Annotated in this window: 56 protein-coding genes and 4 tRNA genes; 35 read left to right on the top strand and 25 right to left on the bottom strand. The window is 62.5% G+C overall.

The window, feature by feature from the left end; translation table 11 throughout:
* Positions 1 to 76 precede the first annotated feature (76 nt).
* The 15 genes from ACGYLO_RS04045 (at position 77) to ACGYLO_RS03975 (ending at position 14,847) form a co-directional block, all read left to right on the top strand.
* Positions 77 to 403 carry a hypothetical protein gene (locus ACGYLO_RS04045; RefSeq protein WP_394376356.1) on the top strand — a complete coding sequence of 109 codons (327 nt, stop codon included), beginning with the start codon at positions 77 to 79 and terminating at the stop codon, positions 401 to 403.
* Between the two features lie 120 nt (positions 404 to 523).
* Complete coding sequence (locus tag ACGYLO_RS04040; RefSeq protein ID WP_067263433.1) at positions 524 to 934, top strand: DUF5333 domain-containing protein; 411 nt, start codon at positions 524 to 526, stop codon at positions 932 to 934.
* 4 nt (positions 935 to 938) lie between these two features.
* The gene (nuoG, locus tag ACGYLO_RS04035; RefSeq protein ID WP_394376355.1) at positions 939 to 2,954 is read left to right on the top strand and encodes an NADH-quinone oxidoreductase subunit NuoG; all 2,016 of its coding nucleotides are present in this window, start codon (positions 939 to 941) and stop codon (positions 2,952 to 2,954) included.
* A 5-nt stretch (positions 2,955 to 2,959) separates the two neighbouring features.
* The gene (locus tag ACGYLO_RS04030) at positions 2,960 to 3,334 is read left to right on the top strand and encodes a hypothetical protein (RefSeq protein ID WP_067263450.1); all 375 of its coding nucleotides are present in this window, start codon (positions 2,960 to 2,962) and stop codon (positions 3,332 to 3,334) included.
* A gap of 6 nt (positions 3,335 to 3,340) precedes the next feature.
* Positions 3,341 to 4,381, top strand: a complete 1,041-nt coding sequence (gene nuoH / locus ACGYLO_RS04025; RefSeq protein WP_067263452.1) for an NADH-quinone oxidoreductase subunit NuoH — start codon at positions 3,341 to 3,343, stop codon at positions 4,379 to 4,381.
* Between the two features lies 1 nt (position 4,382).
* Positions 4,383 to 4,877, top strand: a complete 495-nt coding sequence (gene nuoI / locus ACGYLO_RS04020; protein WP_067263454.1) for an NADH-quinone oxidoreductase subunit NuoI — start codon at positions 4,383 to 4,385, stop codon at positions 4,875 to 4,877.
* Positions 4,874 to 5,290, top strand: coding sequence for a carboxymuconolactone decarboxylase family protein (locus tag ACGYLO_RS04015; RefSeq protein ID WP_093926559.1), 417 nt, complete (start codon positions 4,874 to 4,876; stop codon positions 5,288 to 5,290). Before nuoI ends, ACGYLO_RS04015 begins: the two co-directional genes overlap by 4 nt.
* On the top strand, positions 5,287 to 5,889 hold the full coding sequence (locus ACGYLO_RS04010; RefSeq protein ID WP_067268146.1) for an NADH-quinone oxidoreductase subunit J: 603 nt from the start codon (positions 5,287 to 5,289) through the stop codon (positions 5,887 to 5,889). Before ACGYLO_RS04015 ends, ACGYLO_RS04010 begins: the two co-directional genes overlap by 4 nt.
* Before the next feature lie 261 nt (positions 5,890 to 6,150).
* Complete coding sequence (gene nuoK, locus ACGYLO_RS04005) at positions 6,151 to 6,456, top strand: NADH-quinone oxidoreductase subunit NuoK (RefSeq protein ID WP_007119508.1); 306 nt, start codon at positions 6,151 to 6,153, stop codon at positions 6,454 to 6,456.
* 4 nt (positions 6,457 to 6,460) lie between these two features.
* Positions 6,461 to 8,593, top strand: a complete 2,133-nt coding sequence (gene nuoL / locus ACGYLO_RS04000; RefSeq protein ID WP_271687635.1) for an NADH-quinone oxidoreductase subunit L — start codon at positions 6,461 to 6,463, stop codon at positions 8,591 to 8,593.
* A complete protein-coding gene (locus ACGYLO_RS03995; RefSeq protein WP_271687634.1) occupies positions 8,593 to 10,155 on the top strand; it encodes an NADH-quinone oxidoreductase subunit M in 1,563 nt (520 codons plus the stop codon). The genes nuoL and ACGYLO_RS03995 overlap by 1 nt, the downstream gene beginning before the upstream one ends.
* A gap of 14 nt (positions 10,156 to 10,169) precedes the next feature.
* Positions 10,170 to 11,615, top strand: coding sequence for an NADH-quinone oxidoreductase subunit NuoN (gene nuoN / locus ACGYLO_RS03990; RefSeq protein ID WP_067268151.1), 1,446 nt, complete (start codon positions 10,170 to 10,172; stop codon positions 11,613 to 11,615).
* Between the two features lie 32 nt (positions 11,616 to 11,647).
* Positions 11,648 to 12,379, top strand: a complete 732-nt coding sequence (locus tag ACGYLO_RS03985; protein WP_271687633.1) for a biotin--[acetyl-CoA-carboxylase] ligase — start codon at positions 11,648 to 11,650, stop codon at positions 12,377 to 12,379.
* Positions 12,380 to 12,401: 22 nt separating this feature from the next.
* Positions 12,402 to 13,178 (top strand): type III pantothenate kinase, encoded by a 777-nt coding sequence (locus ACGYLO_RS03980; RefSeq protein ID WP_209218020.1) that lies wholly within the window; start codon positions 12,402 to 12,404, stop codon positions 13,176 to 13,178.
* A 1-nt stretch (position 13,179) separates the two neighbouring features.
* Positions 13,180 to 14,847: a ribonuclease J gene (locus tag ACGYLO_RS03975; RefSeq protein WP_067268157.1), complete on the top strand. Its 1,668-nt coding sequence runs from the start codon at positions 13,180 to 13,182 to the stop codon at positions 14,845 to 14,847.
* Here ACGYLO_RS03975 and ACGYLO_RS03970 read toward each other — a convergent pair.
* The 4 genes from ACGYLO_RS03970 to ACGYLO_RS03955 all read right to left on the bottom strand — a co-directional run bounded on the left by ACGYLO_RS03970 (position 14,831) and on the right by ACGYLO_RS03955 (position 19,884).
* A complete protein-coding gene (locus ACGYLO_RS03970) occupies positions 14,831 to 15,493 on the bottom strand; it encodes a hypothetical protein (protein WP_271687631.1) in 663 nt (220 codons plus the stop codon). The genes ACGYLO_RS03975 and ACGYLO_RS03970 overlap by 17 nt on opposite strands.
* 100 nt (positions 15,494 to 15,593) lie before the next feature.
* On the bottom strand, positions 15,594 to 17,102 hold the full coding sequence (locus ACGYLO_RS03965; protein ID WP_271687630.1) for a DEAD/DEAH box helicase: 1,509 nt from the start codon (positions 17,100 to 17,102) through the stop codon (positions 15,594 to 15,596).
* A gap of 148 nt (positions 17,103 to 17,250) precedes the next feature.
* Positions 17,251 to 18,186 carry a glycosyltransferase family 2 protein gene (locus tag ACGYLO_RS03960; RefSeq protein WP_271687629.1) on the bottom strand — a complete coding sequence of 312 codons (936 nt, stop codon included), beginning with the start codon at positions 18,184 to 18,186 and terminating at the stop codon, positions 17,251 to 17,253.
* A 78-nt stretch (positions 18,187 to 18,264) separates the two neighbouring features.
* Complete coding sequence (locus tag ACGYLO_RS03955) at positions 18,265 to 19,884, bottom strand: peptide chain release factor 3 (protein ID WP_271689980.1); 1,620 nt, start codon at positions 19,882 to 19,884, stop codon at positions 18,265 to 18,267.
* A gap of 103 nt (positions 19,885 to 19,987) precedes the next feature.
* Between ACGYLO_RS03955 and ACGYLO_RS03950 the strand changes: the two genes are divergently transcribed.
* Positions 19,988 to 20,371 carry a nuclear transport factor 2 family protein gene (locus ACGYLO_RS03950; RefSeq protein WP_271687628.1) on the top strand — a complete coding sequence of 128 codons (384 nt, stop codon included), beginning with the start codon at positions 19,988 to 19,990 and terminating at the stop codon, positions 20,369 to 20,371.
* Here ACGYLO_RS03950 and ACGYLO_RS03945 read toward each other — a convergent pair.
* Positions 20,368 to 21,381: a Hint domain-containing protein gene (locus ACGYLO_RS03945; protein ID WP_271687627.1), complete on the bottom strand. Its 1,014-nt coding sequence runs from the start codon at positions 21,379 to 21,381 to the stop codon at positions 20,368 to 20,370. The two genes, ACGYLO_RS03950 and ACGYLO_RS03945, sit on opposite strands and share 4 nt — an antisense overlap.
* Positions 21,382 to 21,517: 136 nt before the next feature.
* Here ACGYLO_RS03945 and ACGYLO_RS03940 point away from each other — a divergent pair, with 136 nt between their 5' ends.
* From ACGYLO_RS03940 to ACGYLO_RS03920, 5 genes are all read left to right on the top strand, one after another.
* On the top strand, positions 21,518 to 22,297 hold the full coding sequence (locus ACGYLO_RS03940) for an SDR family oxidoreductase (RefSeq protein WP_271687625.1): 780 nt from the start codon (positions 21,518 to 21,520) through the stop codon (positions 22,295 to 22,297).
* A gap of 143 nt (positions 22,298 to 22,440) precedes the next feature.
* Positions 22,441 to 23,799 carry a sodium:proline symporter gene (locus ACGYLO_RS03935; protein ID WP_271687624.1) on the top strand — a complete coding sequence of 453 codons (1,359 nt, stop codon included), beginning with the start codon at positions 22,441 to 22,443 and terminating at the stop codon, positions 23,797 to 23,799.
* Between the two features lie 42 nt (positions 23,800 to 23,841).
* Complete coding sequence (locus tag ACGYLO_RS03930) at positions 23,842 to 24,930, top strand: ABC transporter ATP-binding protein (RefSeq protein WP_067268171.1); 1,089 nt, start codon at positions 23,842 to 23,844, stop codon at positions 24,928 to 24,930.
* The gene (locus tag ACGYLO_RS03925) at positions 24,927 to 25,277 is read left to right on the top strand and encodes a Lin0512 family protein (RefSeq protein ID WP_271687623.1); all 351 of its coding nucleotides are present in this window, start codon (positions 24,927 to 24,929) and stop codon (positions 25,275 to 25,277) included. Before ACGYLO_RS03930 ends, ACGYLO_RS03925 begins: the two co-directional genes overlap by 4 nt.
* Complete coding sequence (locus ACGYLO_RS03920; RefSeq protein WP_271687621.1) at positions 25,270 to 25,626, top strand: Lin0512 family protein; 357 nt, start codon at positions 25,270 to 25,272, stop codon at positions 25,624 to 25,626. Before ACGYLO_RS03925 ends, ACGYLO_RS03920 begins: the two co-directional genes overlap by 8 nt.
* An 18-nt stretch (positions 25,627 to 25,644) precedes the next feature.
* On the opposite strand, the gene ACGYLO_RS03915 is transcribed toward ACGYLO_RS03920, so the two are convergent.
* Complete coding sequence (locus ACGYLO_RS03915) at positions 25,645 to 26,307, bottom strand: YafY family protein (protein ID WP_271687618.1); 663 nt, start codon at positions 26,305 to 26,307, stop codon at positions 25,645 to 25,647.
* Between the two features lie 183 nt (positions 26,308 to 26,490).
* Between ACGYLO_RS03915 and ACGYLO_RS03910 the strand changes: the two genes are divergently transcribed.
* Genes ACGYLO_RS03910 through ACGYLO_RS03895 form a run of 4 tightly spaced genes read left to right on the top strand, consistent with a single transcriptional unit; the run spans position 26,491 to position 29,036 of the window.
* On the top strand, positions 26,491 to 26,757 hold the full coding sequence (locus ACGYLO_RS03910; protein ID WP_067268177.1) for a twin-arginine translocase TatA/TatE family subunit: 267 nt from the start codon (positions 26,491 to 26,493) through the stop codon (positions 26,755 to 26,757).
* A 4-nt stretch (positions 26,758 to 26,761) separates the two neighbouring features.
* Complete coding sequence (gene tatB / locus ACGYLO_RS03905) at positions 26,762 to 27,328, top strand: Sec-independent protein translocase protein TatB (protein WP_271687617.1); 567 nt, start codon at positions 26,762 to 26,764, stop codon at positions 27,326 to 27,328.
* A gap of 5 nt (positions 27,329 to 27,333) precedes the next feature.
* Positions 27,334 to 28,191 (top strand): twin-arginine translocase subunit TatC, encoded by an 858-nt coding sequence (gene tatC, locus ACGYLO_RS03900; RefSeq protein WP_067267932.1) that lies wholly within the window; start codon positions 27,334 to 27,336, stop codon positions 28,189 to 28,191.
* Positions 28,188 to 29,036: an ATP-binding protein gene (locus ACGYLO_RS03895; RefSeq protein ID WP_394376354.1), complete on the top strand. Its 849-nt coding sequence runs from the start codon at positions 28,188 to 28,190 to the stop codon at positions 29,034 to 29,036. Before tatC ends, ACGYLO_RS03895 begins: the two co-directional genes overlap by 4 nt.
* Before the next feature lie 57 nt (positions 29,037 to 29,093).
* Here the strand turns inward: ACGYLO_RS03895 and ACGYLO_RS03890 are convergent, their stop codons facing one another.
* The 11 genes from ACGYLO_RS03890 to cysG all read right to left on the bottom strand — a co-directional run bounded on the left by ACGYLO_RS03890 (position 29,094) and on the right by cysG (position 38,571).
* Positions 29,094 to 30,335 (bottom strand): M23 family metallopeptidase, encoded by a 1,242-nt coding sequence (locus tag ACGYLO_RS03890; RefSeq protein ID WP_271687613.1) that lies wholly within the window; start codon positions 30,333 to 30,335, stop codon positions 29,094 to 29,096.
* 61 nt (positions 30,336 to 30,396) lie between these two features.
* Positions 30,397 to 31,053, bottom strand: a complete 657-nt coding sequence (locus tag ACGYLO_RS03885; RefSeq protein WP_067267929.1) for a protein-L-isoaspartate(D-aspartate) O-methyltransferase — start codon at positions 31,051 to 31,053, stop codon at positions 30,397 to 30,399.
* Positions 31,050 to 31,835 (bottom strand): 5'/3'-nucleotidase SurE, encoded by a 786-nt coding sequence (surE, locus tag ACGYLO_RS03880; protein ID WP_271687609.1) that lies wholly within the window; start codon positions 31,833 to 31,835, stop codon positions 31,050 to 31,052. The genes ACGYLO_RS03885 and surE overlap by 4 nt, the downstream gene beginning before the upstream one ends.
* A gap of 72 nt (positions 31,836 to 31,907) precedes the next feature.
* Positions 31,908 to 32,561, bottom strand: coding sequence for an SDR family oxidoreductase (locus ACGYLO_RS03875; protein ID WP_271687608.1), 654 nt, complete (start codon positions 32,559 to 32,561; stop codon positions 31,908 to 31,910).
* 64 nt (positions 32,562 to 32,625) lie between these two features.
* Entirely contained in the window at positions 32,626 to 32,886 is a 261-nt protein-coding gene (locus ACGYLO_RS03870; protein WP_067267925.1) for a pilus assembly protein PilZ, read from the bottom strand.
* A 190-nt stretch (positions 32,887 to 33,076) separates the two neighbouring features.
* The gene (locus tag ACGYLO_RS03865) at positions 33,077 to 33,925 is read right to left on the bottom strand and encodes a ferredoxin--NADP reductase (protein WP_067267937.1); all 849 of its coding nucleotides are present in this window, start codon (positions 33,923 to 33,925) and stop codon (positions 33,077 to 33,079) included.
* A 68-nt stretch (positions 33,926 to 33,993) separates the two neighbouring features.
* Positions 33,994 to 34,425 (bottom strand): DUF934 domain-containing protein, encoded by a 432-nt coding sequence (locus tag ACGYLO_RS03860; protein WP_271687605.1) that lies wholly within the window; start codon positions 34,423 to 34,425, stop codon positions 33,994 to 33,996.
* Positions 34,422 to 35,213 (bottom strand): phosphoadenylyl-sulfate reductase, encoded by a 792-nt coding sequence (locus tag ACGYLO_RS03855; RefSeq protein ID WP_271687603.1) that lies wholly within the window; start codon positions 35,211 to 35,213, stop codon positions 34,422 to 34,424. Before ACGYLO_RS03855 ends, ACGYLO_RS03860 begins: the two co-directional genes overlap by 4 nt.
* Positions 35,203 to 36,879, bottom strand: a complete 1,677-nt coding sequence (locus tag ACGYLO_RS03850) for a nitrite/sulfite reductase (RefSeq protein ID WP_271687602.1) — start codon at positions 36,877 to 36,879, stop codon at positions 35,203 to 35,205. Before ACGYLO_RS03850 ends, ACGYLO_RS03855 begins: the two co-directional genes overlap by 11 nt.
* The gene (locus ACGYLO_RS03845) at positions 36,879 to 37,175 is read right to left on the bottom strand and encodes a DUF2849 domain-containing protein (protein WP_271687601.1); all 297 of its coding nucleotides are present in this window, start codon (positions 37,173 to 37,175) and stop codon (positions 36,879 to 36,881) included. Before ACGYLO_RS03845 ends, ACGYLO_RS03850 begins: the two co-directional genes overlap by 1 nt.
* A 1-nt stretch (position 37,176) precedes the next feature.
* Positions 37,177 to 38,571, bottom strand: a complete 1,395-nt coding sequence (cysG, locus tag ACGYLO_RS03840; protein WP_271687600.1) for a siroheme synthase CysG — start codon at positions 38,569 to 38,571, stop codon at positions 37,177 to 37,179.
* A 144-nt stretch (positions 38,572 to 38,715) separates the two neighbouring features.
* Here cysG and ACGYLO_RS03835 point away from each other — a divergent pair, with 144 nt between their 5' ends.
* Positions 38,716 to 39,177, top strand: a complete 462-nt coding sequence (locus ACGYLO_RS03835) for an Lrp/AsnC family transcriptional regulator (protein WP_067265010.1) — start codon at positions 38,716 to 38,718, stop codon at positions 39,175 to 39,177.
* A 32-nt stretch (positions 39,178 to 39,209) separates the two neighbouring features.
* On the opposite strand, the gene tpiA is transcribed toward ACGYLO_RS03835, so the two are convergent.
* The 8 genes from tpiA to ACGYLO_RS03795 form a co-directional block, all read right to left on the bottom strand.
* Positions 39,210 to 39,959, bottom strand: coding sequence for a triose-phosphate isomerase (gene tpiA, locus ACGYLO_RS03830; RefSeq protein WP_271687598.1), 750 nt, complete (start codon positions 39,957 to 39,959; stop codon positions 39,210 to 39,212).
* A gap of 83 nt (positions 39,960 to 40,042) precedes the next feature.
* Positions 40,043 to 40,405 carry an iron-sulfur cluster assembly accessory protein gene (locus ACGYLO_RS03825; protein WP_067265014.1) on the bottom strand — a complete coding sequence of 121 codons (363 nt, stop codon included), beginning with the start codon at positions 40,403 to 40,405 and terminating at the stop codon, positions 40,043 to 40,045.
* 53 nt (positions 40,406 to 40,458) lie between these two features.
* A complete protein-coding gene (locus tag ACGYLO_RS03820) occupies positions 40,459 to 41,172 on the bottom strand; it encodes a DUF3307 domain-containing protein (protein WP_271687597.1) in 714 nt (237 codons plus the stop codon).
* Between the two features lie 113 nt (positions 41,173 to 41,285).
* Positions 41,286 to 41,903, bottom strand: coding sequence for a hypothetical protein (locus ACGYLO_RS03815; protein ID WP_271687596.1), 618 nt, complete (start codon positions 41,901 to 41,903; stop codon positions 41,286 to 41,288).
* Positions 41,904 to 42,020: 117 nt separating this feature from the next.
* Positions 42,021 to 43,232, bottom strand: a complete 1,212-nt coding sequence (locus ACGYLO_RS03810) for a glycerophosphodiester phosphodiesterase family protein (protein ID WP_271687595.1) — start codon at positions 43,230 to 43,232, stop codon at positions 42,021 to 42,023.
* Positions 43,233 to 43,419: 187 nt separating this feature from the next.
* The gene (locus ACGYLO_RS03805) at positions 43,420 to 43,782 is read right to left on the bottom strand and encodes an SUF system Fe-S cluster assembly protein (RefSeq protein ID WP_209218051.1); all 363 of its coding nucleotides are present in this window, start codon (positions 43,780 to 43,782) and stop codon (positions 43,420 to 43,422) included.
* 93 nt (positions 43,783 to 43,875) lie between these two features.
* A complete protein-coding gene (gene rimK, locus ACGYLO_RS03800; RefSeq protein ID WP_067265023.1) occupies positions 43,876 to 45,258 on the bottom strand; it encodes a 30S ribosomal protein S6--L-glutamate ligase in 1,383 nt (460 codons plus the stop codon).
* 68 nt (positions 45,259 to 45,326) lie between these two features.
* Entirely contained in the window at positions 45,327 to 46,952 is a 1,626-nt protein-coding gene (locus ACGYLO_RS03795) for a mechanosensitive ion channel family protein (RefSeq protein ID WP_276155984.1), read from the bottom strand.
* Positions 46,953 to 47,322: 370 nt separating this feature from the next.
* Here ACGYLO_RS03795 and tgt point away from each other — a divergent pair, with 370 nt between their 5' ends.
* The 9 genes from tgt (at position 47,323) to ACGYLO_RS03750 (ending at position 54,626) form a co-directional block, all read left to right on the top strand.
* Positions 47,323 to 48,450, top strand: a complete 1,128-nt coding sequence (gene tgt, locus ACGYLO_RS03790; protein ID WP_271687592.1) for a tRNA guanosine(34) transglycosylase Tgt — start codon at positions 47,323 to 47,325, stop codon at positions 48,448 to 48,450.
* A gap of 105 nt (positions 48,451 to 48,555) precedes the next feature.
* On the top strand, positions 48,556 to 49,650 hold the full coding sequence (locus ACGYLO_RS03785) for an alkene reductase (RefSeq protein ID WP_271687591.1): 1,095 nt from the start codon (positions 48,556 to 48,558) through the stop codon (positions 49,648 to 49,650).
* A 232-nt stretch (positions 49,651 to 49,882) separates the two neighbouring features.
* On the top strand, positions 49,883 to 52,294 hold the full coding sequence (gene lon, locus ACGYLO_RS03780; protein ID WP_271687590.1) for an endopeptidase La: 2,412 nt from the start codon (positions 49,883 to 49,885) through the stop codon (positions 52,292 to 52,294).
* A gap of 153 nt (positions 52,295 to 52,447) precedes the next feature.
* Positions 52,448 to 52,522 (top strand) — tRNA-Val (locus tag ACGYLO_RS03775).
* 133 nt (positions 52,523 to 52,655) lie between these two features.
* On the top strand, positions 52,656 to 53,237 hold the full coding sequence (locus ACGYLO_RS03770; protein WP_271687589.1) for a histidine phosphatase family protein: 582 nt from the start codon (positions 52,656 to 52,658) through the stop codon (positions 53,235 to 53,237).
* The gene (locus ACGYLO_RS03765; protein WP_271687588.1) at positions 53,234 to 53,803 is read left to right on the top strand and encodes a histidine phosphatase family protein; all 570 of its coding nucleotides are present in this window, start codon (positions 53,234 to 53,236) and stop codon (positions 53,801 to 53,803) included. Before ACGYLO_RS03770 ends, ACGYLO_RS03765 begins: the two co-directional genes overlap by 4 nt.
* A 41-nt stretch (positions 53,804 to 53,844) precedes the next feature.
* Positions 53,845 to 53,920: transfer RNA gene (locus ACGYLO_RS03760), tRNA-Val, on the top strand.
* A gap of 401 nt (positions 53,921 to 54,321) precedes the next feature.
* Positions 54,322 to 54,398, top strand: a tRNA-Asp gene (locus tag ACGYLO_RS03755).
* Positions 54,399 to 54,549: 151 nt separating this feature from the next.
* Positions 54,550 to 54,626, top strand: a tRNA-Asp gene (locus ACGYLO_RS03750).

The following is a 54,626-nucleotide window of genomic DNA, read 5'->3' as shown; positions in this document are numbered from 1 at the left end:
GCGCGTCAGGCGCGTCCGTCCACAACAGGCGCGGGGCGATCGGCAAGGCCGGGCCATGGCGCAGCGGAGTAGGTCTATGAAATATGCTTTGACGGTTCTGACGCTCAGCGCCCTGCTGGCGGGCTGCGCCAATGATGGCGAGCGGATTGCCTTTGACGGGCAGTATTTCAACACCAAACTGCGCAAGGTTGACGACCAGCGGGATGTCTTTCAGGTGACGGTCAAGGACGCCGGCAAATCCATCGACGGCGCCCGTGCGGCGGCGCGCTATGAGGCGGTGAAATACTGTGTCGGCAACTACGGCAACTCGAAAATCGACTGGACCTTTGGCCCCGATGCCCCGGCAAGCGCGCTGCGGTTCGATGGCGGGGCGCTGACCTTTCGGGGGCGCTGCCCCCAGTGATCGCATCGGCGACATATCGCAGGCCTGCGGGTCTCGGGGGCGGTGATATTGAATATCACGGCCTGCGATCTCCATCTGTCAGACGGGCCGTTCCGGCCCGCTGCATGAAGGAGAATTGATATGCGCACCCTGATGATCGCCGTGATGGGCCTAAGCCTGACCGCCGCCACCGTGACACCGGTCGCCGCCAAACCGCCATTGCGCGAGGTGGCCGCCATCGACGATGCGCTCTTGGACATGGGCGTCGCCGACATCATCCGCAAAAACTGCCCCGACATCAGCGCGCGGATGCTGCGCGCGGTCAAGATGGCTTGGGACTTGAAAGGCAAGGCAACCGATCTGGGCTACTCCGACGCCGAGATCGACGCCTATATTGATAGTGACGCTGAAAAAGCGCGCATGAGAGCGCGGGGCGCCGCGTTTTTCAAGGCGAAGGGGGTCGATACTTCGGACCCGCAAAGCTATTGTGCGCTCGGACGCGAAGAGATTCAAAAATCGAGCCGGATCGGTTCGTTACTGAAGGCAAAGTGAGCTTATGAGCGATATCCGCAAGATCATCATCGACGGTAAGGAAGTCGAAGTCGAAGGGGCGATGACGCTCATTCAGGCCTGTGAGCAAGTGGGCATCGAAGTGCCGCGCTTCTGTTACCACGAGCGTCTGTCGATCGCGGGCAACTGCCGCATGTGTCTTGTGGAAGTCGTCGGCGGGCCGCCCAAGCCCGCCGCCTCCTGCGCCATGCAGGTGCGCGACCTGCGCCCCGGTCCCGAGGGCCAGCCGCCGGTCGTGAAAACCAATTCTCCCATGGTCAAGAAGGCCCGCGAAGGCGTGATGGAATTCCTGCTCATCAACCACCCGCTCGATTGCCCGATCTGCGACCAAGGCGGTGAGTGCGACCTGCAGGACCAGGCGATGGCCTACGGCGTCGACTTCTCGCGCTACCGCGAGCCCAAGCGCGCGACCGAAGATCTCGATCTTGGCCCGCTGGTCGAAACTCACATGACCCGCTGCATCTCCTGCACCCGCTGCGTGCGCTTCACCACCGAAGTCGCGGGCCAACACGTCATGGGCCAGACCGGCCGCGGCGAGGATGCGGAGATCACCACCTATCTCGGCGCGCTGATCGACAGCAACCTGTCGGGCAATATCATCGACCTTTGCCCGGTGGGCGCGCTGGTGTCCAAACCCTATGCTTTCACCGCGCGTCCGTGGGAACTGAGCAAGACCGAGAGCATCGACGTGATGGATGCGCTCGGCTCCAACATCCGCGTCGACACCAAGGGCCGCGAAGTCATGCGCTTCCTGCCGCGCAACCATGACGGCGTGAACGAGGAGTGGATTTCCGACAAGACCCGTTTTGTCTGGGACGGCTTGCGCCGCCAGCGTCTCGACACGCCGTATATCCGCGAAAACGGCAAGCTGCGCAAAGCCAGCTGGCCCGAGGTACTCAATGCCGCCGCCGCCGCGATGAACGGCAAGAAGCTTGCCGGTCTCATTGGCGATCTGGCCCCGGTGGAAGCGGCCTTTGCCCTGAAACAGCTGATCGAAGGGCAGGGCGGTGTTGTCGAATGCCGCACCGATGGCGCGAAACTGCCCGCGGGCAACCGTTTCGGCTATGTTGGCAACGCGCGGATCGAGGATCTGGACAACGCCAAGATGATCCAGCTCATTGGCACGAACCCCGCCGTCGAGGCGCCGGTGCTGAACGCGCGTATCCGCAAGGCATGGAGCAATGGCGCCGAGATCGGCCTGATCGGCGAAGCGGCTGACCTGACCTATCCGCATCACCATCTTGGCAACGACCGCGCCACGCTCGACAAGCTGATGGGCAGCGACTTCGACGAAGTGCTGGAGCAGCCTTCGGTGATCGTCGTCGGCCAAGGCGCGCTGCGCGAAGCCGATGGTTCGGCGGTTCTGGCGAAAGCGATGGAGCTGGCCGAGAAGACCAAGAGCAAGCTGATGGTTCTGCACACCGCCGCATCGCGCGTCGGCGCGATGGACATCGGTGCCGTGGCCGAGAACGGCATGGACGACGTGAACGCGGCTGAGGTGATCTACAACCTCGGCGCCGATGAGATCGAGATCGGCGAAGGCCCCTTCGTGATCTACCAAGGCAGCCACGGCGACCGCGGCGCGCACCGTGCCGACATCATTCTGCCGGGTGCTGCCTATACCGAAGAGCCGGGGCTTTTCGTCAACACCGAGGGCCGTCCGCAACTGGCGCTGCGCGCAGGCTTTGCACCGGGGCAGGCGAAAGAGAACTGGGCGATTCTCCGGGCGCTTTCGGCTGAGATGGGCGCGCAACTGGGCTATGATTCCATCGCTGAGCTGCGCCGCAAACTGACCGAGGCCGTGCCGCATCTGGCGAATGTCGATGAGGTGCCGGAAAACGAATGGAATGCGCTGCCTGCGGGCAAGCTGGGCGATGCGTCTTTCGCGCCTGCGGTGCGTGACTTCTATCTCTCCAACCCGATCGCGCGGGCCAGCCAGTTGATGGCGGAACTGTCGGCGCTGGCCGCCGCGCGCCGGGCCGAGCCGATGGCGGCGGAGTGAGAACAATGGCGCTGGCCCCCTTGATGCTACTGGCCGCCTGCGAACCGCAGGTGCCGGTGGCCGAGGATTTTATCCCCGATTACAAGGGGGTCGAAACCCAGCTTTTGGACGGTGATTTGGTGCAATTCAACGTGGCGATGACCAAGGCGCTTTCGGCGCAGGACGTGTCGGACTACGCCGAATGCGCCGCCGCGCAATACACGCTGATCCGGGGCTACGGTTTTGCGCGTCATGTGCGGACAAATGTGAGCGAAGAGGGTGGCATATGGCGGGCAGATGCTGTTTACACAATCTCGCCGAGCCTGCCCAAAGGCTTGAAGACAATTGATGCCGAAGTGACCGCGTTTCAATGCGCGGAACGCGGCATTCCGACGGTGTGAGGACTTATGGCTGATTTCTTTTACACGACCGGGCTTGGCATTGCCCTGCTGACGGTTGGGCAGGTGTTGCTGCTGGTGGTGCCGTTGCTGCTGGCGCTGGCCTTCCTCATGTATGCCGACCGCAAGATCTGGGCCGCCGTGATGATGCGCCGCGGCCCCAACGTTGTGGGCGTCTTCGGCCTGCTACAGAGTTTTGCCGACTTCCTCAAATATATCGTTAAGGAAGTGGTGGTTCCGGCGGGCGCAGACAAGGGGGTCTTCTTCCTTGCGCCGATGATTTCCTTTGTCATGGCGATGATCGCCTGGGCGGTGATCCCGTTTAACGACGGTTGGATCCTGTCGGACATCAACGTGGCGATCCTCTATGTCTTTGCCGTCTCCTCGCTCGAGGTTTACGGCGTGATCATGGGCGGTTGGGCGTCGAACTCGAAATATCCCTTCTTGGGCTCTCTGCGCTCCGCCGCGCAGATGATCTCTTATGAAGTGTCGATTGGTCTGATCATCATCGGCGTGATCCTCTCGACCGGGTCGATGAACTTCTCGTCCATCGTGGCGGCGCAGGATGGCGACTGGGGTCTGCTGAACTGGTACTTCCTGCCGCATTTCCCGATGCTGATCCTGTTCTTCATCTCGGCGCTGGCGGAAACCAACCGCCCGCCCTTCGACCTGCCGGAAGCGGAATCGGAACTCGTCGCGGGCTATCAGGTGGAATATTCCTCGACGCCCTTCCTGCTCTTCATGATTGGCGAGCTGGTGGCGGTGGTGCTGATGTGCGCGCTGGTGTCGCTGATGTTCTTCGGTGGCTGGCTGTCGCCGGTGCCGTTCCTGCCCGATGGCTTCTTCTGGATGTTCATCAAGATGCTGATGGTCTTCTTCATGTTCGCCATGGTGAAGGCAATCACGCCGCGCTACCGCTATGACCAGCTGATGCGGCTGGGGTGGAAAGTATTCCTTCCCTTCTCGCTCTTCTGGGTGGTCTTCGTGGCATTCGCTGCAAAATTCGATTGGTTCTGGGGCATCTACGCCCGCTGGACCGTAGGGGGCTGATATGGCTGCGACTGACTACACCCGCGCCGCGAAATATTTCCTGCTGGCAGATTACGCCAAGGCGTTCATGCTGGGGATGCGCTATTTCTTTGCGCCAAAAACCACGCTGAACTACCCGCATGAGAAGGGGCCGCTGTCGCCCCGCTTCCGCGGGGAGCATGCCCTGCGCCGTTATCCCAATGGGGAGGAACGCTGCATTGCCTGTAAGCTTTGCGAAGCGATCTGCCCCGCGCAGGCGATCACCATCGACGCCGAAGCGCGCGAAGACGGCAGCCGCCGCACCACGCGCTATGACATCGACATGACCAAATGCATCTACTGCGGTTTCTGCCAAGAGGCTTGCCCGGTGGATGCCATTGTCGAAGGCCCGAACTTCGAGTTCTCGACTGAGACCCGCGAAGAACTTTACTACGACAAGGCCAAGCTTTTGGACAACGGCGAACGCTGGGAAGCCGAAATTGCCCGCAACCTCGAAATGGACGCGCCCTACAGATGAGCGACCCCAAGAACCCTTTTGATGCGATGATGAAGCAAGCGCAGGAAATGGCGAAAGCCTTTCCAGCGATGGATGCTTTTTCGCCAAAAGGGTTCGAGGCGATGATGGGCACCATGCCGAAGGAAATGATGGATTTCTGGTTCGGCGACACGGTCAACAAAGGCGGGCTGGACGCGCGGACACGGCTGCTTCTGACCCTTGCCGGGCTGACCATGCAGGGCGCGCAGAATGACATGGCCCTTCGCCAAACCGTGCGCCACGCGCGCGAGGCGGGGGCCACGAAACAACATATCGTCGAGACGATCAGCCAGATGTCGGTCTTTGCCGGGCTTCCCGCGATGACCCGGGCCCTGGAACTGGCGCAATCGGTCCTAGACGAAGAAAAAGATACCAAGAAGGAAGACGGCGCATGACGGTATTTTCATTTTACCTTTTCGCGATCAGCGTCATCACCGGCGGGCTGTTCACGGTGATCAGCCGCAACCCGGTGCATTCGGTGCTTTGGCTGATCCTGTCCTTCCTCTCGGCGGCGGGGCTCTTTGTTCTGCTCGGCGCGGAGTTCGTGGCGATGCTGCTGGTCATCGTCTATGTGGGCGCAGTGGCGGTGCTCTTCCTCTTCGTCGTCATGATGCTTGACGTGGACTTTGCCGAACTCAAGGCCGAGATGGCGCGCTACATGCCGCTGGCGCTGCTGATCGGGCTGGTGATCTTGATGCAATTCGTCATGGCCTTCGGCGCATGGGAGCAGAGCGCGGCGGCGGAAAGCCTGCGGGCCAATGCGATTGATCCCGCGCGGTTCAACACCGAAGCCCTCGGCCTGCTGCTGTATGATCGTTACTTCCTGCTGTTCCAACTGGCGGGTCTGATCCTGCTGGTGGCGATGATCGGGGCGATCGTACTGACGCTGCGTCACCGCAAGGACGTGAAGCGCCAAGACGTGGTGGCCCAGATGATGCGCGACCCGGCCAAGGCGATGGAGCTGCGCGACGTGAAGTCAGGGCAGGGCCTGTAACAGACAGAATTTTTTGAAAATTCCGGGGCCGTTCTCTTTGAAAGAGAACGGCTGAACCAAGAGAGAGAAGGGACGTCGAAATGTCGAGAACAACAATCGTGGTACTGGTCGTGGTGTTGATCGTCGTGTTTTTCGGCGGCTACAGCTTTATCGGCTAAAGCTTCGGCAATCCCGGTGGCAGCCGGGGCAAAGTGATACTAAAAGCCCCATCGAACGGGGCGCGACCAAAGCCCATCAAGGGGCGGGAACGTAAGGGACGACATGATCGGACTTGAGCATTACCTGACAGTGGCGGCGACGCTGTTTGTCATCGGCATCTTCGGGCTATTCCTGAACCGCAAGAACGTGATCATTCTGCTGATGAGCATCGAATTGATGCTGCTCGCGGTGAACATCAACCTCGTCGCCTTTTCCAGCTTCCTTGGTGATCTGACGGGGCAGGTCTTCACGCTTTTCGTGCTCACCGTCGCTGCTGCCGAGGCTGCCATCGGCCTCGCCATTTTGGTCTGTTTCTTCCGCAACCGTGGCTCGATCGCGGTGGAAGATGTCAACGTGATGAAGGGCTGAGGCAATGGAAACCACGATCCTATTCGCACCGCTGGTGGGTGCCATCCTCTGCGGTTTCGGCTGGAAGATCATCGGTGAGAAGGCCGCCCAGTGGGTCGCCACCGGGCTGCTGTTCCTTGCCGCCTTCCTGTCTTGGGTGGTCTTCCTGACGCTGGACGGCCCAGCCGAGCAAATTCAGATCCTGCGCTTTATCGAAAGCGGCACGCTGAGCACAGATTGGGCGATCCGGCTCGACCGTTTGACCGCGATCATGTTGATCGTCATCACCACGGTGTCGAGCCTCGTACACCTCTATTCCTTCGGCTACATGGCCCATGACGAGAACTTCCGCGATAACGAAAGCTATCGCCCTCGGTTCTTCGCCTATCTGTCTTTCTTCACCTTCGCGATGTTGATGCTGGTGACCGCCGACAACCTCGTGCAGATGTTCTTTGGCTGGGAGGGCGTCGGCGTGGCCTCCTACCTGCTGATCGGTTTCTACTTCCGCAAGCCGTCGGCCAATGCCGCAGCGATGAAAGCCTTTGTCGTCAACCGGGTGGGGGACTTTGCCTTCCTGCTCGGCATCTTTGGCCTTTACATGCTGACGGACTCGATCCGCTTTGACGATATCTTTGCCGCCGCACCCGATCTGGCCGAACAGTCCGTTACCTTCCTGTGGAACGACTGGAACGCAGCGAACCTGATCGCCTTCCTCCTGTTCCTCGGCGCGATGGGTAAATCGGCGCAGCTTTTCCTGCACACATGGCTGCCTGACGCGATGGAAGGCCCGACGCCTGTGTCGGCGCTGATCCACGCCGCGACCATGGTGACCGCGGGTGTTTTCCTTGTCTGCCGCATGTCGCCTGTGATGGAATTCGCGCCCGAGGCGATGGCCTTTGTCACCGTGATCGGCGCCACCACTGCCTTTGTTGCCGCGACCATCGGCCTTGTGCAGACCGATATCAAACGCGTCATCGCCTATTCGACCATGTCGCAGCTTGGCTATATGTTCGTGGCCGCGGGCGTGGGCATGTATTCGGCGGCGATGTTCCACCTTTTCACGCACGCCTTCTTCAAGGCGATGCTCTTCTTGGGCGCGGGCTCGGTCATCCATGCGATGCACCATGAGCAGGACATGACCAACTACGGCGGTCTGCGCAAAAGGATCCCCTATACCTTCTGGGCGATGATGATCGGCACGCTGGCCATCACCGGCGTCGGCATTCCGCTCACGCATATTGGTTTCGCGGGCTTCCTGTCGAAGGACGCGATTATCGAGAGCGCTTGGGGCGGTGGGTCGATGTATGGCTTCTGGCTTCTTGTGATCGCCGCGGCGATGACGAGCTTCTACAGTTGGCGCCTGATCTTCCTGACCTTCTTTGGCAAGCCGCGCGGCAACAAGCACACGCATGAGCATGCGCATGAAAGCCCGATGGTCATGCTGATCCCGCTTGGTGTTCTGGCACTCGGCTCGGTCTTTGCCGGGATGATCTGGTACGGCAGCTTCTTTGGTCACGCGGATCAGGTCGGCAAGTTCTACGGCATCCCGATGGCCGAGATGGCAGGCCACGGCGACGATCATGTCGAAGGGGCCGAGGATGACCACGGCGCAACTGGTCCGGTCGATGGCGACCATGGCGCGGATGCGCTGGTCGAAGGCCACCAAGACGCAGGCACCCATCACGAAGCCTTCGGCGGTGCGCCGGGCGAGGGGGCGCTTTACTTCGCACCCGACAACCATGTGCTGGAAGATGCCCATGCCGCGCCGAAATGGGTCAAGGTCTCGCCCTTCATCGCGATGCTGGCCGGTCTGGTCATGGCCCTGTGGTTCTATATCTGGAGCCCGACCGTCCCGGGACGGCTGGCGGCAAACCAACGCCCGCTTTACCTGTTCCTGAAAAACAAATGGTACTTTGATGAGGTTTACGACGTGATTTTCGTGCGTCCAGCCAAAACGATCGGCCGGTTCCTGTGGAAACGCGGCGATGGCACTGTGATCGACGGCACGCTTAATGGCATCGCCATGGGGATCATCCCCTTCTTCACCCGCCTCGCGGGTAAGGCTCAGACGGGCTATATCTTCACCTATGCCTTCGCCATGGTGATCGGCATCGCCGTTCTGGTGACATGGATGACGATGAGCGGAGGAGCGAACTGATGGATACGCATCTGCTTTCAATCATCACATTCATTCCGGCATTCGCAGCGCTGATCCTTGCGGTCTTCTTGCGGGGCGATGATGCTGCCGCCGGGCGCAATGCGAAATGGTTGGCCTTCATCACCACGACGGTCACCTTCCTGATCTCGCTTTTCGTACTGTTCGAGTTCGACCCGTCGAACACCGATTTCCAATTCGTGGATGAGGCCGACTGGCTTTTGGGCCTGAAGTACCGCCTTGGCGTTGACGGGATTTCGATCCTTTTCGTGATGCTGACCACCTTCATGATGCCGCTGGTCATCGCGGCAAGCTGGAACGTCGAGCATCGCGTCAAGGAATACATGATCGCCTTTCTGCTGTTGGAGACCCTGATGCTGGGCGTCTTCATGGCGCTGGATCTGGTGCTCTTCTACCTCTTCTTCGAAGCGGGCCTGATCCCGATGTTCCTGATCATCGGCATCTGGGGCGGGAAAGAGCGGATCTACGCGAGCTTCAAATTCTTCCTCTATACCTTCCTCGGCTCGGTGTTGATGCTGGTGGCCATGGTGGCGATGTTTACCGAAGCGGGCACAACCTGCATCGGTGGCTGCGAAATCAGCCTGCTCACGCATAACTTCGGCTCCGAAAGCTTTGAGGTTCTGGGCATCCAGATCGTCGGCGGCATGCAGACGCTGATGTTCCTCGCCTTCTTCGCCAGCTTCGCGGTGAAAATGCCGATGTGGCCGGTTCACACTTGGCTGCCCGATGCCCACGTTCAGGCGCCGACGGCAGGCTCCGTGGTGCTGGCGGCAATCCTGCTCAAGATGGGCGGTTACGGCTTCCTGCGCTTCTCTTTGCCGATGTTCCCAGTGGGTGCCGAGGTGATGACGCCGCTGATCCTGTGGATGTCGGCCATCGCCATCGTCTACACCTCGCTGGTGGCGTTGGTGCAGCAGGACATGAAAAAGCTGATCGCCTATTCCTCGGTGGCCCACATGGGTTTTGTGACCATGGGCATCTTTGCCGCCAACCAGCAGGGTGTCGATGGGGCGATTTTCCAGATGATCAGCCACGGCTTCATATCCGGCGCACTCTTCCTCAGCGTCGGCGTGATCTATGACCGGATGCACACCCGTGAGATCGACGCCTATGGCGGTCTGGTGAACCGGATGCCCGCCTATGCGCTGGTCTTCATGTTCTTCACCATGGCGAACGTGGGCCTACCGGGGACATCGGGCTTCGTGGGTGAATTCCTGACGCTGATGGCGACCTTCCAAGTGAACACTTGGGTGGCGGCTGTGGCGACCACGGGGGTGATCTTCTCCGCGGCCTATGCGCTGTGGCTCTACCGCCGCGTGGTGATGGGTGACCTGATCAAGGAAAGCCTCAAGGCGATCACCGACATGACCGCGCGTGAGAAGTGGATCATTGCCCCGCTGGTGGCGATGACCCTGATCCTCGGCGTCTACCCGGCGCTGGTGCTGGACATGATCGGGCCCTCTGTGGCGGCCCTGATTGAAAATTACGACATGGCGCTGGAGGCGGCTGATACCGCTGTGCAGACCGCCGATGCCTCGCATTAAGAAGGACTTGGCGCATGATATCCGCTGATCTGAACATCATTCTGCCTGAGATCGTCCTTGCGGGGTTTGCCCTGCTCGGCCTTCTCGGCGCGGTCTATACGTCGAAAGACAAGGCCGCCGGGGTGCTCGTCTGGGTGACCGCGGTGGTGATGGTGCTGCTGGCCGGTTGGGTGGCCATGTCTGGCGACGGCACCACCAATATCGCCTTCCACGGCATGTTCATCGACGACACTTTCGCCCGTTTCGCCAAGGTGACGATCCTGCTTTCGGCCGCTGCCGTCTTGGTCATGTCGGAAAACTATATGAAACTGCGCGGCTTGCTGCGGTTCGAGTATCCGATGCTTGTGGCCTTGGCTGTCGTCGGCATGATGATGATGGTCAGCGCAGGCGACCTGATGGCGCTCTACATGGGCCTCGAGCTGCAATCGCTGGCGCTTTACGTCGTGGCCTCCCTGCGCCGCGACTCGGTTAAGTCCACGGAAGCCGGTTTGAAGTATTTCGTGCTCGGCGCACTCAGCTCGGGCTTGCTTCTCTATGGCGCATCGCTGGTCTATGGCTACGCCGGGACCACGCTGTTTGCAGGCATCATCACCACGGCGCAAACGGGCGGCACATCGCTTGGCCTGCTCTTTGGTCTGGTTTTCCTGATCTCGGGCCTTGCCTTCAAAGTCTCCGCCGTGCCCTTCCACATGTGGACACCGGACGTTTACGAAGGCGCGCCCACGCCGATCGCGGCCTTCTTTGCCACGGCCCCCAAGGTTGCGGCGATGGGTCTCTTCGCGCGGGTGATGCATGACGCCTTTGGCCAGATCGTCAGCGATTGGACCCAGATCGTCGCGCTGCTGTCGGTTCTGTCGATGTTCTTTGGCTCGGTCGCCGCGATCGGTCAGACCAATATCAAACGTCTGATGGCCTTCTCCTCCATCGCGCATATTGGCTATGCGCTGATGGGTCTGGCCGCGGGCACCGCCTTTGGCGTGCAGGCGATGCTGGTCTATATGGCGATCTATGTAACCATGAACCTCGGCACCTTCGCCTTTATTCTGTTGATGCAGAAAGACGGCGCGCCGGTGACCGATATCACCCTGCTCAACATGTATGCCAAAACCAACCCGGGCCGGGCGCTGGCGATGCTGGTGCTGCTGTTCAGCCTTGCGGGCGTGCCGCCGATGCTGGGTTTCTTCGGCAAGTTCTATGTGCTGCGCGCGGCCTATGACGCCAATATGACATGGCTGGCCATCGCGGGCGTGATCGCCAGTGTGATCGGTGCCTATTACTACCTGCGCATCGTCTTTTACATGTACTTCGGCGAAGAGCGTTCGGACACGCTCGACCACCAGAACGGCGGCGTGCTGACCGTGGTGTTGATGGCCTCTGCCGTCATCATGATCGTCGGTATTGCCAATATGTTCGGCGTCGAAGGCTTGGCCGCATCGGCAGCGGCATCGCTGGTGAACTGAGCGGTGCGGCACGAGATCGGCCAGACCCGCGCATGACCCCTTGGCCGGAAGGCTATGGCCGGCGCGTCTATGACACGCTCGATTCCACCCTCTCGGAGGCGGCGCGGTTACAGCAAGAGCTGACCGCGCCGACTTGGATCTTGGCGCTGGAGCAGACGGCTGCGCGCGGGCGTCGGGGCCGGAGCTGGGCCACCCCCCGCGGCAATTTCGCAGCCACCCTGATGATGCCGCGCAAAGAGCCGCCGGGAGTCGCCGCGCTACGCTCTTTCGTGGCGTCGCTCGCGCTTTACCGTGCATTCGTGGCTGTGACGGGGCGGGAGGACGCTTTTGCACTCAAGTGGCCGAATGACGTTCTGCTGCGCGGGGGCAAGGTCGCTGGCATCCTGCTGGAGAGCGTGGGCGAGCATTTGGCCATTGGCGTCGGCGTGAACCTTGCCCATGGACCGGCGGCGGGCAGCCTTGAGGCGCGCGCCTTACCTGCGGTGACCCTGCGCGAAGCGGGGGCGAACGTGAGCGCGGAAGAGTTCCTTGACGTGCTTGCGCGGGAATACGCCGGTCTGGAAGAGCAGTTCACGACCTATGGGTTCAGCACGATCCGCAGCGCATGGCTGGCCCATGCCGCGCGGCTCGGAGAGGTCATCACCGCGCGCACCATGCGCGACGAGATGACCGGCGTTTTCGAAGATGTAGACAGCGCAGGCAATCTGATCCTGCGCACCCGCGACGGCGCGGTGCCCATCACCGCGGCGGACGTGTTTTTCTAAAATCGGGGGGAGGGGAGGCACCATGCTTCTGGCAATCGACTGCGGCAATACCAACACCGTGTTCTCTATCTGGGACGGGGATGCGTTTATCGCCACATGGCGCACGTCGACCGAATGGAAACGCACCGCGGACCAATATTACGTTTGGCTCAACACTCTGATGCGGCTCCAAAATATCGACGCCGACATCACTGATATGATCATCAGCTCGACAGTGCCGCGGGTGGTGTTCAACCTGCGCGTTCTGGCGGATCGCTACTTTAACACGCGGCCCTTCGTTGTCGGGAAACCGGGCTGTGCGCTGCCTATCGACGTGCGTGTGGATGAGGGGACGCAGGTCGGCCCGGACCGGTTGGTCAACACCGTGGCAGGCTATGACCTCTATGGTGGTGACCTGATCGTGGTCGACTTTGGCACCGCCACAACCTTTGATGTGGTGGCCGATGATGGGGCCTATATCGGGGGGGTGATCGCGCCGGGGGTGAACCTCAGCCTAGAGGCGCTGCACAACGCCGCCGCTGCCCTGCCGCATGTCGATATCTCGAAACCGCCCTCCGTCATTGGCACCAATACGGTGGCCTGCATGCAGTCCGGTGTCTTTTGGGGTTATGTCGGGCTGGTTCGTGAGATATGTGAGCGGATAAGGGCGGAACGTGCAAGACCCATGCGCGTTATCGCCACGGGGGGTCTGGCACCGCTGTTTCAGCAGGCAGTCGACCTGTTCGATGATTATCAAGATGAACTCACGATGCACGGGCTGACCGTGATCCACGATTATAATAAGGACAAAGCTGAATAATATGAGCAGCGAACGATTTATCTATCTGCCCCTCGGTGGGGCGGGTGAAATTGGCATGAACGCCTATGTCTATGGCTACGGCAAGCCCGGGAAAGAGCGGCTGATCGTCGTCGACATCGGTGTGGCCTTCCCGGATATGGACAGCACGCCGGGCGTGGACCTGATCCTGCCCGACATCACTTGGCTGAAGGAACGCCGCGACCAGATCGAGGCGATCTTTATCACCCATGCCCACGAAGACCACATCGGCGCCATCGCGCATTCCTATGAGGTGCTGAAGGCGCCGATCTATGCGCGCGCCTTTACCGCCAATATCGCGCGCCGGAAGATGTCCGAACACGGCCATCCCGAGGATGCGGTCACCACCGTCAGCGCATGGCCCGAGCAGATCACCGCAGGCCCGTTCAAAGTGGGCTTCCTGCCGATCTCGCATTCGATCCCGGAATCCTCCGCCATGGTTATCGACACCCCCGAGGGGCGTACGATCCATTCGGGCGATTTCAAGATCGACCGCACGCCGGGCGTCGGCGAAGCCTTTGACGACGCGCTTTGGGCCGAGGTTTGCAAGGATGGCGTGAAGGCGCTGATCTGCGACAGCACGAATGTTTTCTCTGCCCATCCCGGTCGCTCCGAAGCCACTGTGGGCCCGGAGATCGAAAAGCTGGTGAGCAGCGCCGAGGGCATGGTCGTTGCCACCACCTTCGCTTCCAACGTGGCGCGGGTCAAAACGCTGGCCGAAGCCGGTGCGCGGGCAGGGCGGTCTATCGTGCTCTTGGGCCGTGCGATGAACCGCATGGTCGAAGCCTCGATCCAGACCGGTGTGATGAAAGACTTCCCGCCCGTCATCTCGCCCGAGAACGCCCGCGCCATCCCGCGCGAGAACCTGATGTTGCTGGTCACCGGCAGCCAGGGGGAGCGCCGCGCGGCTTCGGCGCAACTGGCACGGGGCAAGTATCAGGGGATCGAGTTGAAAGAGGGCGATCTCTTCCTCTTTTCGTCGAAAACCATTCCGGGCAATGAGCGTGGCGTGATCGGCATCATCAACCAGTTCTCGGAAAAGGGCGTCGATGTTGTCGACGACTCCTCGGGCCTCTACCACGTTTCGGGCCATGCCAACCGTCCCGATCTGGAAACGCTGCATGCCATCGTGAAACCTCAGGTTCTGATCCCCATGCACGGGGAGCACCGCCACCTGCGCGAACACGTCAAGATCGCCGATGCCAAGGGCATCACCGGCGTTCTGGCGGTGAACGGGATGATGGTGGACCTGTCGGGCAACCAGCCCAAGGTGGTCGAACATGTGGACACGGGCCGCATGTATCTGGACGGCTCGGTTCAGGTCGGCGCGCTGGATGGTGTGATCCGCGACCGTATCCGCATGGCGCTGAACGGCCATGCCACAGTGACGTTGATCCTCGATACCGATGACGAGCCTTTGGGCGAGCCTTGGGTCGATCTGATGGGCCTGCCGGAAACGGGCCGCTCCAACGCACCGCTTGTGGACGTGCTGGAGCAAGATCTCAGCCAATGGCTGAACCGTCAGAAAGCCGCCACCCTGCGGGATGACGACAAGCTGAATGACGGTTTGAAAAAGGTCGCGCGCCAGTCGTCCTATGACGAAATCGGCAAGAAGCCCGAAGTCACCGTGGTGGTCAGCCGTCTGAGCTGACCTCCGCCTCACCGCTGCACATATAGACCGCGCCGCCCACCGCGACCACGCTTACGCCCGTGGCCGCAAGGGCGGCGGGGGTCGCCAGTGCGGTGGCCAGCGTGCTGCCTGTCGTCGCCAAATTGGCGCTGAGGGCAGAGGCCCCTCCCGTCAAAATGAACGCCCCCGATTTATGCGCCACGGCGCGGAGGTTTTCCGGCTGGCTGAGCCTGTCCACGACGGAGCGCGCGATGTTCTTGCTGATCTCGACGGTCTCTTCCTTGGTGGTGTTCACCCGCTCGCAGAAGGTCTTCTTGCAATAGCCGCGATAGTTCCGCGCGCCGGGGATCAGGAAATGCCCGTCTTCGGGCGTGGCGGTCAGGCAATAGCCGTCGATCTGATCCAGCGGCACAGTGGTGGCGAGGTAGTCGAACAGCACCCCGCTGTCGCAGGCGGGCGGCGTGCCCCAAAGCTTGCTCCACTTCCGCGCGGGCCAATTCAACAGACGCTCGCGGGTGCCGACCTCTTCGGCGAAATTGGCAAAATTCTCGGCTTCCACCACAACTTCGGCGCCATTGACCTCGGCCCGGCAGCGTTCCGCGCTGGCGGGGGCGGCGGTGAGGGCGGTCAGGGTAAAGGCAAGGGCGAAGAGGGCGGGGCGCAGCATGATGGTCCTATCTGAGGGGTTTCCCCTCACATAGCACAGACGAAAAAGCCGCCAATCCCGGCGGGGATCGGCGGCGAATTCATGCCCGCGGTGGCGGGGGTTAGATGCGTTCGCGGAAGCTTAGACCGATGAAGTCTGGCGTGTGATCGCCCAGACCGACGACACGGTTGTCGTTACCGCCCCGTTTGTCGCCCCGGCCACGTCCGCCGCGCGACTTCTTCTCGTCCTTGTTGCCGCGGCCCGACTTGCGCTCGTCCTGCGCGGCCTCTGCCTTTTCGGACTGCGCTTTGTCGTCGGTTTTGGCGTCGACCTTGGCCTCAGCCTTCTCGGCCTGCGGTAGCTTGTCCTCGGCGGGTGCCTCGACAGGTTTGTCGGCCTTGCGGCTGCGCGAGCGCGTCCGCTTGGGCTTGTCATCGGACTTGGCCGGCGCGTCGGAGGTCTCCTCGGCGGGTTTGGCTTTGCCAAGCGGGTTTTCGATGCGCGGGATTTCCTTTTGCACCAGACGCTCGACATCCTCGAAGTTCTTCTCGTCACGCGGCTGGCAGATCATGATCGCCTTGCCATCGCGGCCCGCGCGGCCGGTGCGGCCAATGCGGTGAACGTAGTCTTCGGCATGGCTGGGCACGTCGAAGTTGAAGACATGGCTCACGCTTGGCACATCAAGGCCACGCGCGGCAACGTCGGAAGCCACAAGGAAGCGCAGCTCGCCACCCCGGAACCCTTCGAGCGTTTTGGTTCGCTGGCTCTGGTCCAGATCGCCGTGGATCGGGGCCGCGTCATATCCGTATTTCTTCAGCGATTTCGCGACGATATCCACGTCCATCTTGCGGTTGCAGAAGATGATCGCATTGGTGCATTTCTCGCCTTCGGCATCGATCAGCAGGCGGAGCAGTTTGCGCTTCTCGCTCGCCTCGCGGTCCTTGCGCGAGCCTTTGAACATGACGACGCCCTGTTCGATATTCTCGCTCGTGGTCGCCTGACGCGCCACTTCGATCCGCTCAGGGTTGCTGAGGAAGGTGTTGGTGATCCGCTCGATCTCAGGCGCCATGGTGGCCGAGAAGAACAGCGTTTGCCGGGTGAAGGGCGTGAGGCCAAAGATCCGCTCAATGTCAGGGATAAAGCCCATGTCGAGCATCCGGTCAGCTTCGTCCACGACCATGACCTTGACGTCCGACAGGATCAGCTTGCCACGCTCGAAATGATCAAGCAAGCGGCCCGGTGTGGCGATCAGCACGTCGACGCCCTTGTCGATCAGCTTGTCCTGCTCTTTGAAGGAGACGCCGCCGATGAGCAGCGCTTTGGTCAGTTTCAGATGCTTGGAATAGGTGTCGAAGTTCTCGGCCACCTGTGCGGCCAACTCCCGCGTGGGGCAGAGCACGAGGCTCCGCGGCATCCGGGCGCGCGCCCGGCCACGGGCGAGAAGTGATAGCATTGGCAGCGTGAAGCTGGCTGTCTTGCCGGTGCCGGTCTGGGCGATGCCCAGAACGTCACGACCTTCAAGAGCGGGGGGAATGGCGCCCGCCTGAATAGGTGTGGGCGATTCGTAGCCAGCCTCATCAATAGCTTTGAGGACCTTGGCATTCAGGTTCAGATCGGTAAATTTTGTCATGTGCGTCCGAGTTGAGCGGACACTGACTTGGCCCGCGGCAGCAATACAAGCCGGCCCGAATGGCCCAAGGGGCGGCATTTGCCGCGGCATGTTGCGAAAGCGCATAGCAAGTTGCGGCCCAGCCGTCAAACACTTGCCCCTCAGGCGCTTAACTTGGGAAATGGCGCGACACCTTTGCATCAAGGTCGAGATCGGCGAGACGCAGCAGACCGTGGTCTTTCAACGTTTCGCGCAGCTCAGGCGTATCGGCACAGACCTCATCAAAAAAGGCGCGCAATCCCGGCTCACCTCCTTCGGATTCGATCATGGAAAAGAGTTCATGCATCGACAATCCGCCGCGATCGCGGGGGCGGTTGGGGGCCAGATCGGCGCGGTAGGAGCCTTTCTCCAGCCGGTAGCGATAGGCGGCGAGCCACTCCGGCCAGCTTTTCGCGTGAAGATGCGCCAGATCAATGCCGGGCTGCTGCTCTGGCCCGTCGATCATCGTATCGTTCTGAAAAGCGTTGTGGATCTGGAGCCGTACCTCTGCCATCCCGATGCGAACGAAAACTTTCCCGGCCAGATGGCTCAGAAAGCCACCTTTGACGTAGTCGCCATAGGTCGGATAAAGCGCCGAGACGATCTGGGCGCGCTCGGGGCCGTTCGGAATGAAGACTTTGAAAGCCGTCCCATCCCCAGCCAAAGCCTCCATCGGGCGGATGCGGGCGATTTTTTGTGCCGGGGGCAGGGTGGTAAGTACCTCGCCCACGGGCCGGTCAGAGACGAGGAATTCGTCCACATCCATATGGATTAGCCAATCCACATCATCTGCTCGGTTATAGGCGCGGGTCGCGTTCTGGCTTTGACGGACTTGATGCTTCTGCGGACGTTTGCCGCAAAGCCTTTGCCAATAGGCCTCGTCGCAGGTGGTGACACGGATTTTCGGATGGGCCTTCAGGCTTTCGAAAGCCTCTGGGTTCTCGGCATCGAGGTATAGGTAGAGGCGGTGCGCGCCCGCCTCCAAATGGTAGGCGGCAAAGCGTCGTATCTCCTCTGCGGGGGCCAGGATCGTGGCCACCAGCCCCCATTTCGTCGTCGTCGTCATCGCGTCTCCCCAGTTGGGGTTAGAATGCCATGATCGGCCCCGAAATCAAGGTTTTCTGCCCCCCGGAGGCGGGCCGTTTTACACCATCATTTCCTTGGTCGCGGTCAGCTTCACATCCGGGTAATCGCGTTCGACGCGGTCGATGTCCCATTGCAGACGGGTCAGGTAAACGATGTCGCCATCATGGTCATGCGCGATGTGCTGTTTGTTGCTATCGATAAACTTATCAACGGCTTGCTTCGTGCCGTTCACCCAACGGGCCGAGGTGAACTGAGACGGCTCAAACCGAACCGGCAGGCCATATTCCAACTCGATCCGGCTGGCGAGCACTTCGAATTGCAACTGGCCGACAACGCCCACGACAAACCCCGAACCGATCGAGGGTTTGAACACTTTTGCAGCACCTTCTTCGGCGAATTGCATCAGCGCTTTTTCAAGGTGTTTCGCCTTCAGCGGATCGCCCGCACGGACCGCTTGCAGCAGTTCGGGTGCGAAGGAGGGGATGCCGATGACGCGCAGCGCTTCGCCTTGGGTCAGCGTGTCGCCGATACGCAACTGCCCGTGGTTGGGAATGCCGATGATGTCACCGGCCCAAGCCTCCTCGGCCAACTCGCGGTCAGAGGCGAGGAACATCACCGGGTTGGACACCGTCATCGGCTTTTTCGTGCGCACATGGGTCATTTTCATGCCACGCTCAAAATGCCCCGAGGCGAGGCGGACAAAGGCCACGCGGTCGCGGTGCTTGGGGTCCATATTCGCCTGCACCTTAAAGACAAAGCCCGCGACCTTTTTCTCTTCGGGCAGGATCTGGCGTGGGGTGGCGGCTTGGATCTGCGGCTCTGGCCCGTATTTGGCGATGCCTTCCATCAATTCGCGCACCCCGAAGGAGTTGATCGCCGAGCCGAACCAGATCGGGGTCAACGTGCCTTCGTGCATCGCCTTGAGGTCCAGCGGTGGCAGCAGTTCGCGCGCCATTTCAAGGTCTTCGCGCAGTTTCTCCAGCAGCGCGGCGGGGACGTGTTCGGCCAGCTTTGGGTCGTCCAACCCTTCGATCTTGATGCTATCGGCGACGCGGTTCCGGTCGGCGCGGTCCATCAGTTCCAGCCGATCGCGCAGCATGTCATAGCAGCCCACGAAATCGCGGCCCACGCCGATGGGCCAGCTTGCGGGCGCCACGTCGATGGCGAGGTTTTCCTGAATCTCGTCAATGATTTCAAAGGTATCGCGGCTTTCCCGGTCCATCTTGTTACAGAAGGTGAGGATCGGCAGGTCGCGCATCCGGCAGACCTCGAAGAGCTTTTGCGTCTGGCTTTCCACGCCTTTCGCGCCGTCGATCACCATCACGGCGGCGTCCACCGCCGTCAGGGTGCGGTAGGTGTCTTCGGAAAAGTCCGAGTGGCCGGGCGTGTCAACGAGGTTGAACCGGTAGTTGGTGTCACCGCTATGAAAGTCAAAGGACATGGCCGAGGCCGAGACCGAGATACCCCGGTCCTTTTCCATCGCCATGAAGTCCGAGCGGGTGCGCCGCGCCTCGCCCTTGGCGCGTACCTGTCCGGCCATCTGAATGGCCCCGCCGAACAGCAGGAACTTTTCAGTCAGCGTGGTTTTGCCCGCGTCAGGGTGGCTGATGATCGCAAAGGTGCGACGGCGCGCGATCTCGGGCGGTAGGGCGGGGCGGTTTTGCGGCGTGTCCAACATCCGACCCATATAGGCCGCGCCGCGACCGGGCGCAATCTGGCCATTGCTGCGAATCGCTGGGTGGCGTAGGGTGAGAACATAAGGGGTACACGGAGGGGATGCGATGGAACTGAAAGAGATTGCCCGCGAATTGGTCGCGGGCTGCCGTGCGGGAAATGCTGCGGTGCGTGCGAACCTTGATCGGCTCTATGCCGACGATGCCGTCTCGGTCGAGGCCGCTGATATGGGCGGGCAGGGGCGAGAGACCCATGGGGTCAAGGCGATCCACGGCAAGCACGACTGGTGGGAAAATGCGATGGAGGAACATAGCACCGAGGTGATCGGCCCGTTCTACTTTGGCGACAGCCAGTTCAGCGCGATGTTCAAGGTCGATGCCACCGACAAGCAAAGCGGTGAGCGGTTCCAGATGGAAGAGATCGGCGTTTACCACGTCAAAGACGGCAAGATCGTCCGGGAGGAGTTCCACTACGCCGTCGAGGCGCCTTAACGGGTTGAGGCTTTGCGCAGCAGCGCCGCCGCGTCGGGGCGGTCAAGCAGTGCCTCTGCCAGATCGAGCCCGGCATGGGGCAGATCGGAATGGCCGGGGATCACCTCGCCCAAGGCTTCGGACATTTCCGGCGGCAGGACCGACCGGGTGCGGCTGTCGACCAACATGGATTCGGCGGCGATCCCCTCGGCATAGATGATCTGATGCCCGTCAAAGAGCAGTTGGAAGTAGTCGACGAATCCGCCGTCCTGCACCGTCACGCTGTCGCCGTTGACCAGATGCCGCGCCTTGACCAGCAATTCGGACCGGCCCGCACCCATCTCATCGCTGCGTTGATAGATGAACAGCCGGTGGTCGGGGCTGACGATCAGGTCGTGTTCGTTGTTGAGCGTGCCTGCGCGGATGCGGATCGGGGCAAACTCGCCGACCGCACGCAGGGTGCTTTGCCCGATCCAGCGCAGGGTTTGCACGCCATCATCGCGGGTCAGGATACGGTCCCCAACGCGCAGGTCTTCGATAGGCCGTAGCTCTCCGGTGCTGAGCGAGATATGGGTGCCGCGCGTGAAAGAGACGCAGGCGAGCTGACCGAACTTTTGCCGCGCGGTCTGGGTGTCGATCCCCACGATCCGGTAGCCCGTCTGCGGTGTCAGCGGGCCAAGCGGCAAAAGGTAAACCTCTGCCGCGTGACCGTGTTGATCGACCTCCACCAGCAGCAGCGCCTCTTGGGTCTGCCCGTCGGGCGACATCAGCGTGAGCAGGCTGTCGAGATGCAGATCGCCCCCGGGGCGGCCCACGCCGGTATTCTCAGTAAGGCGGAAGTGATCGCCGGGCAGGGTCAACAGAGACAGGCGCTGCGGCTCTGCCGCGCGGTCCAACTCATAGACATCATCGAGGACCAATTCGGCGGCAAAGGACAGCGCATCGCCCATATTGGCCCCATCGCTCGCGCGGAATTGCCCGGCGCGGTAGACGGCGAGGTTCTGTGCGGGGGCGCTGCGGCTGGGGGACATGACGGGCCTTTGGTTCTGGGGCTTTCGCCAGTAAGATAGGCTAGAATTGTGGCCCGGATGGGTCAAGGCTCGGGTGATTTGCTGGCATTGGCGGCGCGGCGTGGTAGGCATATGCAAATGCATAGGAGGAATCAAAATGGATTTGGGAATCAAAGGGAAGAAGGCGCTGGTCTGTGCTTCGTCCAAGGGGCTCGGCCTTGGCTGCGCCGAGGCGCTGGCGGCGGCAGGGGTGAACCTTGTGATGAACGCCCGCGGCGCAGAGGCGCTTGAGGCCTCGGCGGAGCGCATCCGTCAGGAACACGGCGTCGAAGTCACCACCATCGCGGCGGATGTGGCCACGGAAGAGGGGCAGGCGCTGGTCATCAAGGCGGCAGAGGGCTGTGACATTCTGGTCAACAACGCGGGCGGTCCCCCTCCCGGCATGTGGCAGGATTGGGACCGCGAGGATTTTATCAAAGCGCTCGACGCCAATATGCTGGCCCCCATCGCGCTGATCAAAGCGCTGGTGCCCGCCATGATGGAGCGCGGCTGGGGCCGGGTCGTGAACATCACCAGCCAGTCGGTGCGCGCGCCGATCCCCGTTCTGGGGCTGAGCAACTCCGCCCGCACCGGGCTTACCGGCTATGTCGCGGGCACCGCGCGGCAGGTGGCGGGCAAGGGGGTCACGATCAACAACCTTCTGCCGGGCATCCATGCGACCGACCGGGCGGATTCGCTCGACGCCAATGTGGTCAAGCAAAAGGGCATCACGCTGGACGAAGCCCGCGCCGAGCGGCAGGCGGGCATCCCCGCGGGGCGTTATGGCACACGTGACGAGTTCGGCGCGACCTGTGCCTTCCTTTGTTCGCAGCACGCGGGCTTCATCGTGGGGCAGAACCTGCTGCTGGATGGCGGCGGCACCAATCTGACCATGTAAACCCTCCATGGCCGGGGCGCGCGTCCCGGCCATGACACGTCGCGGCGGATCACATTCCTGACAGCAGCGGTTTCAGTGCTGGCCCGGATTGCAGGCGGCGGCTAACCCTTGTGGATCAGCTTCTCGCAAAAGGTCCACCGCCCATGCAAACCACTGTTCTTGTCCTTCTTTTCGCAGCCGTGATCCTTGCCAGCCTCTTGGTGGCACCGCGCCGCGCGACGGTCGAAGGCTTCTTTGGCGGGGCCAATGCGGCAGGCCGCGCGCCGGGGCTTTCGGTGCTGGTGCTGAGCCAAGTCACCACGTGGATTTTCGCCCGCAGCCTGATGAACGCGGCGATCTTGGGCTATTTCTACGGCATCGCGGGCACACTGGCCTATGCGGCCTATTATGGGTCTTTCCTGACGGGCGGCTTCATCGTGGGTCACCTGCGCCGCGGCGGCGCGCGGTCGGTGCAGGACTGGCTGGCGGGGCATTTCGGGAGCGCGGGCACGGCGGCCTATAACCTCGTGATCGGGCTGCGGCTGCTGTCCGAGGTTTTTGCCAATCTCTTGGTCGTCGCGCTGATTTTCGAAGCCGTCTGGCCCGGGTCGGGTACGCTGGCTGTGCTGATCGTCGCCGCCCTTGGTTTTGGCTATTCGGCGTGGGGCGGGCTTTCCGCCGCGCTGCGTACGGATGTGGTACAAATGCTGGTCTTTCTCATCGTCTTCGGCCTTGCGCTCGGGGCGCTGCTGCTGAGCCCGGGGTTCGAGCTTGGCGCGGTGCTGAGCGCGCCAGGAGCCTCTGGCTCCTACAACGGCTGGGTGCTCTTGGTCGTGGCGCTGTTGCAGGTCTTTTCCTACCCGGCGCATGACCCGGTGATGATGGACCGCGGCTTTCTCGCGGATGAGGCGACCACCCGGGCGTCTTTCCTCCATGCCTTCTGGATTTCGACCCTTTGCATCATTGGTTTTGGCTTTTTCGGCATCCAAGCCAGCCTGACCGGCGCGGCCTATGAGGGTGAGTTGATCGGCACATGGGGGCAAATGTTCCCGGGCTGGATTTTCGTGGCGCTGATGCTGTCGCTGCTGGTCTCGGCGCTGTCGACGCTCGACTCGGCGCTCGCCTCTGCCGCGCGGCTGATGGTTGAGGAATGGCGCATTGCGCCGCGCAGCCTGGCGGGCGGGCGGCTGGTGATGGCGGGGTTCATGGCGCTTGGTGCGCTGCTGACGCTTTGGGGCAACGCCACGCTTTTTGATGCCGTGGCGGTGAGCGGCACCGCGTCGATGTTCCTCACCCCGGTGCTGCTCATCGGGCTGGTGGCGGGGCGCGCGATTCCGGTCTGGAGCTACCTTGCCGCCTTCGCCGCCGCGATGCTGGGGGCTGCGGCCTATTTCGCGCGGGGCTGGGGGCCGGTGGCGGCACTTCTACCCGAGGGGCATAAATACGAGCAATTGCTGGTGATCTGCATCTTCGTGCTGCTGGCCGGGTTCGCGGCGGTGCTTGCGGGGGCGCGGCGGGGCTGATAGCTGGGTTTCCGAGCGATTTGATCGGATACCGCAGCCTCCATGAGTGACCCCACCCCCCGTCTGGAAATCCGCAACCTGCGCCGCGCCTATGGCGGGCGGCAGGTGGTCGATGACGTATCTTTGCAGATCTTGCCGGGGCAGGTGACTTGCTTGCTTGGCCCTTCGGGCTGCGGCAAATCCACCACGTTGCGCATGATCGCGGGTGTGGAAATGCAAGACAGCGGCACGATCCATGTCGACGGCAAACTGATCTGCGACACCATGTTCCGCGTCCCGCCCGAGCGGCGCGAGATCGGCCTGATGTTCCAAGACTTCGCCCTGTTCCCGCATCTGAGCGTGGCCGACAACGTGGGCTTTGGCCTCAAGAAAGGCACGCGTGAGGAGAAACGCGCGCGGATCGAAGAACTGCTCGAACGGGTGGACCTGCTGCGCTATATCGACGGATACCCGCACCAGCTTTCGGGCGGGGAGCAGCAGCGCGTGGCGCTGGCCCGCGCGCTGGCCCCGCAGCCGCGCATCATGCTGATGGATGAGCCCTTTTCCGGTCTCGATAACCGCCTGCGTGATGGCATCCGCGACGAGACGCTGAGCATTCTCAAGGAAGAGGACACCGCCGTTTTGCTGGTCACCCATGAGCCGGACGAGGCGATGCGCATGGCCGATGAGATCGCCCTGATGCGCGACGGTAAGATCGTGCAGCAAGGCGCGCCCTACAACGTCTATACGCGGCCCGTCGACCGCGCCTCCGTCGCCTTTTTCAGCGATGCCAATGTGCTTGAGGCCACGGTGACCGGGGCGTTGGCCGATACGGTCTTTGGCCAATTCCTTGCCCCCGGTGTGGCCGATGGCACGCCGGTGAATATCGTCTTTCGCCCGCAACACCTGCGCATCGACTTTGACAGGGCAGGCAAGGGGCCGCGCCCGACGGCGACCGATGGCACACCGGCCCGGGCGGTGGTGGAACGCGCGCGCTTCATGGGCAACGAAAGCCTCGTGGAATTCGTACTGGAAGAGGATGGATCGCGGCTCAAGGCCACGGTGCCCAATGTCTTTCTGCCGCAACCCGGTGCCGTCATGTGGCTGACCGTGCGCCGCGACCGTTGCTTTGTCTTTCCGGTGACCTCATGAAGCCGCTGTTGGTGGAATTCGGCATGGGCTCCTCCCTGCGCCGCGGTGATTATACGCAGGCCGCGAAACGTGCGGTGCAGGATGCGCTGTGGCACAATTCGATCAATCTGGCCGAGCTTTTCGGTTTCGATAAGTCGGCCATGCGCATCACCCTCGACGTGGGCGTGCAGCGCCCGGATCTGGTGGATGCCGAAGCGCTGCGCGCGGTCTTTCCCTATGGCGAGGTGACGGTGAAGCTGCATCACGGCGGGCTCGACGTGCCGCGCCCCGAAGGGGAAGGGAACCCAACGGTCATGGCCAATGTGGCGCTTTCCGTCGGCTTCGAGATGGAGCGTGCCGATGGCTGAGCAGCGGATCATCATCGAAATGGGCATGGGCAACGATCTGCATGGGATGGACTATACCAAGGCCGCCGCGCGCGCGATCGAGGATGCCTTGCGCCATTCCTCCCTGCCGCTGTTCGGCGCGCTAGAGGTGACGCCGGATCAGATGCGCGTGCAGGTTACCGTGGCGGTGCAGGAGCCTGAAAAGGTGGATGTCGATGCGCTGGTGGCCAAACTCCCCCGCGGTCGCGCCCAGGTCCGCGCGGTGAAGGGCGGGCTGAATGTAGCCACTGGACAGGATACCATCGTGATCGCGCAGGCCAGTGTCGAGGCGTTTTTGCCCCCGCAAACCGGCTGGCGATTGAAGGGCTGAGGCGGCGTTGATCTGGGGTTAGGGGCGATGATCCGCGAGCGTTCTGCCCGGCTCGTCCACGAACAACTCCGGTAGCGGCTCAGCGCTCTCGATCTGATCAAGCGGCAGGGTCACGAAATCCGCCGCCCCCTCGCTCCAGGCCGTCAGCAGCCAGAACCGGCCCCAATTACGCACCTCAAGCGGGCGCACCACCTGCGGCGCTTCGCCGATCACCGCGATCCGTAGCTTTTGGCGGGCCTGCACGGCGGCACGCAGCACCGGCAGATGGGTGAAAACCCGCGTGGCTTTGCCCTGCGACCTCAGCGCCTGCGCCCATGCGGCACCCTCGGCAATGGTCTCGGTCGGCAGCACCGCGTCGAACTTGGCGGCCAATGTCTCCGCCGCGCCTTGCAGGGCGGGGTCGCCCACCTCTGCTGCGACAGCGAGGCCGAGGTTCAGCGCCTCCAACTCCGCCGCCGTCAGGGTCAGCGGGGGCAGAGTGATCGCAGGGATGATCCGATAGCCTTCGCCCCGCGTCCCAGCGATGGACAGGCCCGCCGCGCTGAGCTTGCCCATATCGCGGTAGATCGTGCGGGGGGAAACGCCGAACTGCCGGGCCAAATCCTCGGCTCGGTGCAGCCGCCCATCCCGCAGCCTGTCAATCAGCCGGACAAGCCGATCTTCGGTTTTCGCTGATACCATGTTGCCTCCTGACGCTCCTGACAAAAACATGTCTCAGCTGGAATTGCACGCCTGAAAATCGGCAGTCCTTCGCCCGCAGCACCGCCCATCCGCTGCATTGCCCCTTCATGGTCCCGGCGCCGCCCGCTATCACGGTGCAGACTGGCGCGACCAGACTGCGCCAAACATGATGGGAGAACAGACATGTTGAACAATATCGGACTGCCGGGCCTGCTGCTGATCGCGGTTGTCGTGCTGGTGCTTTTTGGCCGGGGCAAGATTTCCTCGCTCATGGGCGAAGTCGGCAAGGGCATCACCAGCTTCAAAAAAGGCATCAGCGAAGGCGAAGAAGAGAACAAGCGCGACGAGATCAAACATGTCGAAGACGTGCACCATGCTGACCTGCCGGAACATGCCGATCAAGGCACCCATCCCAAGACCGACCTGAAGGCCGACAAGGACCGGGTGTAACCCGATGTTCGATCTGGGTTGGACGGAACTTTTAGTCATCGGCGTGGTGGCCCTGATCGTGGTCGGCCCCAAGGACTTGCCCGTGCTGTTTCGGCGCGTCGGGCAATTCGTGGGCAAGGCCAAAGGCATGGCGCGTGAATTCAGCCAAGCGATGAACGATGCCGCCGATGAAAGCGGCATGCGCGAGATGTCATCGTCGCTGAACAAATCGCTCAAAACGGCCAGCAACCCGCTGGGCAGCGCCATGGATGAGGTCAAGGACGCGACCCGGTCACTGACCAATTTCGACCCTGAGAGCGAGACTGGCAAACTGGCGGCGCAAAAGGCCGAGGATGTGAAGAAGATCCAAGCCAGCACCGCGCGGGCCGCCGCCGAACGCAAGCAACGCGAAGCGGCGGAAGCCATGGCCGAGGCCGAAGCGGCAGAGGCGAAGCTTTCGGACACCGCCCCGGCCAAGGAAGCCCCGGCGCGGCCTGTGATCGAAAAAGACGCAGGTCAGGCCCAAGCGGCATCGGACGATGCCGCCGCCAAGACCTCAACGGCACCCAAAGCTGCCGCCAAGAAAGAGTGAGTTGAATGAGCGCCACCGACGATTATGACGAGATCGACGACAGTTCCGCCCCGTTGATCGAGCATCTGGCCGAGCTGCGCACGCGGCTCATCCATTCGGTCATCGCTTTCATCATCGGGATGGTGATCTGCTTTACCGTCTGGAACCCGATCTTCAACTTCCTGACCGAACCGCTTTGCTCGGCCATGGCGGAACGGGGGCAAGAGGATTGCGGGCTGATCCTGATCAAGCTGCAAGAGGGTTTCTTCGTCGCGATCTCGATCTCTCTCTTGGGCGGTCTGGTGCTGGGCTTCCCCTTCATCAGCTACCAGCTGTGGCGCTTCGTGGCCCCGGGGCTTTACAAGAACGAGAAGGGGGCCTTTCTGCCCTTCCTGATCTCTTCGCCGGTGATGTTCTTCCTTGGCGCGGCTTTCGCCTTCTATGTCGTCACGCCGCTGGCCTTCGACTTCTTCCTTGGCTTCCAGCAGGCCGGCACGCTGGTCGGTGGGCCGGATGGTGAGAACGGCATTGCCGCCATCGCCTTCCAAGGGTCGGCGCAGGAGTATCTGTCGCTCACGATCAAATTCATCGTGGCCTTTGGCCTTTGTTTCCAGCTCCCGGTTCTGCTGACACTGATGGGCAAGGCGGGGCTGGTCAGTTCCGAAGGACTGGCCAATGTGCGCAAATATGCGGTGGTGGCGATCCTCGTGCTGGCCGCGCTGGTCACCCCGCCTGATGTGATCACGCAGGTGATCCTTTTCGTGGTGGTCTATGGCCTCTACGAAATCTCGATCTTCCTCGTGCGCCGGGTCGAGACAAAGCGCAACGAAAAGCTGCGCGAAGAGGGCTACTTTGACGACGAAGACGAGGAAGACCTGCTGTGATCAATGATCCGATGGACCGTATCGCGGCGGCGCTGGAGCGTATGTCTCCCGCGCCGCTCGCCGCCCCAGACTTCGATGCGGCCACTGCCTTCGTCTGGCACACCGACCCCGACCGTCTGATGCCCGTGCCGCAGGTCGCGCGGATCGACCTGCCGCTTCTGGTGGGGGTGGATCGGGCGCGGGATACGCTCTTGGCCAACACCCGCCAATTTGCAGCGGGGTTGCCTGCGAACAACGCGCTTCTTTGGGGTGCTCGAGGCATGGGAAAATCCAGCCTTGTCAAGGCGATACACGCGGATGTTCAAGCATCACATGAAGTATTGCGCATCGTTGAATTGCAGCGCGAAGACCTGCCGTCGGTCGGGCGGCTTCTGTCCCTCCTACGTGGGGCCTCGCAGCGGGTCATCCTGTTTTGCGACGACCTGAGTTTTGGCCATGACGACGCGCATTACAAATCGCTGAAGGCCGTGTTGGATGGGGGCATCGAAGGGCGGCCCGAGAATGTCGTACTCTATGCCACATCGAACCGCCGCCACCTGATGCCGCGCGACATGATTGAGAACGAGCGCGGCAGTGCAATCAACCCTTCGGAAGCGGTCGAGGAAAAGGTCTCTCTCTCTGACCGCTTCGGGCTGTGGCTGGGGTTCCATCCCTGCGATCAGGACCAATATCTGGCGATGATCCGCGGCTATTGCGATGCCTTCGGCGTGGAGATCGACGACGACACATTGCGCGCCGAGGCTGTCGAATGGCAGGCCACACGCGGCGCCCGCTCGGGCCGGGTGGCTTGGCAGTATTTCGTGGATTTGGCCGGCCGGAAAGGCGTTCCCGTTTCGGGCGGTTGAGCGCCGGACGGTATGAGCGAAAGGGCCCGCATATTCTGCGGGCCCTTTGTCGTTTGGTTACTGAATATAGGGCGTCGGATCGACGCTCTCAAAGCCTTTGCGCACCTCGAAATGCACATGCGATTCCGATCCGCCGCGCAGTTTGGCGATCTGCTGACCCCGGCTGACGCTATCGCCCTTGGCCACATTCACACCGTCGACATTCGCATAGACCGTGAGCAGGTTGTTGGCATGGCGCACCACGACAATCGGGATGCCCTCGGCGCTCTTGGTGATCGCGGCGACGGTGCCCGCCTCGGCGGCTTTCACCGGCCCGCCGGGGCTGCCCTTGATGTTGATGCCCTCATTCTTGCCCTTGGAATAGGCGCGGATGATGGAGCCTTGGACCGGGGGTGTCATCTTGGTGGCCTTTGCCGGGGCGGTGGGCTTGCCCACATCGGCCACAGGCTCTTTCGGCTCGACCTTGGGCGGCAGGGGCTGTGCGGTCTCATCCTGCGGCAGCGGTTTCGCGGCAGAGGGCGGCGTCGGCGTGGGGGTGCCTGCGCCGGGTGCGCTGGTGACCGGCTGCACGGGGCGCGAGGCGGCGGCGCTCGACTCGGTGTTGGTCGCCTGACGCGGGGGCGCCTGTTTCTCGACCGGGATCAGCAGGAATTGGCCCTCGCGGATCGCGAAATCGGGGCCGAGGCCGTTCCACTCGGCCAGCGCCTTGACCGGCACGTTGTAAAGGCGCGCCACGGTATAGGCGGTCTCCCCACGCTCGACCCGGTGGCGCACAGGCTCTTTCGCCTGCGGTGCTGCGGGCTGCGGCGCAGGCGTGCTGGTGGTGCCTGCGGGCGGCAGGCTTTGGGTCTGGACGCTGGGGGTCGCCGGGGCGCGGTCGATGGCGCTGCCGGCAAGGGTGGTAATGTCCACGGCGCCATTGGTGCCCGGCGCAGGCTCAGAGACACGGCGGGGCAGGGCGATGATCTCACCCTGGCGGAGCGGGACGCCCTGATCGATTCCGTTGTAGCGGGCCAATTCGCCGCTGTCGGCGCCCACACGCGCGGCCACGTCTTTCAGCGTATCGCCCCGGCGGGCGACGACGACTTGATAGTTGGGATAAGAGATCACGCCCCGTGCGTCGGGCTTGGGCCGGTCTGCCAAAGGGCCGCGCGCCGCTTCAGCGGTGGAGAACCCATCGCCAAAGGTGCTGCGCATGTCGTAATCCAAGGGCTGATTTTCGCAACCTGCCAGCAGTATCGCACTGGTCCCGGCCATTAGGGTCAGCCGCATGGGGCGGCGCAAGCGTGTTTGGCGCATCTGCAAGTCCTCATCTTCGCCCCCAGAGGGTATGGGGCGTTGTCCGTGTCTCTGTAACCTATTAGCCGTCCTTGCCCAAGCCTTCCAGCAGGGGGACAAAGCGCACGGCACGCAATTCGTCGTATTCCAGCCCATCAGCGGTCTTTCGCACGCGGATGAGGTGTTGGACCGTGTCGGATTGGCCGACGGGCAGCACCATGATGCCCCCCTCTTTTAGCTGCGCGAGCAGGGGGCCGGGCGGGTCTTCGGCGGCGGCGGTCACGATGATCCGGTCAAAGGGGGCCTGTTCGGCAAGGCCAAAGCTGCCATCGGCGGTGATTGCGGTGATATTGGTCAGATCCATCGCCTCGAACACACCGCGCGCCTCTTGCACCAGACGGCGGTGCCGGTCGATCGTATAGACCCGCCGGGCGAGCTTGCTGAGGATCGCGGCCTGATAGCCAGAGCCGGTCCCGATTTCGAGCACCTTATCGCGCGAGGACACCTGCAAGGCTTGGCTCATGAGCCCCACGACAGAGGGTTGGCTGATGGTCTGGCCGCAGGCGATGGGCAGGGGCATATCCTCATAGGCGCGGCTGGCAAAGAGGCCGCGGATGAAGGGGCCGCGGTCGATCGCTTCCATCGCTGTGAGCACGCGCGCATCGGTCACGCCTTTGGAGCGTAGCGCGTAGAGGAACTGCATTTTGCGTTCCGCTTCAGAGATGGGGGGCTCATTCATCCGTTGATGCCCGCCAGCGTTTCGAGGGCCGCGTGATCCGTCAGGTCGCAGCGCATCGGGGTGACCGAGACATAGCCGTCAAGGTTGACGCAGGCATCGCTGCCCGGTGCCGTTTGCACGCGTTGATCGCCGCCCTTGATCCACAAAAAGCGGCGGCCTGAGGGCGACAGATGTGCTTCGGTCGAAAACCCGGTGCCGGGGCGGCGGCCCTGCGGGGCCAGCCGGATGCCGCGCACATCAGCGCCCGCCACTGGCGGGAAGTTCACGTTGTAGAAAAGCCCATAGGCCGCGTCTTCTTTGGGGCTGTGGTCCAGAATGCGGCGGCAGGTCTCGGCGCCGTGCTGGGCAGCGGCCTCAAAAGGATCCGCCAGATCGCGGTTGGCGGGGCCGTAGTATTGCGACAGGGCGATGGCGGGCAAGCCTTGCAAAGCCGCCTCGATCGCGCCGCCAAGCGTGCCGGAATAGAGCGCGTTTTCAGCGGCATTGTTGCCCCGGTTCACGCCGGAGAGCACCAGATCGGGGGGGGCGGCGGTCATCGTGTCGTGGATGGCGGCAAGGACGCAATCGGCGGGGGAGCCTTCGGTAGCGAAGACGCGTTCGTCCAATTGCGTGATCATCATCGGCTTGGTGTAGCTGATGCAATGGCCCACACCGGATTGCTCGAACGCCGGTGCCACGGTCCAGACCTCGCCCGCAGGCCCGGCCAGTTCCTCGGCAATGGTGCGCAGCACGGCCAGACCGGGCGCGTTGATGCCGTCATCGTTTGTAATCAAAATACGCATGAATGGCCCCTTTTTGCCTTGATAGGCGAGGGGCGGACCGGCGGCAAGCGCAGCGCGCCGGTGCCGCGCGGTTCAGGAGGCGGAGTTTTCCGACAGTTGCGCCAATACCGCAGCGGCCTGCGTGGCGGTGTCGCTCAGCGCCGCGCGGTCTTCGCCGGGGAAGAAGCGGGCGCGGGTGGCGGTGGGCATCGGCTCGGGCGTGAGGATATGGACACGGGGGCCGATCTGCGCGGTCTCGACCTGCCAAGAGGTCGCCAGCGCGATCTGCGCGGCCTTGGTGGCCCCGTAGCTGCCGAAGAATTTCGTGCCCGCACGCGGATCGTCAAAGAAGACCGCCGTGCCATCCGCCCCCAAAAGCGGCGAGACAAAGGTGATCAGCCGCGCGGTGGCGGTGACGTTTCCGGCGATGGATTTCTCCATATCCTTGGCGTCAATGTGATCGGTGGGCGTCAACGGGGCGGCATGGACGGCGCAGTGCAGCCAAAGGTCAAGCCCGCCCCAGCGGTCATGGATGCCCCGGCAGAGCACGGCCATGGCATCGGCGTTGGTGATGTCCATCGGCGCCAAGGTGGCGCTGCCGCCCTTGGCTTGGATACGGTCGTCCAACTCTTCAAGCGCGCCGGTCGTGCGACCGACCGCGATGATGTGATGGGTGGGGGCCAAGGCTTCTGCCAATGCGGCCCCAAGGCCGCGCGATGCGCCGGTGATCAATGCTGTCTTGCTCATGCGCGGGATGTGCACTGCCCCGCGCGGCAGGTCAAGAGGCGCGCGCCGCGCCTCCCCCAAGGTTTCAGCCCTGCGGCAGGCGCAGCACCTGATTGCCGCGGCGGCTGGAGAGCACCAACGTCCCTTGCCCAATGGCGGAGACGACGCCGCCTGCGACCTGATCGCCCACTTCGACGCGCGAGATTTTACCGCCACCTTCGCGGATCAGCGCGCCGGGCGTGCTGTCGCTGCCGAAGATGCCGATCAGCGCCGTGCTGGACAAGTCGGCCTTCTGAGTTGCCAGATCGGAGACTTTCTTTGGGGTCGGGGTCCCATTGCTCGCCATTGATATGCCTTTCGCCTGTGGTTGCGTTTCGCGCGGCAGTCCCCCGCGCTCGCAAGGCGTCAGCTAAGCCCTGCCGCAGTGCAGCGGAAGGGGGCGTTTTCGGGATGCGCAGGGTTCTGCCAAAGCGTCGGCAAAGCTGCGCCGACACCTTGGTTGTAACGCTGCGACCTTTCGTAAGGCTTAATTCGGCTTAGCCGACGAAAGCCTTTTCGACGACGAAATGCTGGGGGTCGGAATTGGCACCCTCGGTTAGGCCAAAGCCTTCGAGAATCTCCATAATATCCTTGTTGAAGCCAAGGCTGCCGCAGACCATGGCACGGTCATGGGCGGCATTGATTTGGGGCACGCCCAGATCTTCGAACACCGTGCCATCCTGCAAAAGATTGGTGATCCGGCCCATCTTGGGGCTCTCTTCGCGGGTGGTGGTCGGGTAATAGCGAATCTTGGCAAGGTTTTCCGGGCCGATGAGTTCCTGCATCAGCTCGTCGGCCTTCAGCCCTTCGATCAACTGCCGGCCATACTCAAGCTCTGCCACATCGCGGCAGGTGTGGGTGACGATGACCTCGTCGAATTTCTCATAGGTCTCAGGCTCGCGCAGCAGGCTTGCGAAGGGGGCAAAGCCGGTGCCGGTGGCGAACATCCACAGCCGGTCGCCGGGCAGCAGCGCGTCATGCACCAGCGTGCCCACGGGCTTGGGCCGCAGGATGATCTGATCGCCGGGCTGGATATGTTGCAGTTTGGAGGTCAGCGGGCCGTCTTGCACCTTGATCGAGTAGAACTCCAACTCATCGTCCCACGCGGGCGAGGCGATGGAATAGGCGCGCAAGAGCGGTTTTTGCTTGCCGGTTTCGGGATGCGGATCGCCCATCAGGCCGATCATCACGAACTCGCCCGAGCGAAAGCGCAGGGAAGCGGGCCGGGTTACCCGGAACGAGAAAAGCTGATCGGTCCAGTGGGTGACCGAAGTCACGGTCTGGGCGTCGGGCAATGTCGGGACGGGCTTGGCGGCGGTTTGGTTCACTGTGCTCTGCTCGGTCATCATGGTTTCCGCAAATCGGGTTGCGGCCTCTACTTATGGCAAGGAAGGGGGGAGGGCAATGAAGCGGCCTATTTGGCCGCGGTCGCCGGTCCGGATGCGGCACCGCGCAGGCGGGACTGATAGTCATGGGCCTGCCAATCGGCGCGGGCCAGCCATTGGTCCTCAGGCTGGCGGGCGGCCAGATCATCGTCGATCTCGACCTCATCGAACCCGGCGCGGCGGGCCATGGCATATTGATCGGCCAGCACATGCCCGCGGGCGCGCAGGCGGCCCTGGTAGCCGCGCAGACGCAGAACGCGGGCGATGGTAAAGCCGCGCCCATCCGCGAAAGAGGGGAAATCGACGCGGATCATCTCAAGCGCCGGGGGCAGCGTGAGGGCATGGGCATCGGCGTCAGACGCTAGATCGACGGCGCGGCAATCGTTCGCGGCGCCATCCTCGCAATAGCCTTGGGTCCAGTCGTCGGCGGTGAAGCCTGTGTCGGTGACGAGTACGCTCATGATTTGTCTCCTGTTCGGACCACTTTGCCGTTCACAAAATGGATACCGCATTCTTCTTTGTTCTGATCGCGCCAGCGCCCGGCGCGCGGGTCTTCGCCCGGGGCCACGGGCGAGGTGCAGGGCGCGCAGCCGATCGAGGGGTAGCCTTTGGCCACCAGCGGATGCCGGGGCAGGCGGTTTTCGGTGATGTAGTCGGCCACATCGGAATTGGCCCAATAGGCCAGCGGGTTCACCTTGATCCGGGGTGCTGCACCGTCTTCGGGGATTTCTGCCTCGAAAAACTCCAAGGCCGCGCGGCTGCCCGATTGAAAACGTTTACGCCCGGTGATCCAGCCGTCATAGCCCTCCAGCGCGCTCTGGAGGGGCCGGGTCTTGCGCAGGGCGCAGCAGGCATCGGTGTCATATTGGTGCAGCGTGCCATCGGGATCCTGTGCTGCGATCTCTGCGCTGCGCAGGGTGGTGACATTGCGCAGACCGAGGCGCTCGCTCAGTTCCTGCTGGTAGACGAGGGTTTCGGCAAAGAGCATTTCGGTGTCGATGAAGAGCACCGGGATGTCCCGCGAGACCATGGAGGCGAGGTGCAACAGCGCCACCGATTCCGCGCCGAAGCTGGAGACGAGGGTGAGGGTTTCGATCTCCGCATCGGCGCGGCGGATCACATCCGTCGCCCCGTGGTGGCGCAACTCGGCGTTGAGCCGTGCCACCTTTTCCTCGACCGCGCGCAGCCCCTCGGGGGGCGGCGCATCGGTATTTGAGAAAGGATGAAGTTCAGGGGTATCAAGCGGCATTGGCCCGATCCTTCTCTGCCGCTTCGGGGTAGAGCACGGCTTTGAATGGCGCGAGGCCGAGGCGGCGGTAGGCTTGCAGGAAGGTCTCGCCGGGATCGTTGCGCAGGTCGAGATAGCCCCGCACGAGGCGTTCGATGGCGGGGATGATCTCCTCGGCCGAGAAGCCGGGGCCGGTGCGGGTGCCGAGGCTCGCGTCCTCGGTGCCATCGCCGCCGAGCGTGATCTGGTAGTTCTCTACGCCTGCGCGGTCGAGGCCGAGGATGCCGATATGGCCCACGTGGTGGTGGCCGCAGGCGTTGATGCAGCCGGAGATTTTGATCTTGAGCGGGCCGACGTCATGCTCGAGCTTCAGCTCGTCGAAACGGGTCGCGATCTCCTGCGCGATGGGGATGGAACGCGCGGTGGCCAGCGCGCAGTAATCCATCCCGGGGCAGGCGATGATGTCCGAAATGAGGCCGATGTTGGCGGTGGCGAGTTTCGCCTCTTTCAGCGCGGCGTGCAGTTCGGGCAGGTCGCTGCGGTGCACATGGGGCAGGATCACGTTCTGCTCGTGGCTGATGCGCAGCTCGTCATGGCCAAAGCGACGGGCGAGGTCGGCCATCACGCGCATTTGGTCTGCCGTCGCGTCGCCGGGTGTGGCACCATGCGCTTTGAGACTGATCGAGACGATGGCATAGCCCGGCGCGCGGTGCTGGGCGAGGTTGGTGTCGGCCCAGGCGCGGAAGACGGGATCGTTGGTATAGGCAGATTCGTAAGTCGCGAGGGATGCGGTTTTGAATTGAGGCGCTGCAAAGTCAGCTTCGATGCGCGACAGCATTTGCTGGTCGATGCCGGTGAACTGGTCGCGGATCAGCGCATATTGCGCATCGACCCGGGCGCGGATGTCTTCGATGCCGTTCTCGTGCACGGTGATCTTGATGCGCGCCTTGTACTTATTGTCGCGGCGGCCGAGCACGTTGTAGACGCTGACGATGGCTTCGAGCGTGGGCAGCAGGTCCTCATACTTCACGAAATCATAGAGCACCTTGCCGATCATCGGGGTGCGGCCAAGACCGCCGCCGACGATGACCTCGAAACCCTGCTCGCCATCGCGTTCGACGATGCGCAGGCCGATGTCATGGGCCTTGATTACCGCACGGTCGGCGGCGGCGCCGGTGACGGCGACCTTGAACTTGCGCGGCAGGAACTGGAATTCCGGGTGGTCGGTGGACCACTGACGGATCAACTCGGCCACGGGGCGGGGATCGGCGACCTCATCGGCGGCGGCCCCGGCGAAATGGTCCGCCGTCACGTTGCGGATCGTGTTGCCGGAGGTCTGGATCGCATGCAGCTTCACCTCGGCCAGCGCGTCGAGCATATCGGGCACATCGCGCAATTCGGGCCAGTTGTACTGGATGTTCTGGCGGGTGGTGAAATGGCCGTAGCCCTTGTCCCACCGCTCGGCGATATAGGCGAGTTGATCCATCTGGGCGCTGTTCAGCGTGCCATAGGGGATCGCCACCCGCAGCATATAGGCGTGCAGTTGCAGGTAGAGGCCGTTCATCAGGCGCAGGGGTTTGAACTCATCCTCGGTGAGCGAGCCGTCGATGCGGCGCTCGACTTGGGCGCGGAACTGGGCGTTGCGCTCGGCGAGGAATTTGTCGTCGAATTCGGTGTAGCTGTACATCAGACGGTCTCCTGTTTGCCGTGGGCGTAGTTCGAGGGGCCGGTGGCGCGGAACTCTTCGCGGAAATGGGTGGGGCGGGGGCCGCCTGCTTCGGGGGCCACATCCGCGAGGTAGACGCCGACGACCAAATCCTGCTGGCTTAGTGCGTCGATCAGGCGCAGGTCGGCGTCGGCCTCATCGGTGAGGACTTCGGCTTCACTCAGTTTGCGGGTCCAGCCGGTGGAGGTTTGATAGACGACATCGCCTTCGAGCAGCGCATTGGCGGTGATGACCTTGGGGGTGAAGGGTTTGGGCATGTCAGGCCAGCTCCTCTAGCGGGGTTTCGGTGGCAACTTGGACGGCGGCGCGCGGGGCGAGGCCGTAGAAGGTGAGCGCGGGGCCGGTCATTTCGGCATCGGCCAGATCGCGCGGCAGATCGTTCAGCGTGGTCGACAGCACCCGCTGATCGGCGCGCGAGGCGTTTTCGATCACGGTGACGGGTGTGGCGCGGTCGGCGCCATGCATCAGCAGGCGGCCTTGGACGAAACGGGCGGATTTCTTGCCCATATAGATTGCGGCGACTTCGTTAGGGCGCGCGAGGGCGGCCCAGTCGTGATCGGCGAAACCCTTCATGTCATGCCCCGTGAGGAAGCGGACCGAGGCATTGCGGCCCCGTTTGGTCAGGCTCTGCCCGATGCCCGCCACGGCGGCGGAGGCGGCGGTGATGCCGGGCACGATGTGCCAGCCGATGCTATGGGCGTCGACCGCGTCGATCTCTTCGTCGAGCCGGCCAAAGACCGTGGCATCGCCGGATTTCAACCGCACCACCTGCGCGCCGCTTTGCGCGTGTTCGACCAGCAGGGCGTTGATGTGCTCTTGGGCCGTGGAGGGGCCGAAGCCCTCTTTGCCCACGTCGATCATCAGCGCCTCGCGGCGGGCGAGTTCGAGGATCTCGGGGCTGATCAGCCGGTCGTAGATCACCACATCGGCCTCATCCAGCGCGCGGCGGGCCTTGAGCGTCAGCAGTTCCGGGTCGCCCGGGCCGCCTCCGACGAAGGCCACATGGCCCTCGCGGGCTTTGCGGGTGAGGTGGGTGTGCAGCAGGGTTTTCAGCGCCGGGCGCACGGTATCCTTGCCCTCAGCCATGGCGCGGGGGCCGGTGGCGAAATAATACTCCCGCCAGAAATCACGGCGCGCACGGCCCATGGGCAGGGCATCGGCCAGCTTGCGAAAGCCTTTGCCGATGCGCGCCAGCGGGCCGAGGGTGACGGGCAGACGCTCTTCCAAATCGGCCTTGATGGCGCGGGCCAGCACCGGGGCGGCGCCTTCGGTGCCGATGGCCACGGTCACCGGATCGCGGTCGACGATGGCGGGGGTGATGAATTCGCTGTCGTGCAGATTGTCGACGATATTGACCAGCACGCCCGCCGCATGGGCCAGCGCGGCGTTTTCAGCATCCAGCGCGTCATCTTCATCCGCCGCGTAGAACAGCCGCGCGCCGGGGAGATCGGCGGCGGTGAGGGGGCGGCGGTGCAGGGTGAGCTTGCCCGCCGCTTGCCAGTCGACGATCTCTGCCGCCGGGTCGGGGGCGAAGACATGCAGCGCCGCTTCGGTTTTCATCAGCAGACGCAGCTTGGCCAGAGCGGCTTCGCCGCCGCCGGAGAGGAGGATCTTTTGCCCGCGGGTGGCGAGGAAGATGGGAAAGTGATCCATGATGCGCCCTGTATTCTGTTTGACGTGACCTCTTATATAGGAAATATTCCCGATAATTGACTATATGCTGGCGCAGATAAGAACATGCGTTCGCTTTGGCCGCAGGTTGAGTGTGAACGTCCTGCCGGGACGAGAGAGAAGAGAATGACTGTCCGAATTGATGAGACCGACCGGAAGATTTTGGCGCAGCTGCAACGGGATGCGAGCCAATCGCTGGACGATATTGCCCGTGAAGTGGGGTCTTCGAAAACGCCGGTGTGGAATCGGATACGCAAGCTGCGCGAAGCCGGGGTCATCGGCCAGCAGACCGTGGTGCTGGATTCCGAAGCGCTCGGGTTCGAGGCCTGTTTCTTTGTCCTGATCCGCACGTCAGAGCATGAGGCGGCTTGGCAGGCGGCGTTTTTGCAGGCGTTGAAAGACCGGCCCGAGGTGCAGGAGGCGCACCGTCTGGCGGGGGATATCGACTATATCCTAAAGGTGCGGGTCAAGAACGCGCGGGCCTATGACGTCTTTTATCAGGCGCTGATTTCAGAGGTGAAGGTGCATAACGTCACGGCGCTTTTGTCGATGGAAGAGATCAAATCGACGACGATGCTGCCGCTGTAAGAGGGCGGGTGTCTTCGCCGCCCCGCATTGGCTTAGGACTGGGCGAGGGCCGTCACGATGGGCGCGAAATCCTCGGCCTTGAGGCTGGCCCCGCCGACCAACGCGCCATCGACGTTTTCGACGGCGAAGATTTCGACCGCATTGGCAGCCTTTACCGACCCGCCGTAGAGCAGGGGGAGCGCATTGCCGATCTCCGCGCCGAAACGGCCGATCAGGCGGGTGCGGATGAAATCATGCACCTCTTTGATCTGCGCAATGCTGGGGACCTTGCCGGTGCCGATGGCCCAAATCGGCTCATAGGCGATAACGGTGTTCTGGGCCTCCACGGCATCGGGGAGGGAGCCGTCGAGCTGCGCGCCGATAATGTCGAGGGTCTGGCCTGCCTCCCGCTCAGCCTCGCTTTCGCCGATGCAGACGATGGCAGTGAGACCGGCACCCCATGCGGCCCGCGCCTTGGCTTGCACATCGGCATCGGTCTCGCGGTGTGCATCGCGGCGCTCGGAATGGCCGAGGATCACGTGGCTGGCACCGCTGTCGGCAACCATCGCGGCAGAGATATCGCCCGTGTAGGCGCCCGCTTCTTCGGCATGGCAATCCTGTGCGCCGATCTGGATCGGGCTGCCATGGGTGGCGTCGGTGGCGCGAAAGAGGAGGGTGCTGGGCGGGCAGATCACGACCTGCGGCGGGTTTTCGGGCAGGCCGGTAGCAAGGCTGTGAAGCTCTGTCAGCGCGGCGGCGGTGCCGTTCATTTTCCAGTTGCCGGCGGCGATTTTGGGGCGCATCGGTTCCGTCCTGATCTGTTAATGTTGCCAGATCAGTTCGCAGGCCCGCGGCCTTTCGTCAAGGCCGGGGCCGATCGGCGCGCCTACTTCGCGCCGAGGCTTTCGTCGAATTTAATCGATTCGCCGCAGCCGCAGGCTTCGGTCACATTGGGATTGCGGAACTTGAAACCGGACTCGAGCAGCGTGGTTTCATAGTCAATCTCGGTGCCGAAGAGGAACATCTGCGCCATGGGGGCGATCATCACCCGCGCGCCGTCTTGTTCGACCACCTCATCATTGGGGTCGGTCGCTTCGACGTATTCCATGGTGTACTCCATGCCAGCACAGCCGCCTTTCTTGACGCCAATGCGCAGCCCGGCGTGGCCCGCCGATTGCATCAACTTCGCAATCTGGCCAGCGGCTTTGGGGGTCATGGTAACGGCTTGCTTGCCGGGAATGCCAAACATCACAAATCTCCTATGCCGCCAAGATAGGGGTGCGGCGCGGCGATCTCAAGCCGTCAGAAGGAATTCATTGCGGCCTTGGTGGCGAAGGCGGCGATGAGCGCCCAGCCGAAAGAGGCCAGCGTGCCGATAATCACGTATTCGCTTATCTTCTGGTTCTTTTTCACGGTGTCAAAGCGCAGAATCGACTTTGCCGCGATGAGAAAACCGATGCCCGCAGGCTCGCCGATCACGACCATTAGAAAGATCAACGCGCGTTCCAGCAGGCCGATCATCCGGCCCGCATTCTCCAGCCCATCCGGTTGGGCCTGCGCCTTGTGCGGCAGCATCAAACCACCCACGGCGGGACCGCCTGCGAGCGTCGCGGTGATCAGCCCCGCGATAAACAGGGCGGGCGGGATGAGCATGCTGCTGTGGTCGGCCCAGATGCCGCGGGCAAAGGCGTCGGGGGCATAGTGGACAAGGGCTACGATGGTGATGAGATGGGCGAGTTGATCGGTAAGGTAGGGCCAAAGCCGGTCGCGCTTGTGCTCCGACACGGCGTAGGTCTTAAGCGCATCAATTGCGGTATGGGCAAGCGCGAGGAGGGCGGCGGGCATCAAACTGCCGCCGAGGGCCAGCGCGGTCAGGGCAAAGACGATAGCGCCGTGGAGCAGCAGCATCTGCGGCTTGCGCTTGGCGGCGACCATCGCATTGGTTTGAAAAACGAAATCGGCCAGCAAGTGAGCGATCAGGCAGGCGAGAGCGGTGGCGATGGCCTGTTCGGTCATAGAAATTCCGGTAGTTGGTGATGGCGTCCATTTGAAAAGCCATGGCGAGCCGGGGCAAGCGTTTTCTTATGGTGTTTAACAGCCTAATTTGGGTGTAATTTGATAAAACAGGCTTAAAGGGCTGTTTTGTGCGTTTCCAGAACCTCGCAAACCTCCCGCAACTCATCTATCCCCGCCGCGTCCACATGGCCCTGTACGCTCTGCTGCGTCAGGTCGAACTCCCGCGCAAGCTCCACCTGCAGGGGTGGTTCGGGGGCCAGCATGTAGTAGGCGACCTCGGCTTGGCGCTTGGTCCAGCCGCCCGCGATCCGGTCGGCGAGCGGTAGGGCTACGCGCAGGGCAAGGGGGGCGTCGGGCGCGTGCATGCGCCGCGCGCGGGGCATGTTGTCGAGCGCGTGGCCGGAGCTGACCAGTGCCGCTCCGTCCGCGCGGGATAGGTCGTTACCTGCGAAATGCGCGGGGCCGATACCGATGCCAAAGCGGGTGTCGGCGGTCTTGCCGCAGCGGCGCACGGTGGCGCGTAGGACGAGGGCGGCGCGGAAGGTGAAGGCGGACGCCACGGCCATCTGCCAGCCATCTCCACGAAAACGGGTCATCCGGGCGGGCTGGCCTTGCCAAGCAGTCAGCGCCTCGGCGGCGTCGTCAAGGCGCGCGAAAATGGCATCCAACTCCGCCCGGCTCATCGCGGAGGATTTCACGATATCGCCGGTAAAAATTGCCCAAGTTTCCATGGCTTGCCCCTTGTTTCCCGCAATGTCGCAGGAAGGTGAAATCCATGCAAGCCCGGCCACGGAAAAGGGCCGCCCGAAAGGGGGCGGCCCTTACGGCGTTCTAACGGCTAGGACCGATCAGAGGCCCATGCAGTTCGCGTAATAGGTCACGGTCGCGGGCCAGTCAGAGAAGACACCGGCCACGCCTACGTCTTGGGCCAGCACATCCAGCGCCACCAGATAGTCGCTGTCGTCTTTCACGATGTCATTGACCGACTGGAAGTACCAACCGCCACCCGAGGCGAGCGGGCCGGAGCGCTCCAGCGTCCATGCGATCAGGGTCAGCCCTGCTTCTTTCGCGGCCATGGCGTATTCGGATGCGGCGATGGCGCCGTCCTTATTGGTCAGCATCATGTTGAGCGAGGGGGCAAGGTAGTTCACGCCCTTGGCTTTCAGATCGGCGAAATCCTCGGCCCAAGTCTCGGGGTTTTGCTCATCGAAACCGTCGGACCATTGCACCAGATAGACAGCCTGTTTGCCGAATTCCGGTGTGTTCTCAACCCAGTAAAGCACGTCTTCGAGGTTGAAGGACTGCGGCCAAACGTCGGAGGCGGGGATACCTGCGGCGACATATTCATCCACCAGTTTCTGCGCGTAGTCTTCCTGAGAGAAACCCTCGTGCGGCATCTCGACGGAGGGGGATTTCAGCTCAGGCGTGAACTTGGCGCCCAGAGATTTGAACAGTTCGATCGATTCCGCATGGGTCATCAGATCGGCCTTGTCGCTGTAAAGCTCGGTGCGCCAATTCGCGACACCGCCCTGATAGTCTTCGGCGGTGGTGGCGGTCTTGTCGGCGCTGTCCATCTTGGGCGTCAGGGTGCGGAACTCGGCCAAGGTGATGTCGGAGGTGCGGCATTCGGCGCTGGCGGGCGTGTCGCCCGAAGCTGCGGTAAAGCTGGTGGTGCATTTCTCGGCCAGATCGGAGACGAGGATGTTCGTCGTGGTGTGCAGGTCGTTCTGCGCGTGGCGGCAGACCAGCTCATGATCGGCGGTAAAGGTCACGTCGCATTCCAGAATGCCTGCGCCCATGCGCGCGGCGGCGACGTTGGATTGCACGGTGTGCTCAGGAAACATCAGCGGCGCGCCACGGTGGCCGATGGAGAAATCGGTTTTGGTGGCGTCTTGCCCCATGCAGGAGGCCAGCTTGTCCTTCAATGCGCCCTCGGGCAGCCTGTCCACCAGATAGGCCGGACGGGGGCCGTATTCGACCGGGGTCGCGGCAGCATCGGCCTGGGCCAGCGCCATGCCGGGCGCGAGGGCCAGAGCGGCGAGAGAAACAAGTGTTCGCATAATGTTATCCGTTCGTGAATGAAGTTCTGGGGCTTCTATGGGTGCCCGATGTAACGGTTTCACGACCGGATCATGTCAGTCAAATGAACAATCCGCGGTGACCCCGCTCGGCGGGAAGCGGCCAAAAGAAAACGCCGCCGATGAGTTGCATCGGCGGCGTCTGTTGTTCGCGCTGCGAGACTGTCGGTTACATGAAGCCCAGTTCGAGACGGGCTTCGTCCGACATCATGTCCATGCCCCAAGGCGGCTCCCAAACCAGTGCCACATTGACCTGCTTGACCCCGGCAATCGGCTCGACCGCATCGGCAACCCAGCCGGGCATCTCACCGGCCACGGGGCAGCCGGGCGCGGTCAACGACATCTTGATGTCGACTTCATTCTCGTCGTTGATGTCGATGGTGTAGATCAGCCCCAGTTCATAGATATTCACTGGGATTTCGGGGTCATAGACCGTGCGACAAGCCTCAACGACCTGCTCATAGAGCGGGTGATCGGTGGAGGAGGGCGCAATCAGCGGTGTCCCTTCGAGCGGTTGGGTCTGTTCGGTCATCTCTTGCCTCGCATCATTCTCGACGTTTTATATAGGGATTGCGGGCAGGGGCGTAAAGTGGCCCCGAGCCAGGCAGGGCTGCTGCCGCCCCCGTTATCCGCCTTTGCGACGCCGCGCGGGCTGTGGCTTTACGCGGGCCTCGATCTCATCATAGACCTTGCCGACGATGTCTTTCTTGGTGGCATTCTCGATCCCCTCGAACCCGGGGGAGGAGTTGACCTCAAGCACCTTTGGCCCGCTTTCCGACCGCAGCAGATCGACCCCGGCGATGCCTAGGCCAAAGGCACGGGCGGCGCGCACGGCGGTATCGCGTTCCTCTTTCGAGATGCGCACGACCTTGGCCGAGCCGCCCCGGTGCAGGTTTGAGCGGAAGTCCCCCTCGGCGCCCGTGCGTTTCATGGACGCCACGACCTTGCCCGCCACCACGAGGCAGCGGATGTCTTCACCGGCGGCCTCCTTGACGAAGTCCTGCACGAGGAAGTTGGCGCGCAGGCCACGGAAGGCGTCGATCACCGACTCGGCGGCCTTCTTGGTCTCCGCCAGCACGACGCCCTTGCCTTGGGTCGACTCCAGCAGCTTCACGATCAGCGGCGCGGTGCCCACCAGCGCCATCAGGTTGGAGGTGTCTTTCGGCGATGCGGCAAAGGCCGTGGTCGGCATACCGATCTTTTTAGCGGCCAAGACCTGATGAGCGTGCAGCTTGTCGCGGCTCGCGGTGATCCCGGCAGAGCCGTTTACGCAATAGGTGCCGATCGTCTCGAACTGGCGGATCACGGCGGTGCCATAGGGGGTGATCGACGCGCCAATGCGCGGGATCACCGCGTCGTAGCGCGGCAGACGCTTGCCGTCGTAATGCACCTCGGGGGCGAGTTGGTTGATCGCCATATAGCAGCGCGTGGTGTCGATCACCTCAACCACATGGCCGCGCGCTTCGCCCACCTCGACCAGCCGGCGGGTGGAATAGTTGTCTTCCCGGCTCAGCACAGCGATGCGCAGCGCCCGCTGCGGCGCTTTGTGGCGCAGGCTGGCGGTATGGTAGACGTCGTAATTCAGGTCAGGCTGCAAACGCCGTTCGGTGGCCGAGATGTTGATATGTTCGGTCAGCGCCTGACGGCCAAGCAACATGCGGCTGGTCATGGTGCCCCGGTTGGTCAGGGTCACGTCGATGGGCCAGCTTTGGCCGCCGACCTCAAGCGTGGTGGCGATGACGAAACGTTGCTCTGACTCGCCGTTGGAAGAGGTCACCTCGCGCCGGTCGATGATCGGGGCGGAACAGGTGATCGAGATATCTTCGCGCCCGGCGATGGGATGCACGTTGAACCGCACCTTGGGTTTGGAGGCGGGGCCGAAAACTTCGATGTCATGGGCATGCAGCGCCGAGGTGCGCGCGCCGGTGTCGACTTTGGCTTTGATCGCGGGCAGGCCAAGATCGGGCAGGGCAACCCATTCTTCCCAACCGAATGTGAGTTTTTCCATTGCCTGCTCCTTGGGTCATTGGTCTGCCTGCCTAACCTGCGGCAGGGGCTGCATCAAGCGGCGCGATGTCAGGGGGTGCCCATATCCGCAGGGGCGGGGGGCAACATGCGGACGTCGTCTTCTTTCTCCATCCGTGCGGCGGCGGCAAGAAGTTCCTCACGCACGCGGCATTCGATATCCCAAAAGGTCGCGGCATTGTCGGTGGGCAACTCGAAGCGCACCTTGATGCCAAAGGCATCTTGGTCGAGCACATGCACCTTGGCCTTGTCCATCGGTTTGACATCATCAGGGTCTTCGCGGGCCAAGAGGTCAAAGAACACGCGGCGCAGGGCTGCCACATCGGCGTTTTGCGACAGGGTCAGAATGATGGGGCGCACCATGGCGTGATCCTCGATCGACCAGTTTTCAAAAGCGTCGGAGACGAAATAGCTGACCGGCACGATCAGCCGGGTGCCGTTCCAGTTGAGCAGTTGCACGTAAGTAAAGTGAATTTGCTCGACCGTGCAGAAATGCCCTTCGAAGATCAGTTGGTCCCCGATCCGTGCAGAGCGGTTCAGCGCAATCTGGATAGAGGCGAGGATATTGCCCAGAACCTCACGCGCGGCGAAACCCAAGACGATGGTCACCGCACCGGCAGAGGCCAGCAGCGACAGGCCAATGGTGTTGTCCGCGTTGCTGGAAACGAGGATCACCCCCGAGGCCACCAGCACGGCGATCACGATCACCCCTTTGCGCGCCGCCGCGATTGTCGTGGCGATGGAGCGCATATGGGCATTCATCGGATCGGCAAGCTCATAGGCGTTGTTGGGGCTGATCCGGTCAAAGATCTCGTCAAAGGTAAAGACAATGGCGAGGGCGGCGGCGGTAACATAGGCGATCAGCAAAATCGGGCTCAGCACCGCGTCAATAAAGCCCGAGACAACCAAGACCCGGCTGGTGGCCGTGCCGATGATTGCCGCGCAAAGCACGATGGCGGCGGGCCAGCGGAAGGAGCGCAGCACAAAGCGCATCCAGCGGCGTTTGGCGGCCTGTCCGAGGCGGCGCATGATGCTAAAGGCGAACCAACCGGCTGTCAGGGCGACGACGACCAGCAAAGGCAGGAACAGCACCTCCCACAGGTACATGCCCCAAAAGGCGCGGATGCGCAGCCAGTCGGGCAGCATCGTCTCAAGGTCTGTCGGGCCATACTGCGCGTGCAGATGCGGAATGTTGTCGATGCTCTGGCGCGAGAAGACCCAGACCGGCTCGGCATCCTCACCGGGTTTGATCCGGTTGAGCCGCAGCGGCACGTCATGGCCGCCCAGTTCCAACCGGTCGATCAAGAGCGAGCGGCGCACGCGCCCGGTGTCATTGTCCTCGGCCGAGCCTGAGAGCCAGCCGTCGGGCCGGTCCGCCAGCCTGCGCCATGGCACGACGACCTTGCGCTCCATCAGAACGGAAAGTTGAAAAGCGCGCTCGGCCCCAATAATCGCCTGATCCCCTTGGGGCAGGTCCGACAGGTCAAGGATATGGGCCGCGTCCGAATAGTGCCCATTGTCGGTGAGGTAGATGAAACTTTCCAACGCCGCCATTGGCGTACCGCGGTCCAGCGTCTCAGGCGGGGGCGGCAGGCCGGGGTTCAGCTCGGTCGTTTGAAACCATTTCTCCTGCGCCTGCCCGGTGGCGGCCCCCGTCAGCAGCGCAATCGCCAGCACGAAGGCCCCCAGAAAACGAGGAAACACAGTCGCGAAAGCGCGTGGGAGTAAGGCAAGCCGCTGCATGGATAGCGCAATGTAGCGGGGGTTCGGGCAATTCAAGGCTACGCGGCGCTTTGAAACGCTATTTGCGCGCTTTGGGCTGCGTTGAGGTTGCGCGTAGCGAGCCGCGCATAGTTGGATTGCTGGCTTCAAAGCGTGCGCAGGAATGCGTTGGGGGTGATCAAGCGGCGGCGATCCAGCCCGGCCAAGCACCAAGCCCGTTATCCTTTGAACGATACCATTCTCGTGCAATCTGGGCTATTTCGGCTTTATTGCATGTTTCCCGCCACTGGTTTATCGCGCCAGTCGCAGGCAGAGAGGGCAGCGTATGACCAGCACCGGATTCACCAAACACGCGCAGGACGGCAAGGCACGCAGCGGCGTGATCCAAACCCCGCGCGGCGAGATCCGCACGCCTGCCTTCATGCCGGTGGGCACAGCGGCGACGGTCAAGGCGATGATGCCCGAAAGCGTGGCCTCCACCGGCGCGGACATTCTGCTGGGTAATACCTACCACCTCATGCTGCGCCCCACGGCAGAGCGTGTGGCCGCCTTGGGCGGGCTGCATAAGTTCATGAATTGGGACAAGCCGATCCTGACCGACAGTGGCGGTTTCCAGGTGATGAGCCTTGCTGGCCTGCGCAAGCTGACTGAACGCGGCGTGACTTTCAAAAGCCACATCGACGGCTCCAAGCATGAGATCACGCCGGAACGCTCGATGGAGATTCAGGAGCTTCTGGGTTCCGACATTGTCATGTGTTTCGATGAATGCCCGGCGCTGCCCGCCGACCGGGACCGCATCGCCGAAAGCATGCGTCTGTCGATGCGCTGGGCCAAGCGCAGCCGGGAGGCCTTTGGCGACCGCCCCGGTCACATGCTGTTCGGCATCCAGCAAGGCGGGTTGGAAGAAGACTTCCGCCAAGAAAGCGCCGAGGCGCTGCGCGAGATCGGCTTTGACGGCTATGCCGTCGGCGGTCTGGCCGTGGGGGAGGGGCAGCAGGCGATGTTCTCTACCTTGGATTTCTCGACCGACATGCTGCCCGAGGACAAGCCGCGCTACCTGATGGGCGTGGGCAAGCCCGACGATATCGTCGGTGCCGTGGCGCGGGGCATCGACATGATGGACTGTGTGCTGCCCTCACGCTCTGGCCGTACGGGGCAGGTCTTTACCCGGAGGGGCGTGCTCAACATCAAGAACGCGCGGCATCAGGATGATCCGCGCCCGTTGGATGAGAATTGCAGCTGCTCGGCCTGCCGCAACTATTCGCGCGCCTATCTGCATCACGTCTTCCGCAGCCAAGAGATCATCTCGTCCATGCTGCTGACATGGCACAACCTGCAATACTACCAAGACATCATGGCCGGCATGCGCGAGGCCATCGCGGCGGGGCGGTTCACCCAATGGCAGGCCGATTTCCACGCAGGCCGCGAACAAGGTGACATCGACCCGCTCTGAGGGGTGGGCGCTTCGGCCTCACGGGAATTTGTGCGGATGATCCTTGCTGCAAGGTGGCGGGGTCTTAGGTGCCTTGCACATTCTATTGCAAGGAAAGGCCCGAATATGACCGAGAAGCTTTTTACCCCTTTCACCGCCGGTGAGATCGCGGCCGAGAACCGTTTGGTAATGGCCCCCCTAACGCGCAACCGCGCGGATAATGAGACCGGCGAAGTCTCGGACATGCATGTCGACTATTATCGCCAGCGGGCCGGCGCGGGCATCATCATCACCGAAGCCACCCAGATCAGCCCCGAGGGCAAGGGCTATTTCCAGACCCCCGGCATTCATAGTAAGGGTCAGGTCGCCGCGTGGCGCAAGGTGACCGACGCGGTCCATGCCGAAGGTGGGCGGATCGTCATCCAGCTTTGGCATGTGGGCCGGATCAGCCACACCTCTCTACAGCCCGATGGCGGCAAGCCTGTCGCGCCTTCTGCTATCGGCGCTGGCGTAAAAACCTTCACCGCCAATGGGTTCGAGGATACCTCCGAGCCACGCGCGCTTGAATTGGATGAGATGCCGCGTCTGGTCGCCGACTATGCCCATGCCGCCGAGATGGCCAAGAAAGCTGGCTTCGACGGGGTCGAGGTTCACGGGGCCAATGGCTATCTGCTGGATCAATTCCTGAAAACCGGCAGCAACAAACGCGAGGACGCCTATGGCGGCAGCGTGGAAAACCGCGCGCGGCTGCTGTTCGAGGTGCTGGATGCGGTGACGGAAGTCTGGGGCGGCGAACATGTGGGGCTGCGCCTCTCGCCCTTTTCGCCCGCCAACGGGATCGAAGACGCCAATCCGCAAGAGACCTTTGAATATGTCGTGAAGGGGCTCAACCGCTACAACCTGTCCTATCTGCACCTTGTCGAAGGCGCGACAGGCGGCTCGCGCGAGTTGGACGAAGGCGAAAGCATCGCCGCGCTGCGGGCGCTCTTTGACGGGCCTTACATGGCCAACAACGGCTATGACCGCGAGATGGCGATCAAGGCCGTGGCCGAGGATAAGGCCGATCTGATCGCCGTGGGCCGCCCCTTCATCGCCAACCCCGATCTGCCGCGCCGCTGGCAGATGAACGGGCCGCTGAACGAGGGCGATACCGATACCTACTACGGCGGTGGGCGTGAAGGCTTTACCGATTATCCGACGCTGGAACAGGCTGAAGCCTGACCGATCAGGGGCGCCCGCGCGGCGCCCCTGTCTTACGACGCGTGCAATTGGGGCGAATTCACCCCATCGCGCGCTTGCCTCCACCCCGCCGAAGCGCGATGATGGCGGCCGAATAGCCCGCAAGGGATTGAAACAGGCGGATGGGATGCACACATGTCCTGTCCAGAAAAGGGGATGTCAGAGGCCGCCTATAACAGGGGCCCGGATGTCTTGCTAAGATAAGGAATTGAGCATGTTAGAGCCACTGAACGCATCCTACCCGGTGCTTCCGCTGCGCGACATCGTCGTGTTTCCCCACATGATCGTGCCGCTTTTCGTTGGCCGCGAAAAATCTGTCCGCGCCCTTGAAGAGGTGATGGCGGACGATAAACAAATCCTGCTGTCGAGCCAGATCGACCCCGCCGAGGATGATCCCGACACATCCGGCATCTACAAGGCCGGTGTGCTGGCCAATGTGCTGCAACTGCTGAAACTGCCCGATGGCACCGTGAAAGTGCTGGTCGAAGGGCAGGCGCGGGTGCGCATCACCGAATACCTTGAGAACGACAATTTCTTCGAAGCCCGCGCCGAGTATCTGACCGAGATGCCGGGTGACGCGGCCACCACGCAAGCGCTTTTGCGCACCGTGGCTGATGAGTTCGAGCGCTACGCCAAGGTCAAGAAGAACGTCCCCGAGGAAGCGCTCGCAGCCGTTGGCGAAAGCGCCGAGCCTGCACGTCTGGCCGATCTCGTGGCCGGTCACCTCGGCATCGAGGTCGAGCAGAAGCAGGACTTGCTGGAGACGCTCAGCATCTCCGAGCGGCTTGAGAAGGTTTACGGCCTGATGCAGGGCGAGATGTCCGTGCTGCAGGTCGAGAAGAAGATCAAGACCCGCGTGAAGTCCCAGATGGAGCGGACGCAGCGCGAATACTATCTGAACGAACAGATGAAGGCGATCCAGCAGGAGCTGGGCGACGGCGAGGACGGCAAGAACGAAGTTGCCGAACTCGAAGCCAAGATCGCCGAGACCAAGCTGAGCAAGGAAGCCCGCGAGAAGGCCGAGGCCGAGCTGAAGAAGCTCAAGAACATGTCGCCCATGTCGGCCGAGGCCACCGTGGTGCGCAACTACCTCGACTGGATGCTGTCCATCCCGTGGGGTGTGAAATCCCGCGTGAAGAAGGACTTGGGCCGCGCGCAAAAGGTTCTCGATGACGATCACTATGGCCTTGAGAAGGTCAAGGAGCGCATTGTCGAGTATCTGGCCGTGCAACAGCGCTCGACCAAGATGAAAGGCCCGATCATGTGCCTCGTCGGCCCTCCGGGCGTCGGCAAGACCTCCTTGGGCAAATCGGTCGCCAAGGCCACGGGGCGCGAGTTCATTCGCATCTCGCTGGGCGGCGTGCGCGACGAATCCGAGATCCGCGGCCACCGTCGGACCTACATCGGCTCCATGCCCGGCAAGATCATCCAGGCGCTGAAGAAGGCCAAGACCACGAACCCGCTTATCCTACTCGATGAAATCGACAAGATGGGGCAGGACTTCCGTGGCGACCCGGCCTCGGCCATGCTCGAAGTGCTCGACCCGGAGCAGAACGGCACCTTCGTGGACCACTATCTCGAAGTGGAATACGACCTGTCGAACGTGATGTTCCTGACCACCTCGAACAGCTACAACATGCCCGGGCCGCTCTTGGACCGGATGGAGATCATTCCGCTGTCGGGCTACACCGAGGACGAAAAACGCGAGATCGCCAAGCAGCATCTGGTGGCCAAGCAGGTCAAGAACCACGGCCTGAAGGAGAAGGAGTTCAAGATTGAGGACTCCGCCCTGACCGGCATGATCCGCTACTATACCCGCGAGGCTGGCGTGCGGAATCTTGAGCGCGAGATCGCCAAGGTGGCGCGCAAGTCGCTGACCAAGATCGTCAAGAAGGAGGCTGAGAGCGTCACCGTCACCGGCGACAACCTCGAAGACTACCTCGGCGTGCGCAAGCACCGCTTCGGCTTGGCCGAGGAGAAGGACCAGATCGGCGTTGTGACCGGGCTGGCCTATACCTCCGTGGGCGGCGAGCTTCTGAGCATCGAGGCGCTGCGCCTGCCGGGCAAGGGCCGGATGAAGACCACAGGCAAGCTCGGCGACGTGATGAAGGAAAGTATCGACGCGGCCAGCTCCTATGTCCGATCGATCTCTCCGCAGATCGGGGTCAAGCCGCCGAAGTTCGACACGCTGGACATCCACGTGCACGTGCCTGACGGCGCCACCCCCAAGGACGGTCCCTCGGCCGGTCTGGCGATGGTCACCTCGATTGTCTCGGTGCTGACGCAGATCCCGGTGCGGCGCGACATCGCCATGACCGGCGAGGTCAGCTTGCGCGGCAACGCCATGCCGATCGGCGGATTGAAGGAGAAACTTCTCGCGGCCCTGCGCGGCGGCATCACCACGGTGCTGATCCCCAAGGAGAACGAGAAAGACCTGCCGGACATCCCCGACAACGTCAAAGAGGGGCTGACCATCATCCCGGTGGGCCATGTTTCGGAAGTTCTGGAGCATGCGCTGGTGAGCAAGCCGATAGCGATCGATTGGGACGAAGCCGCCCAAGAGGCCGCCGAGGCCGCGGCGATGAAGGCCCGTGCCGCAGGCGTGGATGCCACGACCACGCATTAAGGCGGAGCGGCCTGTCAGAATGTCATGAACGCGCGCCTTTCGGGGCGCGCGTTTTTCGTATTCACAATGGGGCAGGCCGTGCCGCATCTCGCGACAGTTTTTGCGCCAAACCCTCTTGCAAGCCGCGCCGCAATTGGCTACTTCGCCCCGCAAGGGTGATTAGCTCAGTGGTAGAGCGCTTCGTTCACATCGAAGATGTCAGGAGTTCAAATCTCTTATCACCCACCATTTTCCCCCTAGTTCGCGTTGGATTAGCTTGCCGCTCCGAGCCTGTGCCCATGTCCCATAGCTTGCCTTCTCTGCGTCGGAGTGATCCTTATCCCCATCGGCCCATACCACGGGCACAACGGGCGGAGAGAGCATGTCGGCACATCCCAAAATCTGGTTCCTGCGCCACGGGCAGACCGAGTGGAATCGCGCGTTTCGTTTGCAAGGGCATCTCGATTCACCATTGACCGATCAGGGCATCGCCGAGGCTGAGCGGCAGGCACAGATCATGCCAGCGATCCTTGCGCAAAAGCCGGATATCCTCGTCTCTCCGCTTGGCCGCGCGCAGCAGACGGCGCGGATTGCGTTGAATGGGGCCGCTTTCCAGACGGATGCGCGATTGATGGAGATACACGCAGGCGATTGGCAGGGGGCAACCCGGGACGAGATATTCGCCGCACACCCCGACCTCGCTGCCCGCGACCCGGCCCCCTTGGAGATCTACGCCGCCGCGCCGGGCGGGGAGGGGCTGGCGGCCTTTCGCGGGCGGATTCGGGCGGTGCTCGACAGTTTGACCGCGCCGACGGTGCTGGTCGCCCACGGGCTCTGGGGGCAGGTGCTTCGCGCAGAGGTATGCGGCGTCGATCCGGCAGAGGCCGGTCGACTCAGCAATCGACAGGGCTGCGTCTATCTGCTGGAGAACGGGACCGAGCGCATCTTGGAAGCCCCCGCATGAGCCGTTACCCGACGCTCTATATCCTGCGCCATGGGGAGACGGAGTGGAACCTCGCCAATCGGCTCCAAGGGCATTTCGATTCCCCGCTGACCGAGCGGGGGCGCGAACAGGCCGCAGCGCAGAACGCGATTCTGAAGCACTGCGATCTGGCGGGATTTTCGGCGCTCAGCAGCCCGCAGGGGCGGGCGGTGGTCACAGCCGAAATCGCGCTGGCGGGGACGGGGCTGGAGGCTGCGCCTGATCCCCGTTTGGGGGAGATCGGCATCGGCGCTTGGGCCGGAATGTCGCGCGATACGCTGCTGCGCCAAACCCCCGCCGCGCGTGATTCCTACGATCTTTATGAACACGCCCCCGAGGGGGAGGGATTCGCGGCACTTCACAAGCGCTGCCTACGCTTTCTGAACAGCCTGTCCGGCCCCCATGTGCTGGTCACCCACGGCATCACATCGCGCATGTTGCGCCTTATTTTACTGGGCCGCACGCCTGCCGCGCTGCGGGAGATGCAAGGCGGGCAGGGGGTGGTTTTCCGTCTTGAGAACGGTCAGCAAGAAAGGCTGACATTATAGGCTTGAAGCCCGCCCCCACCTTGGGCTATCAGGTCCAAGTCGGGTCGTTAGCTCAGTTGGTAGAGCGCTTCGTTTACACCGAAGATGTCGGGAGTTCGAGCCTCTCACGACCCACCATCCCTCCAACCTATTTATTTGGATCAACCGGCTGCCCCAGTGGTGAGCCCGACCGACGCCCGCCCGCTGCGCGGTCAGTCTGGGTCGGGAGTTCGAGCCTCTCACGACGCAGCATTTCCCTCTCGTTCAGCGATTGATGTTGGGCCAGCAGCTCAATGCCTCCGCAGCATAGCAGTATTCCAAGCCATAGCCTTCGTCAGCCCCGACCATGGGGCAGTCAAGTAAAAGCGGCCCGATCCCTCCGGAAAAACCACCCGATTTTCGGCCTCAAACCCGGCCCATCAAACGCCCCAAAAACAACTTACGAAAATTTCACATTTTCGCGCAAACCGCGCTTGACGGCGGAGCGCCCTCACCATAGAACACCCAAACGCTCCGGGGCGACCTGGAGAGTGCAGCGGGCGGTTGTAGCTCAGTTGGTTAGAGTACCGGCCTGTCACGCCGGGGGTCGCGGGTTCGAGCCCCGTCAACCGCGCCACCGCTGCCTGAAAAGGGGACCTCTCTGAGGTCCCTTTTTTCGTTTCAAATCCCCTTAAAATGCCACGCAAAAACTTCTTTTGAGAAAGCGCATTTTCTCGCGCGAATGCGCTTGACGCCCCGCGCCCCGTGGCCTATTCCGCCCACATCGCGCGGTTGTAGCTCAGTTGGTTAGAGTACCGGCCTGTCACGCCGGGGGTCGCGGGTTCGAGCCCCGTCAACCGCGCCA

The organism is Sulfitobacter sp. 1A13353, from assembly GCF_043557255.1.
In the GTDB taxonomy this organism is placed as follows: Bacteria; Pseudomonadota; Alphaproteobacteria; order Rhodobacterales; family Rhodobacteraceae; genus Sulfitobacter; species Sulfitobacter faviae.
This window is presented reverse-complemented; position numbering and strand designations above follow the sequence as displayed.

Bases quoted from the DNA above. Each gene is read 5' to 3' on its own strand.
- ACGYLO_RS04045 (WP_394376356.1), top strand. From the start codon at position 77: ATGAAATATGCTTTGACGGTTCTGACGCTCAGCGCCCTGCTGGCGGGC.
- ACGYLO_RS04040 (WP_067263433.1), top strand. From the start codon at position 524: ATGCGCACCCTGATGATCGCCGTGATGGGCCTAAGCCTGACCGCCGCC.
- nuoG (WP_394376355.1), top strand. From the start codon at position 939: ATGAGCGATATCCGCAAGATCATCATCGACGGTAAGGAAGTCGAAGTC.
- ACGYLO_RS04030 (WP_067263450.1), top strand. From the start codon at position 2,960: ATGGCGCTGGCCCCCTTGATGCTACTGGCCGCCTGCGAACCGCAGGTG.
- nuoH (WP_067263452.1), top strand. From the start codon at position 3,341: ATGGCTGATTTCTTTTACACGACCGGGCTTGGCATTGCCCTGCTGACG.
- nuoI (WP_067263454.1), top strand. From the start codon at position 4,383: ATGGCTGCGACTGACTACACCCGCGCCGCGAAATATTTCCTGCTGGCA.
- ACGYLO_RS04015 (WP_093926559.1), top strand. From the start codon at position 4,874: ATGAGCGACCCCAAGAACCCTTTTGATGCGATGATGAAGCAAGCGCAG.
- ACGYLO_RS04010 (WP_067268146.1), top strand. From the start codon at position 5,287: ATGACGGTATTTTCATTTTACCTTTTCGCGATCAGCGTCATCACCGGC.
- nuoK (WP_007119508.1), top strand. From the start codon at position 6,151: ATGATCGGACTTGAGCATTACCTGACAGTGGCGGCGACGCTGTTTGTC.
- nuoL (WP_271687635.1), top strand. From the start codon at position 6,461: ATGGAAACCACGATCCTATTCGCACCGCTGGTGGGTGCCATCCTCTGC.
- ACGYLO_RS03995 (WP_271687634.1), top strand. From the start codon at position 8,593: ATGGATACGCATCTGCTTTCAATCATCACATTCATTCCGGCATTCGCA.
- nuoN (WP_067268151.1), top strand. From the start codon at position 10,170: ATGATATCCGCTGATCTGAACATCATTCTGCCTGAGATCGTCCTTGCG.
- ACGYLO_RS03985 (WP_271687633.1), top strand. From the start codon at position 11,648: ATGACCCCTTGGCCGGAAGGCTATGGCCGGCGCGTCTATGACACGCTC.
- ACGYLO_RS03980 (WP_209218020.1), top strand. From the start codon at position 12,402: ATGCTTCTGGCAATCGACTGCGGCAATACCAACACCGTGTTCTCTATC.
- ACGYLO_RS03975 (WP_067268157.1), top strand. From the start codon at position 13,180: ATGAGCAGCGAACGATTTATCTATCTGCCCCTCGGTGGGGCGGGTGAA.
- ACGYLO_RS03970 (WP_271687631.1), bottom strand. From the start codon at position 15,493: ATGCTGCGCCCCGCCCTCTTCGCCCTTGCCTTTACCCTGACCGCCCTC.
- ACGYLO_RS03965 (WP_271687630.1), bottom strand. From the start codon at position 17,102: ATGACAAAATTTACCGATCTGAACCTGAATGCCAAGGTCCTCAAAGCT.
- ACGYLO_RS03960 (WP_271687629.1), bottom strand. From the start codon at position 18,186: ATGACGACGACGACGAAATGGGGGCTGGTGGCCACGATCCTGGCCCCC.
- ACGYLO_RS03955 (WP_271689980.1), bottom strand. From the start codon at position 19,884: ATGTTGGACACGCCGCAAAACCGCCCCGCCCTACCGCCCGAGATCGCG.
- ACGYLO_RS03950 (WP_271687628.1), top strand. From the start codon at position 19,988: ATGGAACTGAAAGAGATTGCCCGCGAATTGGTCGCGGGCTGCCGTGCG.
- ACGYLO_RS03945 (WP_271687627.1), bottom strand. From the start codon at position 21,381: ATGTCCCCCAGCCGCAGCGCCCCCGCACAGAACCTCGCCGTCTACCGC.
- ACGYLO_RS03940 (WP_271687625.1), top strand. From the start codon at position 21,518: ATGGATTTGGGAATCAAAGGGAAGAAGGCGCTGGTCTGTGCTTCGTCC.
- ACGYLO_RS03935 (WP_271687624.1), top strand. From the start codon at position 22,441: ATGCAAACCACTGTTCTTGTCCTTCTTTTCGCAGCCGTGATCCTTGCC.
- ACGYLO_RS03930 (WP_067268171.1), top strand. From the start codon at position 23,842: ATGAGTGACCCCACCCCCCGTCTGGAAATCCGCAACCTGCGCCGCGCC.
- ACGYLO_RS03925 (WP_271687623.1), top strand. From the start codon at position 24,927: ATGAAGCCGCTGTTGGTGGAATTCGGCATGGGCTCCTCCCTGCGCCGC.
- ACGYLO_RS03920 (WP_271687621.1), top strand. From the start codon at position 25,270: ATGGCTGAGCAGCGGATCATCATCGAAATGGGCATGGGCAACGATCTG.
- ACGYLO_RS03915 (WP_271687618.1), bottom strand. From the start codon at position 26,307: ATGGTATCAGCGAAAACCGAAGATCGGCTTGTCCGGCTGATTGACAGG.
- ACGYLO_RS03910 (WP_067268177.1), top strand. From the start codon at position 26,491: ATGTTGAACAATATCGGACTGCCGGGCCTGCTGCTGATCGCGGTTGTC.
- tatB (WP_271687617.1), top strand. From the start codon at position 26,762: ATGTTCGATCTGGGTTGGACGGAACTTTTAGTCATCGGCGTGGTGGCC.
- tatC (WP_067267932.1), top strand. From the start codon at position 27,334: ATGAGCGCCACCGACGATTATGACGAGATCGACGACAGTTCCGCCCCG.
- ACGYLO_RS03890 (WP_271687613.1), bottom strand. From the start codon at position 30,335: ATGCGCCAAACACGCTTGCGCCGCCCCATGCGGCTGACCCTAATGGCC.
- ACGYLO_RS03885 (WP_067267929.1), bottom strand. From the start codon at position 31,053: ATGAATGAGCCCCCCATCTCTGAAGCGGAACGCAAAATGCAGTTCCTC.
- surE (WP_271687609.1), bottom strand. From the start codon at position 31,835: ATGCGTATTTTGATTACAAACGATGACGGCATCAACGCGCCCGGTCTG.
- ACGYLO_RS03875 (WP_271687608.1), bottom strand. From the start codon at position 32,561: ATGAGCAAGACAGCATTGATCACCGGCGCATCGCGCGGCCTTGGGGCC.
- ACGYLO_RS03870 (WP_067267925.1), bottom strand. From the start codon at position 32,886: ATGGCGAGCAATGGGACCCCGACCCCAAAGAAAGTCTCCGATCTGGCA.
- ACGYLO_RS03865 (WP_067267937.1), bottom strand. From the start codon at position 33,925: ATGACCGAGCAGAGCACAGTGAACCAAACCGCCGCCAAGCCCGTCCCG.
- ACGYLO_RS03860 (WP_271687605.1), bottom strand. From the start codon at position 34,425: ATGAGCGTACTCGTCACCGACACAGGCTTCACCGCCGACGACTGGACC.
- ACGYLO_RS03855 (WP_271687603.1), bottom strand. From the start codon at position 35,213: ATGCCGCTTGATACCCCTGAACTTCATCCTTTCTCAAATACCGATGCG.
- ACGYLO_RS03850 (WP_271687602.1), bottom strand. From the start codon at position 36,879: ATGTACAGCTACACCGAATTCGACGACAAATTCCTCGCCGAGCGCAAC.
- ACGYLO_RS03845 (WP_271687601.1), bottom strand. From the start codon at position 37,175: ATGCCCAAACCCTTCACCCCCAAGGTCATCACCGCCAATGCGCTGCTC.
- cysG (WP_271687600.1), bottom strand. From the start codon at position 38,571: ATGGATCACTTTCCCATCTTCCTCGCCACCCGCGGGCAAAAGATCCTC.
- ACGYLO_RS03835 (WP_067265010.1), top strand. From the start codon at position 38,716: ATGACTGTCCGAATTGATGAGACCGACCGGAAGATTTTGGCGCAGCTG.
- tpiA (WP_271687598.1), bottom strand. From the start codon at position 39,959: ATGCGCCCCAAAATCGCCGCCGGCAACTGGAAAATGAACGGCACCGCC.
- ACGYLO_RS03825 (WP_067265014.1), bottom strand. From the start codon at position 40,405: ATGTTTGGCATTCCCGGCAAGCAAGCCGTTACCATGACCCCCAAAGCC.
- ACGYLO_RS03820 (WP_271687597.1), bottom strand. From the start codon at position 41,172: ATGACCGAACAGGCCATCGCCACCGCTCTCGCCTGCCTGATCGCTCAC.
- ACGYLO_RS03815 (WP_271687596.1), bottom strand. From the start codon at position 41,903: ATGGAAACTTGGGCAATTTTTACCGGCGATATCGTGAAATCCTCCGCG.
- ACGYLO_RS03810 (WP_271687595.1), bottom strand. From the start codon at position 43,232: ATGCGAACACTTGTTTCTCTCGCCGCTCTGGCCCTCGCGCCCGGCATG.
- ACGYLO_RS03805 (WP_209218051.1), bottom strand. From the start codon at position 43,782: ATGACCGAACAGACCCAACCGCTCGAAGGGACACCGCTGATTGCGCCC.
- rimK (WP_067265023.1), bottom strand. From the start codon at position 45,258: ATGGAAAAACTCACATTCGGTTGGGAAGAATGGGTTGCCCTGCCCGAT.
- tgt (WP_271687592.1), top strand. From the start codon at position 47,323: ATGACCAGCACCGGATTCACCAAACACGCGCAGGACGGCAAGGCACGC.
- ACGYLO_RS03785 (WP_271687591.1), top strand. From the start codon at position 48,556: ATGACCGAGAAGCTTTTTACCCCTTTCACCGCCGGTGAGATCGCGGCC.
- lon (WP_271687590.1), top strand. From the start codon at position 49,883: ATGTTAGAGCCACTGAACGCATCCTACCCGGTGCTTCCGCTGCGCGAC.
- ACGYLO_RS03770 (WP_271687589.1), top strand. From the start codon at position 52,656: ATGTCGGCACATCCCAAAATCTGGTTCCTGCGCCACGGGCAGACCGAG.
- ACGYLO_RS03765 (WP_271687588.1), top strand. From the start codon at position 53,234: ATGAGCCGTTACCCGACGCTCTATATCCTGCGCCATGGGGAGACGGAG.